Source organism: Pseudomonas chaetocerotis, assembly GCF_015712105.2.
GTDB lineage: Bacteria > Pseudomonadota > Gammaproteobacteria > Pseudomonadales > Pseudomonadaceae > Aquipseudomonas > Aquipseudomonas chaetocerotis.
This window is the reverse complement of the sequence record NZ_JACFYX020000017.1, coordinates 57,672-113,461: the sequence shown is the minus strand read 5'-3', so window position 1 is coordinate 113,461 and position 55,790 is coordinate 57,672. Positions and strand designations below refer to the sequence as shown.

At 62.3% G+C, this 55,790-nt stretch carries 54 protein-coding genes and 2 pseudogenes (3 of these 56 running past the window's edge); 31 read left to right on the top strand and 25 right to left on the bottom strand.

Annotation, left to right across the window (positions count from 1 at the left end; translation table 11 throughout):
• Positions 1-2, top strand: partial view of an efflux RND transporter permease subunit gene (locus H3221_RS23890; RefSeq protein ID WP_196476109.1) — a 2-nt sliver only. 3,178 nt of this gene lie to the left of the window's left edge; only 2 of the gene's 3,180 nt are visible here; the start codon falls outside the window, past its left edge; only part of the stop codon is in view: it crosses the left edge, with 2 bases visible at positions 1-2.
• A pseudogene (locus H3221_RS23885) lies at positions 1-1,387 on the top strand (efflux transporter outer membrane subunit) (it extends 2 nt beyond the left edge of the window). Before H3221_RS23890 ends, H3221_RS23885 begins: the two are co-directional and overlap by 4 nt.
• A 68-nt stretch (positions 1,388-1,455) precedes the next feature.
• Here H3221_RS23885 and H3221_RS23880 read toward each other — a convergent pair.
• On the bottom strand, positions 1,456-3,255 hold the full coding sequence (locus H3221_RS23880) for a diguanylate cyclase domain-containing protein (protein WP_224490775.1): 1,800 nt from the start codon (positions 3,253-3,255) through the stop codon (positions 1,456-1,458).
• A 211-nt stretch (positions 3,256-3,466) separates the two neighbouring features.
• Between H3221_RS23880 and H3221_RS23875 the strand changes: the two genes are divergently transcribed.
• Positions 3,467-3,820 carry an MmcQ/YjbR family DNA-binding protein gene (locus tag H3221_RS23875; protein WP_192980795.1) on the top strand — a complete coding sequence of 118 codons (354 nt, stop codon included), beginning with the start codon at positions 3,467-3,469 and terminating at the stop codon, positions 3,818-3,820.
• On the opposite strand, the gene H3221_RS23870 is transcribed toward H3221_RS23875, so the two are convergent.
• Both H3221_RS23870 and H3221_RS23865 read right to left on the bottom strand, forming a co-directional pair.
• On the bottom strand, positions 3,806-4,528 hold the full coding sequence (locus tag H3221_RS23870; protein WP_196476111.1) for a DUF1294 domain-containing protein: 723 nt from the start codon (positions 4,526-4,528) through the stop codon (positions 3,806-3,808). The genes H3221_RS23875 and H3221_RS23870 overlap by 15 nt on opposite strands.
• Entirely contained in the window at positions 4,525-5,355 is an 831-nt protein-coding gene (locus tag H3221_RS23865; protein WP_192980793.1) for an undecaprenyl-diphosphate phosphatase, read from the bottom strand. The genes H3221_RS23870 and H3221_RS23865 overlap by 4 nt, the downstream gene beginning before the upstream one ends.
• Positions 5,356-5,606: 251 nt before the next feature.
• On the opposite strand from H3221_RS23865, the gene H3221_RS23860 reads away from it, so the two are divergent.
• Genes H3221_RS23860 through H3221_RS23845 form a run of 4 tightly spaced genes read left to right on the top strand, consistent with a single transcriptional unit; the run spans position 5,607 to position 9,031 of the window.
• Positions 5,607-7,241 (top strand): methyl-accepting chemotaxis protein, encoded by a 1,635-nt coding sequence (locus H3221_RS23860; protein ID WP_196476112.1) that lies wholly within the window; start codon positions 5,607-5,609, stop codon positions 7,239-7,241.
• Between the two features lie 7 nt (positions 7,242-7,248).
• On the top strand, positions 7,249-7,863 hold the full coding sequence (locus H3221_RS23855; RefSeq protein ID WP_160018046.1) for a hypothetical protein: 615 nt from the start codon (positions 7,249-7,251) through the stop codon (positions 7,861-7,863).
• A 50-nt stretch (positions 7,864-7,913) separates the two neighbouring features.
• Positions 7,914-8,483: a nicotinamide riboside transporter PnuC gene (gene pnuC, locus H3221_RS23850; protein ID WP_196476113.1), complete on the top strand. Its 570-nt coding sequence runs from the start codon at positions 7,914-7,916 to the stop codon at positions 8,481-8,483.
• Positions 8,480-9,031: an AAA family ATPase gene (locus H3221_RS23845; RefSeq protein WP_196476114.1), complete on the top strand. Its 552-nt coding sequence runs from the start codon at positions 8,480-8,482 to the stop codon at positions 9,029-9,031. Before pnuC ends, H3221_RS23845 begins: the two co-directional genes overlap by 4 nt.
• Here the strand turns inward: H3221_RS23845 and H3221_RS23840 are convergent.
• Both H3221_RS23840 and H3221_RS23835 read right to left on the bottom strand, forming a co-directional pair.
• On the bottom strand, positions 8,999-9,466 hold the full coding sequence (locus H3221_RS23840) for a DUF3429 domain-containing protein (RefSeq protein ID WP_160018049.1): 468 nt from the start codon (positions 9,464-9,466) through the stop codon (positions 8,999-9,001). The two genes, H3221_RS23845 and H3221_RS23840, sit on opposite strands and share 33 nt — an antisense overlap.
• A gap of 69 nt (positions 9,467-9,535) precedes the next feature.
• Positions 9,536-10,711 (bottom strand): sigma-54-dependent transcriptional regulator, encoded by a 1,176-nt coding sequence (locus H3221_RS23835; protein WP_224490773.1) that lies wholly within the window; start codon positions 10,709-10,711, stop codon positions 9,536-9,538.
• Between the two features lie 266 nt (positions 10,712-10,977).
• Between H3221_RS23835 and H3221_RS23830 the strand changes: the two genes are divergently transcribed.
• The 4 genes from H3221_RS23830 to H3221_RS23815 all read left to right on the top strand — a co-directional run bounded on the left by H3221_RS23830 (position 10,978) and on the right by H3221_RS23815 (position 14,864).
• Positions 10,978-12,852, top strand: coding sequence for a di-heme-cytochrome C peroxidase (locus H3221_RS23830; protein WP_196476116.1), 1,875 nt, complete (start codon positions 10,978-10,980; stop codon positions 12,850-12,852).
• Between the two features lie 36 nt (positions 12,853-12,888).
• A complete protein-coding gene (locus tag H3221_RS23825; protein WP_196476117.1) occupies positions 12,889-14,082 on the top strand; it encodes a catalase family protein in 1,194 nt (397 codons plus the stop codon).
• A gap of 181 nt (positions 14,083-14,263) precedes the next feature.
• Positions 14,264-14,533, top strand: coding sequence for a hypothetical protein (locus tag H3221_RS23820; protein ID WP_160018052.1), 270 nt, complete (start codon positions 14,264-14,266; stop codon positions 14,531-14,533).
• A 103-nt stretch (positions 14,534-14,636) separates the two neighbouring features.
• Complete coding sequence (locus H3221_RS23815) at positions 14,637-14,864, top strand: DUF1272 domain-containing protein (RefSeq protein WP_196476118.1); 228 nt, start codon at positions 14,637-14,639, stop codon at positions 14,862-14,864.
• Positions 14,865-14,914: 50 nt separating this feature from the next.
• On the opposite strand, the gene nfuA is transcribed toward H3221_RS23815, so the two are convergent.
• Entirely contained in the window at positions 14,915-15,499 is a 585-nt protein-coding gene (nfuA, locus tag H3221_RS23810) for a Fe-S biogenesis protein NfuA (RefSeq protein ID WP_160018054.1), read from the bottom strand.
• A 145-nt stretch (positions 15,500-15,644) separates the two neighbouring features.
• The gene (locus H3221_RS23805; protein WP_196476119.1) at positions 15,645-17,921 is read right to left on the bottom strand and encodes a fatty acid cis/trans isomerase; all 2,277 of its coding nucleotides are present in this window, start codon (positions 17,919-17,921) and stop codon (positions 15,645-15,647) included.
• 152 nt (positions 17,922-18,073) lie between these two features.
• Here H3221_RS23805 and metH point away from each other — a divergent pair, with 152 nt between their 5' ends.
• On the top strand, positions 18,074-21,784 hold the full coding sequence (gene metH, locus H3221_RS23800; RefSeq protein WP_196476120.1) for a methionine synthase: 3,711 nt from the start codon (positions 18,074-18,076) through the stop codon (positions 21,782-21,784).
• Between the two features lie 152 nt (positions 21,785-21,936).
• A complete protein-coding gene (gene osmE / locus H3221_RS23795) occupies positions 21,937-22,272 on the top strand; it encodes an osmotically-inducible lipoprotein OsmE (RefSeq protein ID WP_192980783.1) in 336 nt (111 codons plus the stop codon).
• Between the two features lie 41 nt (positions 22,273-22,313).
• Here osmE and H3221_RS26025 read toward each other — a convergent pair whose 3' ends face one another.
• On the bottom strand, positions 22,314-22,400 hold the full coding sequence (locus tag H3221_RS26025; protein WP_450091415.1) for a hypothetical protein: 87 nt from the start codon (positions 22,398-22,400) through the stop codon (positions 22,314-22,316).
• An 88-nt stretch (positions 22,401-22,488) separates the two neighbouring features.
• Positions 22,489-22,782: a DUF1883 domain-containing protein gene (locus tag H3221_RS23790; protein WP_074678475.1), complete on the bottom strand. Its 294-nt coding sequence runs from the start codon at positions 22,780-22,782 to the stop codon at positions 22,489-22,491.
• A gap of 139 nt (positions 22,783-22,921) precedes the next feature.
• Here H3221_RS23790 and H3221_RS23785 point away from each other — a divergent pair, with 139 nt between their 5' ends.
• The 4 genes and pseudogenes from H3221_RS23785 (at position 22,922) to H3221_RS25970 (ending at position 27,034) form a co-directional block, all read left to right on the top strand.
• On the top strand, positions 22,922-23,947 hold the full coding sequence (locus H3221_RS23785) for a DUF5924 family protein (RefSeq protein ID WP_196476121.1): 1,026 nt from the start codon (positions 22,922-22,924) through the stop codon (positions 23,945-23,947).
• Positions 23,948-23,962: 15 nt separating this feature from the next.
• Entirely contained in the window at positions 23,963-25,003 is a 1,041-nt protein-coding gene (locus H3221_RS23780; protein ID WP_196476122.1) for an RNA methyltransferase, read from the top strand.
• A gap of 147 nt (positions 25,004-25,150) precedes the next feature.
• Positions 25,151-26,176, top strand: a pseudogene (locus tag H3221_RS25975) (HAMP domain-containing protein); the annotation flags it as partial.
• 30 nt (positions 26,177-26,206) lie between these two features.
• Entirely contained in the window at positions 26,207-27,034 is an 828-nt protein-coding gene (locus H3221_RS25970) for a methyl-accepting chemotaxis protein (protein ID WP_397428113.1), read from the top strand.
• Positions 27,035-27,103: 69 nt separating this feature from the next.
• Here H3221_RS25970 and H3221_RS23770 read toward each other — a convergent pair whose 3' ends face one another.
• Genes H3221_RS23770 through H3221_RS23755 form a run of 4 tightly spaced genes read right to left on the bottom strand, consistent with a single transcriptional unit; the run spans position 27,104 to position 30,879 of the window.
• The gene (locus H3221_RS23770; protein ID WP_196476124.1) at positions 27,104-28,180 is read right to left on the bottom strand and encodes a polyamine ABC transporter substrate-binding protein; all 1,077 of its coding nucleotides are present in this window, start codon (positions 28,178-28,180) and stop codon (positions 27,104-27,106) included.
• A 49-nt stretch (positions 28,181-28,229) separates the two neighbouring features.
• Positions 28,230-28,571: a cupin domain-containing protein gene (locus H3221_RS23765; protein WP_196476125.1), complete on the bottom strand. Its 342-nt coding sequence runs from the start codon at positions 28,569-28,571 to the stop codon at positions 28,230-28,232.
• Positions 28,572-28,605: 34 nt separating this feature from the next.
• Positions 28,606-30,012, bottom strand: coding sequence for an NAD(P)/FAD-dependent oxidoreductase (locus H3221_RS23760; protein WP_196476126.1), 1,407 nt, complete (start codon positions 30,010-30,012; stop codon positions 28,606-28,608).
• A gap of 45 nt (positions 30,013-30,057) precedes the next feature.
• Positions 30,058-30,879, bottom strand: coding sequence for a helix-turn-helix domain-containing protein (locus H3221_RS23755; protein ID WP_196476127.1), 822 nt, complete (start codon positions 30,877-30,879; stop codon positions 30,058-30,060).
• A gap of 119 nt (positions 30,880-30,998) precedes the next feature.
• On the opposite strand from H3221_RS23755, the gene H3221_RS23750 reads away from it, so the two are divergent.
• On the top strand, positions 30,999-31,226 hold the full coding sequence (locus tag H3221_RS23750) for a DUF2970 domain-containing protein (protein WP_196476128.1): 228 nt from the start codon (positions 30,999-31,001) through the stop codon (positions 31,224-31,226).
• Here the strand turns inward: H3221_RS23750 and H3221_RS23745 are convergent, their stop codons facing one another.
• Positions 31,227-32,255, bottom strand: coding sequence for an ABC transporter substrate-binding protein (locus H3221_RS23745; protein WP_196476187.1), 1,029 nt, complete (start codon positions 32,253-32,255; stop codon positions 31,227-31,229).
• Positions 32,256-32,720: 465 nt separating this feature from the next.
• Between H3221_RS23745 and H3221_RS23740 the strand changes: the two genes are divergently transcribed.
• The 3 genes from H3221_RS23740 to H3221_RS23730 all read left to right on the top strand — a co-directional run bounded on the left by H3221_RS23740 (position 32,721) and on the right by H3221_RS23730 (position 35,403).
• On the top strand, positions 32,721-34,379 hold the full coding sequence (locus H3221_RS23740) for a nitrite/sulfite reductase (RefSeq protein ID WP_196476129.1): 1,659 nt from the start codon (positions 32,721-32,723) through the stop codon (positions 34,377-34,379).
• The gene (locus H3221_RS23735) at positions 34,363-34,860 is read left to right on the top strand and encodes a DUF934 domain-containing protein (protein WP_196476130.1); all 498 of its coding nucleotides are present in this window, start codon (positions 34,363-34,365) and stop codon (positions 34,858-34,860) included. The genes H3221_RS23740 and H3221_RS23735 overlap by 17 nt, the downstream gene beginning before the upstream one ends.
• A 141-nt stretch (positions 34,861-35,001) precedes the next feature.
• Complete coding sequence (locus tag H3221_RS23730) at positions 35,002-35,403, top strand: transcriptional regulator (protein WP_196476131.1); 402 nt, start codon at positions 35,002-35,004, stop codon at positions 35,401-35,403.
• A gap of 87 nt (positions 35,404-35,490) precedes the next feature.
• On the opposite strand, the gene H3221_RS23725 is transcribed toward H3221_RS23730, so the two are convergent.
• Together H3221_RS23725 and H3221_RS23720 are read right to left on the bottom strand one after the other, a co-directional pair.
• The gene (locus H3221_RS23725) at positions 35,491-37,185 is read right to left on the bottom strand and encodes a DEAD/DEAH box helicase (RefSeq protein WP_196476132.1); all 1,695 of its coding nucleotides are present in this window, start codon (positions 37,183-37,185) and stop codon (positions 35,491-35,493) included.
• Positions 37,186-37,474: 289 nt separating this feature from the next.
• Complete coding sequence (locus H3221_RS23720; RefSeq protein ID WP_196476133.1) at positions 37,475-38,254, bottom strand: spermidine synthase; 780 nt, start codon at positions 38,252-38,254, stop codon at positions 37,475-37,477.
• A gap of 136 nt (positions 38,255-38,390) precedes the next feature.
• Here H3221_RS23720 and H3221_RS23715 point away from each other — a divergent pair, with 136 nt between their 5' ends.
• The 8 genes from H3221_RS23715 to H3221_RS23680 all read left to right on the top strand — a co-directional run bounded on the left by H3221_RS23715 (position 38,391) and on the right by H3221_RS23680 (position 46,758).
• Complete coding sequence (locus H3221_RS23715; RefSeq protein WP_196476134.1) at positions 38,391-39,719, top strand: flavin-containing monooxygenase; 1,329 nt, start codon at positions 38,391-38,393, stop codon at positions 39,717-39,719.
• Entirely contained in the window at positions 39,716-40,654 is a 939-nt protein-coding gene (locus tag H3221_RS23710) for a bile acid:sodium symporter family protein (protein ID WP_196476135.1), read from the top strand. Before H3221_RS23715 ends, H3221_RS23710 begins: the two co-directional genes overlap by 4 nt.
• Entirely contained in the window at positions 40,654-41,436 is a 783-nt protein-coding gene (locus H3221_RS23705) for an SDR family NAD(P)-dependent oxidoreductase (protein WP_196476136.1), read from the top strand. The genes H3221_RS23710 and H3221_RS23705 overlap by 1 nt, the downstream gene beginning before the upstream one ends.
• Positions 41,436-42,176 carry a sulfite exporter TauE/SafE family protein gene (locus H3221_RS23700; RefSeq protein ID WP_196476137.1) on the top strand — a complete coding sequence of 247 codons (741 nt, stop codon included), beginning with the start codon at positions 41,436-41,438 and terminating at the stop codon, positions 42,174-42,176. Before H3221_RS23705 ends, H3221_RS23700 begins: the two co-directional genes overlap by 1 nt.
• Positions 42,173-43,966, top strand: a complete 1,794-nt coding sequence (locus H3221_RS23695; protein WP_196476138.1) for an N-acyl-D-amino-acid deacylase family protein — start codon at positions 42,173-42,175, stop codon at positions 43,964-43,966. The genes H3221_RS23700 and H3221_RS23695 overlap by 4 nt, the downstream gene beginning before the upstream one ends.
• An 85-nt stretch (positions 43,967-44,051) precedes the next feature.
• Complete coding sequence (locus H3221_RS23690) at positions 44,052-45,398, top strand: class II 3-deoxy-7-phosphoheptulonate synthase (protein ID WP_196476139.1); 1,347 nt, start codon at positions 44,052-44,054, stop codon at positions 45,396-45,398.
• 162 nt (positions 45,399-45,560) lie between these two features.
• Positions 45,561-46,316, top strand: coding sequence for a metalloprotease LoiP (gene loiP, locus H3221_RS23685; RefSeq protein ID WP_196476140.1), 756 nt, complete (start codon positions 45,561-45,563; stop codon positions 46,314-46,316).
• 52 nt (positions 46,317-46,368) lie between these two features.
• Positions 46,369-46,758 (top strand): lysozyme inhibitor LprI family protein, encoded by a 390-nt coding sequence (locus tag H3221_RS23680; protein ID WP_196476141.1) that lies wholly within the window; start codon positions 46,369-46,371, stop codon positions 46,756-46,758.
• Here the strand turns inward: H3221_RS23680 and H3221_RS23675 are convergent.
• The 4 genes from H3221_RS23675 to H3221_RS23660 are packed head-to-tail and all read right to left on the bottom strand — an operon-like array spanning position 46,755 to position 49,645.
• Complete coding sequence (locus H3221_RS23675) at positions 46,755-47,948, bottom strand: winged helix-turn-helix domain-containing protein (protein WP_196476142.1); 1,194 nt, start codon at positions 47,946-47,948, stop codon at positions 46,755-46,757. The genes H3221_RS23680 and H3221_RS23675 overlap by 4 nt on opposite strands.
• Before the next feature lie 39 nt (positions 47,949-47,987).
• Positions 47,988-48,434 carry a DUF3291 domain-containing protein gene (locus H3221_RS23670; RefSeq protein ID WP_196476143.1) on the bottom strand — a complete coding sequence of 149 codons (447 nt, stop codon included), beginning with the start codon at positions 48,432-48,434 and terminating at the stop codon, positions 47,988-47,990.
• A 17-nt stretch (positions 48,435-48,451) separates the two neighbouring features.
• On the bottom strand, positions 48,452-49,396 hold the full coding sequence (locus tag H3221_RS23665) for a DMT family transporter (protein ID WP_196476144.1): 945 nt from the start codon (positions 49,394-49,396) through the stop codon (positions 48,452-48,454).
• Positions 49,397-49,420: 24 nt separating this feature from the next.
• On the bottom strand, positions 49,421-49,645 hold the full coding sequence (locus H3221_RS23660; RefSeq protein ID WP_196476145.1) for a DUF1127 domain-containing protein: 225 nt from the start codon (positions 49,643-49,645) through the stop codon (positions 49,421-49,423).
• A 97-nt stretch (positions 49,646-49,742) separates the two neighbouring features.
• Here H3221_RS23660 and H3221_RS23655 point away from each other — a divergent pair, with 97 nt between their 5' ends.
• Entirely contained in the window at positions 49,743-50,597 is an 855-nt protein-coding gene (locus H3221_RS23655) for a LysR family transcriptional regulator (RefSeq protein ID WP_196476146.1), read from the top strand.
• Here H3221_RS23655 and H3221_RS23650 read toward each other — a convergent pair.
• The gene (locus H3221_RS23650; protein ID WP_196476147.1) at positions 50,592-51,359 is read right to left on the bottom strand and encodes a sulfite exporter TauE/SafE family protein; all 768 of its coding nucleotides are present in this window, start codon (positions 51,357-51,359) and stop codon (positions 50,592-50,594) included. The genes H3221_RS23655 and H3221_RS23650 overlap by 6 nt on opposite strands.
• A gap of 100 nt (positions 51,360-51,459) precedes the next feature.
• Between H3221_RS23650 and H3221_RS23645 the strand changes: the two genes are divergently transcribed.
• On the top strand, positions 51,460-52,422 hold the full coding sequence (locus H3221_RS23645) for a LysR family transcriptional regulator (protein ID WP_196476148.1): 963 nt from the start codon (positions 51,460-51,462) through the stop codon (positions 52,420-52,422).
• 102 nt (positions 52,423-52,524) lie between these two features.
• On the opposite strand, the gene efp is transcribed toward H3221_RS23645, so the two are convergent.
• The 4 genes from efp to H3221_RS23625 form a co-directional block, all read right to left on the bottom strand.
• On the bottom strand, positions 52,525-53,097 hold the full coding sequence (gene efp, locus H3221_RS23640) for an elongation factor P (RefSeq protein ID WP_074914953.1): 573 nt from the start codon (positions 53,095-53,097) through the stop codon (positions 52,525-52,527).
• A 34-nt stretch (positions 53,098-53,131) separates the two neighbouring features.
• Complete coding sequence (gene earP / locus H3221_RS23635; RefSeq protein WP_196476188.1) at positions 53,132-54,274, bottom strand: elongation factor P maturation arginine rhamnosyltransferase EarP; 1,143 nt, start codon at positions 54,272-54,274, stop codon at positions 53,132-53,134.
• Positions 54,275-54,382: 108 nt separating this feature from the next.
• A complete protein-coding gene (locus H3221_RS23630; RefSeq protein WP_196476149.1) occupies positions 54,383-54,589 on the bottom strand; it encodes a hypothetical protein in 207 nt (68 codons plus the stop codon).
• 343 nt (positions 54,590-54,932) lie between these two features.
• Positions 54,933-55,790, bottom strand: the 3' portion of a protein-coding gene (locus H3221_RS23625; protein WP_196476150.1) for a type II toxin-antitoxin system HipA family toxin. Its footprint extends 339 nt past the window's final position; 858 of the gene's 1,197 nt are visible here — the last part of the coding sequence; its start codon lies off the right edge, out of view; the stop codon is at positions 54,933-54,935.

The following is a 55,790-nucleotide window of genomic DNA, read 5'->3' as shown; positions in this document are numbered from 1 at the left end:
GAAAGCCCTTGCCCCCACTCTCCTGATCCTTGCGCTGTCGGCCTGCGCCGTCGGCACGGATTATCGAGCGCCCGTGACCGACCCAGCGCGCATTGCCGCGCTGGAAGCGGCCGATTACGACCGCAGCCGCTTCGAAGCCGCCTGGTGGCAGCAGTTCGACGACCCGACGCTGAACCAGCTGGTGCAGCGTTCGCTGCAGGACAACCGCGAGCTGCGCGTGGCATTCAACCGCCTGCGTGCAGCATGAGCGATCCGCGATGACGTGGCCAACGACCGCTTCCCAACCGTCACCAGCCGCGCCAGCGGCGAGTTCGGCAAGGCCCAGCAGCCGCCGGTCAGCGAGGAACGCATCCGTCAGGAACGCTACGACCTGGGCCTGGACATGGCCTGGGAAGTGGACCTGTTCGGCCGTATCCAGCGCCAATTGGAAGCCAGTGAAGCGCGCATCGAAGTGGCTGAAGCTGATTACTACCAGTTGCAGGTCAGCCTGATCGCCGAACTGGTCGACGCCTACGGAACCCTGCGTGGCGCACAACTGCGCGAAAGCATCGCCCGCGAGAACCTGAAGAATCAGCAGGATTCGCGTGCCATCACCGAGCAGTTGCGCGATGCCGGTGTTGGCAACGAGCTGGACGTACTGCGCGCCGATGCACGCCTGGCCGCCACCGAAGCCAGCCTGCCGCAACTGCAGGCGCAACAGGTGCGTGCACAGAATCGCATCGCTACCCTGCTTGGCCAGCGCCCGGAGCAGTTGCAGATCGACCTGTCGCCCAAGCCCCTGCCGGTGATCGCCAAAGCCTTGCCCATCGGCAACCCGGCCGAACTGCTACGCCGTCGTCCGGATATCCAGGCGGCTGAGCGGCAGTTGGCGGCGGCCACCGCCGAGGTCGGCGTGGCGACGGCGGATCTGTTTCCGCGGGTCAGCCTCTCCGGCTTTCTCGGCTTTACCGCCGGACGTGGCTCGCAGCTGGGTTCGTCAGCTGCTCGCGCCTGGGGTGTAGCGCCGAGCATCAGCTGGGCGGCCTTCGATCTCGGTAGTGTGCGGGCGCGCCTGCGCGGCGCCGAAGCCGAGGCCGATGGCGCGCTGTCGCAGTACGAGCAGCAGGTGTTGCTGGCGTTGGAAGAATCGGAAAACGCCTTCAGCGACTACGCCAAACGTCAGCAGCGCCTGGTTTCCCTGGTGCGCCAGGCCGAAGCCAGTCGTGCTGCAGCCGATCAGGCCGCGATTCGCTATCGCGAAGGCACGGTGGATTTCCTCGTGCTGCTGGACGCCGAACGTGAGCGCCTGGCCGCCGAAGATGCCCAGGCCTCGGCGGAGGTCGAGCTGTACAGCGGTATCGTCGCGATCTACAAGGCGCTCGGTGGCGGTTGGCAGCCACAGGCCTGAAGCTACTCTCCCCGGCCGGCGCCATGCCGACCCTCCTCAGCCCCAGGGTTCGATGCTCTGGGGCTTTTTTATGAGTCACTCGCTACCCGGTTACGGCCCTGCGCCTTGGCCCGATACAACGCGGCATCGGCCCGTTGCAGGAGGCTTTGTGGCGGGCTTGCGGCATCGCTTCGCATCGAGGCGACGCCGATACTGATGCTGATATGGTCCAACGGCGAGTGTTCGTGCGGCAGCTCCAATGCCGCCACGGCTTCTACCAGCTTCTCTGCCATGCTTTGCGCGCCATCGAGGCCGGTAGACGGTGCCAGAAAGACGAATTCCTCACCCCCATAGCGCGCCACCAGGTCGGTGGAGCGATTGATGGTCGCAGCCAGGGTATGTGCAATCTGCTGCAGGCAGCTGTCGCCAGCCAGATGGCCGTAGTGGTCGTTATAGGCCTTGAACCAGTCGACATCCACCAGGGGCAACGCCAGAGGGTAGCCAGCACGCTGGGCATGCTGCCATTCCTTGATCAAGACCTCGTCGAAATGTCGACGGTTGGCGATACCGGTCAAGGCATCGGTCAGGCTCAGTGTCTGCAGGCGGCTGTTGAGCACTCGCAGCTCTTCGGTACGCTCTGTGACGCGGTGCTCCAGCTCACGCTCCGAACGTTGCAGGGTTTCGACCAGTTGCTCCTGAGTTTGCAAAAGTCGTGCTTGCGCCCGGAGCTTTTCCTGGCGCATGACGTTGATACGGTCGGCCAGGGCGAAGGCCAGTAGCAGCATCTCCAGCGATGAGCCGATCTGCAGGCCATCCACGGTAAAGGCATTGGTCGGTAAGATGCCCATGGCACGCAGGGTGGTGGTTGCGCCCCCCAGAATCAGCAGGCCAAAGGCGGCCAGGAAGAAGTAGGCGCTGCGCTGACGCTTGAGGGCGCAGGCCAAGGCCACGCCCATCATCACGAAAGCCGTCAGCAGATTGATCACGATGGCTATGCGCGATACCTGCGCCAGGGCGGCGGCGTAGATCAGCGGGGAAATCAGATACAACGCTACCAACGCCAGCAACCAGCGGTCGACCCGCGGCAGAAGACGTGCGGTCTGCAACATGCTGCGCATGAACAGCAGCATGCTGCTCAGCGCCAATGATGCGCCCGAGTAATAGGCCTCGTTGGAGTTTAGCGGCAGGCCGAACAGCGTCCAGTCTGGCGCCATACCGTTCTTTATGGTCAGGGCGCAGACGGCGCACAGCACGAAGGTCACGTAGAGCAGGTAAATACGCTCACGCAGGGCGATGAACAGCATCAGGTTGAACAGGATCATCGCGACGGCGATGCCCATGTAGCCGGCGCGCGCCATGTAGTCCTCACGCGCATAGGCCTGAAAACCTTCGACGGTCCAGAGCTGCAGCGGCACCAACAGACCGATGCTCGACTCGACCCGAAGGTAGATCTCCTGCTGCGAGTTCGCGGCCAGTTGCAGCGCGAAGACGAAGTTGCGGTTGTCGTAGGCCTTGGCAGTCTGCGGTCGGTCAGCACCAGTGCGCCAGACACGATAGCCGCCCTGCCCGTCCGGCACGTAGGCGTCGACCTGGGAAATGCGCGGGTTGTCCACCACCAGCAAACGGGTCAGTGCCTGGTTGCTGCTGTTGCCGATGGCCAGGCGGAACCAGTAGGCCGAACGAGTGAAACCCAAAGCAAACGACGCGCTTGCGATGCGCTCATGATGGAAGCGCTCGGCCATTTCGGCCGAGCGAGCGGTCTCGATCGTCAGTGTACGAGTAGAATCCTCCAGGAGCCCTACCCATGTCGTCAGTGACAAAGGCTCCTCTTTCAGCTGTGCGCTATCGAGTACACGATCTTCTGCCCACGCGCCAAGCGAGCAGATCATCGAACTCAACAACAACCAGCGGATTAACCGAAGACGATGTCGGCGATTCATGAGCACATTTCGAGGGCAGCGCGGACCGAGATCTGGTCAGCGCATGATCAGAGACCTTAAGGCTTCAACACAAGCTTAATAGATGCCAAAAAGCCAGGAACCTTTAATGGCCAGCCCAAGCTGTCACCCTGGACACTCAAAACAGGCAAGGAGACCCACTATGACGCCGGATCAGATCGCCGCCTTCTGCCTCGCCTTGCCCGGCGCCCGCGAAGACCTCAAATGGGGTAGCAACCGGGTGTTTTCGGTGGCGGGCAACAAGATGTTCGCCATTCTCGATTTTCTTGGCGAGGACCTGGCCTTCAAGGTCGATAACGACCTGTTTCTCGGTCATGTAGACCGACCTGGCATCCGCCCTGCCCCATACCTGGCTCGTGCCTACTGGATCAGCATGAACGCTCACCGGCCGCCGCTGGGCGACGATGAGCTGCGCCAACTATTGACTCGCTCGCATCAACTGGTGGTGCGCCGCCTGCCCAAGCGCCTGCAACCTGGCCTGCTACTGGACGAATAAGGGTATGTGGCGGGCGACGTAGATGCCGTCGAGCAACAGCAGATCGATCCAGAACAGCTGATGAACTGCGACGATCAGCCAGAAAACGGCCTGATAGGACGCCTTGCGCGTCTTGTGCCGGAACATCTGCTGAGCGATCAGCGCACCTGGCCAGCCACCCGCCAGCTCGACCAGATGCAGCGTATTTTCCGCTGTGCGTCGGTCACCCGTCTGGGCACTGCGTTTATCCAGCCAGTACTGCAGGAAACTCAGCAGGCTGGCCAGCAGATAGAGCGGTAATACCCACCACCCCCCCTTGCCGAACAGAGTTACGGCGCCGAGCAATGGCAGGACGCAGAGCAACGCGAGCACCACAGCCTTGCTGGAGAAGTTGTGGATGGAGCCTTGAGTGGATGACCGCAGTGCGGGTTTGGCAGCAGCCTTGCGTGCTGCAGGAACAGCCTTGCCGGGGGTTTTCGGTTTGCGCCGGATCGCCTGGTGATCGAGGCTGAGCTCGCCAGCCAGGCGCAAATGCTCGGCGCGTGGCCGCCCTCGCTCGTCACGTCCTTCGATGAACAGCACCTCGTCGCCCGGCAGCGGGCGGCGATCACCGCGCATCACTGAGATGTGCGCAAAGACATCAGCGCCACCATTGAGCGGCTGGATGAAACCAAAACCCTTGGCATCATCCCAGCTTTTCAGGCGCCCCTTGCGCTCGTTACCCATCACGGCTGCGCCGTGCTCCAGTCGATCAGGTGCAACTGCCAGGTAGCGAGAATCACCAGACCGAAGGCGATGCGGTACCAGGCGAACACCGCGTAGCTGTGGCTGGTGATGAACTTGAGCAGCGCGCGCACGGTGATCATTGCAACGATGAAGGTGCTGATGAAACCGATGGCGAAGATCGGCAAGTCACTCATCTGCAGGATGTCGCGGTACTTGACCAGCGAATAGACCGTAGCGGCGACCATGGTCGGCATGGCCAGGAAGAAGGAGAACTCGGTCGCCGCCTTGCGCGACAAACCGAATACCAGGCCGCCGATGATGGTGGCACCCGAACGGGACGTACCCGGAATCAGCGCCAGACATTGCGCAAAGCCAACCTTCAGCGCCAGCTTCCAGGTCATGTCGTCGACCGTTTCGGCCTTGATCGCGTGTTCGCGCTTCTCTGCCCAGAGCATGATGATGCCGCCAATGATCAACGCCATGGCGACCGTGATCGGATTGAACAACCAATGCTCGATCAGATCGGCGAAGGCCAGGCCGAAAATCACCGCAGGAATGAATGCCAGCAGCAGGTTGAAGGTGAAACGCTGCGCGTTCGGGTCGCTGGGCAAGCCGATTACGACACCGAGCACCTTGGCTCGAAACTCCCAGATAACGGCCAGGATGGCGCCAAGCTGGATGATGATCTTGAACGCCGTCGCCTTCTCGCCATTGAACCCCAGCAAATCACCAACCACGATCAGGTGCCCGGTGCTGGAAATCGGCAAGAACTCGGTCAGGCCTTCCACTATGCCCAGAATCAGGGCCTGAAAGGCCACCCATAAATCCATCAAATCCCCCAAAGCGCGGCAACTACCTACGCGTAAAACTCAGAACGTGGAGCATGGCCCCGGCCCTGGGACACAAAACCGTCATGGAGGTTCCTTGCAACGGTCTAGCCCGGTACTCATTCAGGTTCTGCGCCGGGCTGCCGAAATGCTATCAGACAACTAGAGTGAATAATGCCTCGATGTGACAGTATTGCTCTGCGCCCTTCGAGGCGGCCCTGAAGCCGACAATTACAACAATCAGGAATTCGTCCATGAACAGCTTACGTAGTCTTCCCATCAGCCGCCGTCTATGGCTGATCCTGGCGCTGGCCATTCTGACGCTGATCTTGCAGGGCGCTTACATGCTGCGCCAGATCCAAACCGATCTTTACGCCGGCAAATCGGAAAAGACCGAGCATGTGGTGCAGAGTGCGGCCGGTATTCTCAAGCATTTCCACAGCCTGGAAAGCGCCGGCAGCCTGAGCCGCGAAGAAGCGCAGAAGCAGGCCATGGAGACGGTGCGCGGTTTGCGCTACGACGGCCAGGAGTACTTCTGGATCAACGACCAGACCCCGGTCATGCTCATGCACCCGATGAATGCCAAGCTAGAGGGCCAGAATCTTTCCGGCTTCAAGGATCCGGACGGCAAGGCGCTGTTCAATGAGATGGTCGCCATCACCCGTAGCCAGGGGGCCGGCCAGGTCGACTACCGCTGGCCGAAACCCGGCGCCACTGACCCGGTACCGAAAATCTCCTACGTCGAACTGTTCCAGCCCTGGGGCTGGATCATCGGCTCCGGCGTCTATGTCGATGACGTGCAGGTGGAGTTCAGGGCCCAGGCGGTTAAAGCCATGAGCATCGGCCTGCTGATCGCCCTGCTCCTGACTGGACTGGTGGTGCTGATCACTCGCAGCATCGTGCAGCCGTTGCAGGCAGCCGTGGGCGCCATGGCCAGCATTTCCAGCGGCGAAGGCGACCTGACCCGCACTCTCGACACCCACGGGCGTGACGAATTGACCGCCCTGGCGACCTATTTCAATGCCTTTACCGCGAAGCTGCGCCATGTGATCCGGCAGATGCTCGATTCGGCGGGGTCGCTCGACCAGGCCGCCCGCTCGCTTGGCGACATCTCCAGCGAAGCGCAGCGCCACAGCCAGCAACAGGCGCAGCAGATGGAGCTGGTGGCGACCGCTGTCAACGAGGTGACCTACGGCGTGCAGGACGTGGCGAAGAACGCCGAGCACGCTTCCAGCGAGATGCATACCGCCGAGGACCAGGCCAGCCAGGGCCAGCAAAACATCGAAGCGAGCCTGCGCCAGATCGATCAGTTGTCGAGCACCATCGACAAGGCTGTCGAGGTGATTCAATCACTGGCCAGCGAGAGCACGCAGATCGGCAGCGTGCTCGAGGTGATCCGCTCCATCGCCGAGCAAACCAACCTGCTCGCTCTCAACGCCGCCATCGAGGCTGCCCGCGCCGGTGAGCAGGGCCGTGGTTTCGCCGTGGTCGCTGACGAAGTGAGGCTTCTGGCGCAGCGGACGCAAACGTCCACCGCCGAAATTCAGGGCATGATCGAGCGCCTGCAAGGCAACTCCGAAGCCGCCGTCAAGGTGATCAACGAAAGCAGCCGCGCTTCCCAACTGACCGTGGAGCAGGCCAGCCAGGCTGGCGAGAGCCTCGCCCAGATCGCCCAATCGCTGCGCAACCTGACCGGGCTCAACGCCTCGATCGCCAGCGCCACCCTGCAACAATCTCACGTGGTGGAAGACATCAATCAGAACGTCACGCAGACGGCAGCGCTGGCCCACAACACCGCCGAGGCTGCCGAGCAGTCGAGCGCGGCCAGTCAGCACCTGAAACAGCTGGCCGACCAGCTCAATCGTCTGCTTGGGCAGTTCCGCGTATGAGATGGACATGAGCAGCATGCAACATCAGGAGGTCGATTTTAGTCGGCCACAGAACCAGGACCTGATCTGGGACCTGGACAGCATGGCCCGCCGCGAGCTGGCCGAGCGTTTCATCAAGCTGTTCGAGAATCGCCTGTGCGTCTATTCCGAATCGGTGGGGCAGTTGTACACCAACTACAGCCTGCACTTCCCCACCGATCTCGGGCGCAAGATGGTGGTGCTGCCCAACCCCTACGCCTTCCACGACACCCTGCACGGCATCGATAGCCAGGCCATCCGCAAGACTGGCCTGTGCGTGTTGCCGGGCAAGGTCATGGGCAAGCCGGGGCTCTTGCTCAGCACCCAGATCAAGGATGGTGGGCCGGCGCCCAAGACCATGCCCTTCAAACCGGCACTGGCGCAGATCATCAGCAACCAGAAGAAAATTGGTGATCTGTTCTTGCCGGTATTGATGAAGGGCGATCTGCGCGAATTCGACCAGCAGATGCCCTATATCCACCTGCATCGCCTGCAACTGGCACGTCTGGAGCGATTGTCGAGCTTCGAGCGCGACGACATCCAGCAAACCATCACCCGCAAGCTGCTGATGCTCTATCGACAAGCCGACAGCCTGGTGTGCTGAGTCGCCTGCATCAGTACAATCGCCACCCTTTCCTTATCTGAGGGCGCCGGATGTCCTGGCTCGAACTCGTTGCCGCCGGGCTCGGCATCGTCGCCGTCTGGCTGACCGTCAGACAGAACCCCTGGTGCTGGCCCATCGGCCTGATCATGGTGTTGCTCTACGCCTGGCTGTTCCATGACTGGCGGCTGTATTCCAACCTGCTCCTGCAACTGTTATTCGCTGCGCTGCAGCTCTACGGCTGGTGGCAGTGGACCCGTGGCGGCGAACGCCACGATGGGCGCAATGTCAGCCGCCTGAGCGCGGTCGCAGTCCTGACTGGGCTACTGATCGGCGCGCTCGGTAGCGGGCTGCTCGGCTATCTCATGGCGACCTACACCGACGCCAGCTCGCCCTGGCTGGATTCGGCGCTGACCGCATTCAGCCTGGTCGCACAATTGTGGATGGCGCAGAAACGCCTGCAATGCTGGGGGCTTTGGGTAATCGTCGACCTCTGCTACGTGGCCTTCTTCCTCTATAGCGAGCTGTATCTGACTGCGGGTCTCTACGCTGCCTTCACCGCTTTGGCCGTCAGCGGTTGGCTGAGCTGGCGCCGCGACCCCGCGTTGCAGTGCGCGCCATGAAGGTGTTGGTACTGACCGGGCCGGAGTCCAGCGGCAAAAGCTGGCTGGCGGCGCAAATACAGGCACGCTTCGGTGGCGTGGTGGTGGGCGAGTACGTGCGCGACTTCATCGACAAGCAGCAGCGCGATACCTGCTACGCAGACATCGACGAGATCGCTCGCGGTCAACTGGCCTGGGAGGATGCTGCGCGGGCAGCCAGGCCGCCGCTGCTGATCCTCGACACGCACCTGCTGAGCAACATGCTCTGGAGCCGTTGCCTGTTCGGCGATTGTCCACAGTGGTTGGAGGCCGAGTTGCTGGCGCGCCACTACGACCAGCATCTGTTGCTCGACCCCGCTGGCGTGCCCTGGATCGGAGATGGCCAGCGTTGCCAGCCACAGCTGGCAGAGCGGCAGGCCTTTCATCAGGCCAGCCGCGACTGGCTGCAGGGTAACGGGCAGCGTTTCTGCGAACTTTCAGGTGGCTGGGACGAACGACGCCAGGCAGCGCTGAAGCAGGTCGCAACGCTGCTCGGCTCAGCGGATCAGGACGCTGGCCCAGGCCACTAACAGGCTCAGGCACACCACCAGCGTCAGTGGCGTACGCAGTGCCGGATACCATTGCGGCGCCAGTTCGACGCGTACCGCGTGCATGTCCGCGAGATACAGACCGATAAAGGCAAAAAGGAAAATCGGTAGCGACAAGCCCATCGGCAGCCCGCCAGCCAGTGCAGCCCAGCCCAGCAAGGGTGGAATCACCGAAAGCCCCAGCTGCAGCTTGGCCTTCTCGTCGGTTTCCTCCGCACGCATCGCCAACCCCCAGTGAATGGCGCCCATGAAGGCCAGGATCACGGCAGCGAAATCCAGCAATGCATCCAGCACGAAAGGCCGCCAGCCGATGGGAATCACCCAGATGCCCAGCGCACCACCAACGAATGGCACCAGCCCGGCATAACCCAGCAACACGGCCAGTTGCGGCGGCTTCTCGGCGTCGAACGGGTGCATGACGATCTCCTTGGCGATAGGTGTGCCGAGCACCTTAGCAGTGTTTCTCGAGCGTTACAGCCATGAGCCTCAGCGCAGGCGATGCTTGTGCAGCAAGCGATAGAAGGTTGGTCGCGACACCCCGAGCGTCCGCGCCGCCTGGCTCATGTTGTTGGTGTAGCGGCCCAGGACGTCGTTCAGCGCCTGCCGTTCGGCGCGCAGTATGTAGTCCTCCAGCGTCACCGGGGCGTCGATGCTGGCCTGTGCCCGGCGCAGGCCAAGGTCGGCTGCAAGAATCTGTCGTCCTTGAGCCCGCACCAGTGCGCGGATCACGCGATTGCGCAGCTCGCGAACATTGCCTGGCCAGGGATGGCTGATCATGGCGTCTATCGCTTCTTCGCTGAAACGCCGATGATGCCGTCCGATCATTGCACCGTGCTGCTTGGCGAAATGCTCGGCCAGCAGCGACAGATCACCAGGATGTTCGCGCAGATTCGGCGTTTGCAGCTGTTGCGCTGCCAATCGATGAAACAGATCCCGTCTGAAACATCCCTGATGCAGGGCCTGCACCAACTCGCCTCGGTCCAGGGTCAACAGATGCGCTTGAGGATTGCGCTGCAGGTAGTCCAGCAACCTTTGCTGGTCCATCTCAGAAAGCCGAGACGCGTTTTCGAGTAGCACGCTGGTGATGCTCGATGCGGCGAGAGCAGCGCCGTCGAGAGGCTCGGAGCAGTCGATGGCCCGCATGGCCTGGGCTGAAAAAGATGAACGCTGGTGGAGCAAGCGTGCCAGAAGATGCTTGCCGCTGCCGCGCTCCCCGCTGACAAACAGCGGTCCATCGGTATGACTCAGGCGATCCAGCTGCCGACGCAGACTGCGAGCTGCAGCGCAATTGCCCAAAAACTGCGGCGCATGTCGTCCGTCATTTTTTAATCTGCGCAAGCGAGTGGCTGCCTGCGCCTGTTGCAGGGTTTCCAGTAACCGGGGCATTTCCACAGGCCATGTAAGCGCGGCGAAGCACCATTCGCCGACCAGCTCATCACTGCCGACCTGCATCAATCGCTCGGCATCCGCCAGCACGATGCAACCAAGCTTTGTCAGTTGCAGTTGCTTGAGCAACACATGACCAGGTTGCTGATCGAGGTAAAGCAGGAGTGCATCGCCTGCATGGCCGTTGAGCGTTTCTGGCGTGCAGCGCTGCACGGTCCAGCCAGCGGCCTGCAACGGCTGAAACAGCGCTTCGCATGCCTCGAAAGGATCGAGCATGAGTAATTGCCGGGATGCGACGGAAACAGCCTCCAACATACTCCATCCTTGGCGCCATTATTTTGTAATTCCAATAAAAACAACAATTTGGCGCTCGCAAACGTAAAGTTAGCAAGAACTTTGACGCTTCATGGATCATTTCTCTATATGCGTTGTTCCTGCTGGTTATTGAAGAGTTTTCATGATCACGGCGATGGCACCTTGCCAATAGCCTGCAGTATTGGCATAACAGGCCGATTAATAAGAACGCTACAAGGAAGTCTCTGATGCGTCTGCTGCGCCGCACCCTGAAACTCGTCATTTTGCTGGCACTGATCGGCCTGGCGGTTGTGCTGTATTACGTGGCCAACCCCAACCTCCCGACCTATCAGCAGCCTAGTGAGCTGCACTATCTGGACCAGTGGAGCGAGGAGCACCGCCAGACCTATTACTACACGCCACAGGGCACCACGGTTAAAGGCCTGCGTTATGACTGGTTCAGCGCGCTGGAAATGCCGTTCGGCACAGAGAAATTCAGCCGCCTCGACTATCTGGCCCGCTTCGGTTTTCTCACCGATCCCGGTCAGCGGCCAAGCGATCTGAATCCCGGCAATCTGCCGGTCGGCTTTACCCGTCACCAGGACAGCGAAAGCGGCGAGCACTTCCTCGATATCAGCTGCGCCGCCTGCCATACCGGCGAACTGCGCTACAAAGGCCAGGCCGTACGTATCGACGGTGGTGCAGCCCTGCACTCGCTGGCCTCCACCGTGCCGACCCTGCGTGGCGGCGGCTTTGGCCAGGCGCTGGGTATGAGCATGGCCTTCACCTATTACAACCCACTGAAATTCCGTCGTTTTGCCCAGCAAGTCCTGGGTGATCAGTACCCACAGGGCCGTGATCAACTGCGCGAAGATTTCAAGCAAGTGCTCGACCGGCTGCTGGCGACCGCCCTCAACGACTGGCACCGCGGCCTGTACCCGACCGAAGAAGGTTTTGGCCGTACCGATGCATTCGGTCGTATCGCCAATACCGTGTTTGGTGATGTTCTGGATGACGCCAACTACCGCGTCGCGAATGCCCCGGTCAGCTACCCGCAACTCTGGGATATCTGGAAATTCGACTGGGTGCAATGGAATGGCTCGGCCATGCAGCCGATGGCGCGCAACGTTGGCGAAGCCCTTGGCGTCGGCGCCAGCCTGCATCTGCTCGACGAACATAGCAAAGGTGTCGCCGAGGCTGATCGCTACGCCTCCAGCGTGCGCCTGCATGACCTCTACACCCTAGAGGAAACCTTGAAACGGCTGCAGCCACCCAAGTGGCCAGAGGCTGTATTCGGCAAGGTGGATCTGCCGCTGGCCAGTCGTGGCAAAGCGCTCTACACCGAGAATTGCGCCTATTGCCATGCCCCCGATCCCAAGCCGCGCGACCAGCGCCTGGCACCGTCGCGCGACCCTGAGTGGAAGATGCGCGTCGTACCGATCAGCATCGTCGGCACCGACCCGACCACCGCCGACAACATCGCTGACCATCGTTTCGACATCAGTCGTCTGGGCTGGACCAAGGCTGAACTATCGCGCCTGGATGTGAAGCTGTTCGGCTCCAGCCTCGATGATGTCGATTTCAAGAGCATTTCCAGCGCCAAGGGCCTGGCCTATATCACCGCCTACGTGGAAAACCGCGCCTATCAGGACGCCGGCATAGGGCCGCGCCAGCGCAAGGAAATGGACGGCTATGGCCTGCCAATCGGCGTACAGGAAAAGCGCGGCTACAAGGCCCGCCCACTTGACGGCATCTGGGCTACCCCGCCCTTCCTGCACAACGGTTCGGTGCCCAACCTGTTCGAACTGCTCTCTCCCGTATACGAGCGGCAGGCCCAGTTTTGGGTCGGCAACTTCGAATTCGACCCGGTGCGCGTGGGCTATCGCAGCGACAAGTTTCCAGGTGGTTTCCTGCTCGATACCCGCGTTACCGGCAACGGCAATGGTGGCCATGAGTTCCGCGATGGTTGCCGCCAGGAGGGCATCATCGGGCGCGCCTTGTCGCCGGACGAGCGCCTGGCGCTGATCGAATACCTCAAGGTGCTCGGTAACGCTGACCTGGAAACCCGGCTCAGTGACGTGCCGGTACAAGCCTGGACGCCCGGTCCGAGCTGCGAAGGCTGATTTCAACCAACAGGTTCGAGAACAAGGATTGCAACGATGTTGAAACGCTTCTGGCTCTGGCTCGGCCGCCTGCTCGGCAAACTGCTGCTCACCGTCGCCCTGGTCGGCCTGGTTGGCTGGGGATTGGGCGAAGCCTATTACGCCTGGAAATTCTCCGGCCCGGTCTCCACGCAAGAGCAGATCGCGCCGGATGAAGCGGCATTGAGCAGACTGATCATCGAAGATGCTGTACGCATCGTTGAGCAGCACCGCGACAACACCCGCGTGCTGCGCGATGCCCATGCCAAGGCCCACGGCTGTGTCAAAGCCGAGGTGCAAGTGCTCGATACACTGGATGAGTCACTGCGCCAGGGTGTGTTCAGTGAACCGGGGCACACCTGGCAGGCCTGGATGCGCCTCTCCAACGGCAATGCCTACCCGCAGTTCGACCGTGCCCGCGATGCGCGCGGCATGGCCATCAAGTTGCTCGATGTGCCTGGCGAGAAGCTCATGAAAAGCCCGGCGCATGCTGGCGAGCAGGATTTCGTGATGTTCAACCATCCGGCCTTCTTCGTTCGCGACGTGGCTGAATACCGCACCAACTTCGCCGCCCAGGCCGATGGCAAGAAGGCCCTGGCGTTCTTCCCCAGCTGGGACCCACGCACCTGGGAAGCACGCCACCTGATCATCGCCCTGAAGACCCTCGCTCCCGCACCAGAGAGCCCGGTGGCTACTACCTACAACTCCATCGCGCCGTTCAAGCTCGGTGAGTTGAACATCAAGTATCGTGTGGTGCCGGCTCCGCAGAATTGTCCCCCCTACGCGCTGCCGGAACAAAACACTGACTTGCCCAACTTCCTGCGCAATGCGCTCTACCAGCAGTTGTCACTGGACCGCGCACCGGCCTGTTTTGAACTTCAGGTGCAAAAACAGAACGCGCAGTACTACATGCCCATCGAAGATCCGACAGTCGAATGGAGTGAAAAGATATCGCCCTTCGAGAGCGTTGCGCGTATTACCGTACACCCTCAGGATTTCGATAGCCGCGAACAAAACCTGTTCTGCGACAATTTGTCCTTCAACCCCTGGCATGCACTTCCCGAACACCGTCCTATCGGTGGCATAAACCGTTTGCGCAAAACGGTATATGAGGCGGTAAGCGCCTATCGTCATCAGCGCAACGCCCCAGCCCCTGCCAGCGCTGCGCCGCAGCCACTTACGCAAGAAACAGAGGCGGAACTTTTGCAGTAGAAAGTTGTAGCCGGCGAGACGCCAGAAGTTTTTATCAAGACACACTACGGCGGTAATAAAACTTTTTTCAGGCATGTGTGACTTATGGGTCGACTGAGTTCATCAACAACATTGAAAGGCCAACATCAATAACCTGTTGGCCGCCATTGATTGTTGGGATCAACTCGGAGAAACCGACCCCATGAACACACCGCTGCGTTTCAACGAAGCCCTGCTGATTGCCGATCGCGCCTTCCGCCCGTTCCAGTGCGTGGCCTGGGCTCCGCAGGACGGCACCGGCGTCGTCAGCATCAGCGTCATCGACCGCACCAACACTCGTCTGCTTGGCCGCACCCAGCTGTCCAGCGCTACCTACAGTGACCCGCAACAGCTGGAAGACGCACTGCAGCGCTCGCGCGATGAGTTGAGCCGCCAGGGCTTCGATCTCGCGCCGTGGAGCATGCCAGAGTAAGTCCTTTTCGGGGCGCCTTGTGCGCCCTCAGATTTGCCACGTTGCGCTTAATCTCCGGCGGTTGCAGACTGCTGCAACGACCCACTGTGCCGAGCTTAGCGCCATGCTTGAACTGCGACCCAATTGCGAGAACTGCGACTGCGATCTGCCTGCAGCCAGTCTTGACGCCTTGATCTGCTCCTTCGAGTGTACCTTCTGCCGCTCCTGTGCAGAATCCGTGCTGGCGCTACGCTGCCCAAACTGCGGCGGCGAACTGGTAAAGCGCCCGATTCGCCCTGCCGAAAAGCTTGAGCGTTTCCCCGCCTCCAGCAAACGTGTGCTCAAAGCCTGAAATGAAAAAGGGGCGACCTGGGGCGCCCCTTTTTCATGTGCATGCACTTATCAGTAGTAAGCGTTCTCGCGATTGCTGTGGTCGGTCACGTCACGCACACCCTTGAGCTCCGGAATGCGTTCGAGCAGGGTTTTCTCGATGCCTTCCTTGAGGGTGTAGTCGGCCTGACCACAACCTTGGCAACCACCTCCGAACTGCAGGACGGCGATGCCCTCCTCGACCACATCGATCAGCGTCACCTGGCCGCCGTGGCTGGCCAGGCCGGGGTTGATCTCGGTCTGCAGGTAGTAGTTGATTCGCTCGTTGAGCGGGCTGTCTTCGTTGACCATCGGCACCTTGGCGTTCGGCGCCTTGATGGTCAGTTGGCCGCCCATACGATCGGTGGCGTAGTCGACGACTGCGTCTTCCAGGAAAGGCTCGCTGACACCATCGATCCAGGCGGTGAAACTGGCCAGGCCAACGGCGTTGTCTTCAGGCTTCTGCTCACCCGGCTTGCAGTAGGCAATGCAGGTTTCCGCGTAAGGCGTACCTGGCTGGGTGATGAAAACTCGGATACCGATGCCCGGCGTGTCCTGCTTGCTCAGCAGCTCGGCCAGGTAATCTTCGGCAGCTTGGGTAATGATGATGGCGCTCATGGCAACTCCTCGCGAACATGGGCGCAGTGTACGCCAGAGCGCCGCCCGGTTAAAGCCCAACTAAATTAGTAGGAATTGATCGCAGCCATAGCCGCCATGTGACAAGCAATCCGGAGCGCACTTCACATGCGCTCCGGTGATGCGCTCAGAGGTTCTGGTAGCGGTTCATGTCCAGCACGCCCGCCTCCAACGGTTGGGTTTCACGAATATGCTCGGCGATATCATGGAAATAGCGCCAAAACTCGGGATGACTACGCCGTACGCCCCAGCGCTCGACGACACGCTCGAAGGATTTTGCGTCGCTGACGCCCTCCATCTGCTTGACGAAGGCATCCACCTCGCCCGCTTTGACCGTGAACATGAAATTTGGATAGCTACTTAGCACTTCCGGGTAGATGGTCAGGGTGTCCAGGCGCGGTTGATAGCGCAGTTGCTCGCCCAACATGAACGCCACGTTGCTGTGCGCGCGATTGCGCAGCAGGCTGTAGATCTCACGCGAACCATCGCTCAGCTCCACCCGCAGCATCGTCGCTTCTGGCAGTTGATCGATCACCCGCAGGCCGCCCGCCGGACGACTGGCCAGGCGTGCCAGCGCCTGTTCGGCATGTTGCAGCTCTTTGGGCAAACCGTCGCGATAACACTGTGCGCCCGTGCAGCGGTTGATCGGGTCAGGACGCGCGTTGAGTTTGCCGTAGCGTTGCAGCAGTTGCTCGGCGAACTGCTTCTTCGGATCGTCACCGGTCAGGCCAATGGCGCTTGGCGAGCGATGATCGACCGAGGTGTAGTCCAGCAGCATCTTCAACTTGCCGCTGTTCTGATACCAGTCATCCAGATAGGCTTCACGGGCGCGCGCCGGCAGCAGGCGCAGGAAGTTCACCTCGGCGCCATTGCGTATCAGATCGAAATACAACCGTGTCTGCGCCTGATGCGAGACGTTGCCGAACACGTCGAAGTTGACCACCAGTTGGTAGTAGGTACGCTCCAGCAGCGGGTAATCCATCCACCACAGGGTCTGCGGGATCTCGCCGAGCAGGCCTTTGCGCACCGAGGCACTGTCGTGCTGGCGGAAGATCGACAGCAGCGCGTTGTCGTTGCCGCTCCAGATATGCGCCCAGTCCGCAGGAGGGGCGTCGGCGTAAGCGTCCTTGCGCAGGTTCTCGTATTCGTTGCGCTTGTTGCGATAGTCACGCCACAGGCCCAGCAGATCGCCGATATCGTCGAACTGGCCGGGCATGGCCAATAGTGGCGTGGCCTCGCGCTGGTAATTGGCATCGGTGATGTAGAGATCGTGCTCCGGTGCCTGGAAGACGGCCCAGAAGTTGTCACGAATCACGTCAGTGGCGATCTGCCCGCGACATACCGGGCCACGGATGAAGGTACGCACGAAGTACTCGGCGTTATCCAACATGAACTGATAACGCGCCCGCGCCGGAATCGCGGCGAAGGTTTCGAAGGGGTTGGCGCGGCGTTGTGCGCCGTAACCGGGCACTGCATCCAGCGCCCAGTCCTCACCGAAGAACAGCTCCTTCACCCGCGCCAGCTTGGCGTCGCTCAACGGATAGGTGATGTGCGTCTTGTGCACGATCACGCCCTGGATTGGCCATAGCCGGTAGTAGAACTCGGTGCCTGGATCGTCGTTGGGGCGGCGAGTGGCGATCGGATCGATGGGTTCGCCGCTGGGGGTGCGCGAACGGACCATCTGGAAGAAGTGCTCAGACTCACCGCCCTCGAAGTGCAGATGCGCGAGGAACAAATGCTCGTACAACCAGCGCGACACCAGATCCTGCCGCGCACCGGGCGCATTCATGAAGCTTTCCCACTGTTCCACCTGGCGCAACTCGACCGCGCTTGGTGTGAGCGCCAGCTCGGCGACCGGCGCGCCCTGCGCCAGCCACTGTTCCAGGGTGGCGTACTCGTCATCGTTCAGACCCGTCACGGCGAACGGCATACCGCCATGGGGATTCTTCTGTGCGTAGGCGGCGAACTCACCCGGCAATGAACAGCTGTTGCTGCGGGTGATGGCAATATCGAGAGTGTCCGGAAGCCTGGCATTGGGCTCCAGTGGCTGACTGCGACCCAGCTCCAACATGCGCCTCATCAGCGCAGCCTGGCCGTTCTCGGCATCGAGCACCGAATGAAAGTCGCGCTGGCGCCAGGCGGCCTCGCCCTGTGCATCCAGATAAAGCCGAGTGGTCGCTTGCGCCTGGCTGCGTGTGCCATCGTACACCGGCTGCTTGCTGGCGCCGCGCGCGATGCCTTCGCCACTGCCCAGATTGAGCTGACACGGCGCGTCATAGCAGGTATGGCAGGCCACGCATTTGTGGGTAAGGATCGGTTGGACGTCGTCGATATAGGAAATCGCTTCCGCTCGTGCCAGACCGGCTGCGAAAGAAAGAAGAAACAGAGCAGCAGCCTTGAGCATGGGCACATCCTTGATTGCGAGGCTGGCAATTCTAACGAGACGTCGCCCCAAGCAACATGAATGAATTTCATGGAAATCCCTGACACGCTCCAGAACCCTGCAGCTTTGCTATCATCGCGCCCCTCTGTTTTCGCTTTGCTCAGGTAGTTCTCATGTCCGATCGCAGCGCCCGCCTCCAAGCCCTCCAGCAAGCTCTGAAGGAGCGCATCCTGATCCTCGATGGCGGCATGGGCACCATGATCCAGAGCTACAAGCTGGAAGAGGCCGACTACCGTGGCGAGCGCTTCGCCGACTGGCCGAGCGACGTGAAGGGCAACAACGACCTGCTGCTGCTCAGCCAGCCGCAGATCATCGCAGCCATCGAGAAAGCTTATCTGGATGCCGGCGCCGATATTCTGGAAACCAATACCTTCAACGCTACCCAGGTGTCCCAGGCCGACTACGGCATGGAAAGCCTGGCCTATGAGCTGAACCTGGCCGGCGCCCGCGTAGCCCGTGAAGTGGCCGATGCCAAGACGTTGGAAACCCCGGATCGCCCGCGCTTCGTCGCCGGCGTGCTGGGCCCAACCAGCCGCACCTGCTCGATCTCCCCGGACGTCAACGATCCCGGCTACCGCAACGTTACCTTCGATGAACTGGTAGACAACTACACCGAGGCCACTCGCGGCCTTATCGAAGGTGGCGCCGACCTGATCCTGATCGAGACCATCTTCGACACCCTCAACGCCAAGGCAGCGATCTTCGCCGTGCAGCAGGTCTTCGACGAAGACGGCGTCGAGCTGCCGATCATGATTTCCGGCACCATCACCGATGCCTCCGGCCGTACGCTGTCCGGCCAGACCACCGAGGCATTCTGGAACTCGGTGCGCCATGCCAACCCAATCTCCGTCGGCCTGAACTGCGCCCTTGGCGCCAAGGACCTGCGCCCCTATCTGGAAGAACTGGCCAACAAGGCCGACACCCATGTGTCCGCCCACCCCAACGCCGGCCTGCCCAACGCCTTCGGTGAATACGACGAATCGCCCGCCGAGATGGCTGCGGTGGTCGAAGAGTTCGCCGCCAGCGGTTTTCTGAACATCATCGGCGGTTGCTGCGGCACTACGCCGGGACATATCCAGGCCATCGCCGAGGCCGTGGCCAAGCACCCGCCGCGCGTGATTCCGGACATTCCCAAGGCCTGCCGCCTGTCCGGCCTCGAGCCCTTCACCATCGACCGCAAGTCGCTGTTCGTGAACGTCGGCGAGCGCACCAACATCACTGGATCGGCCAAATTCGCCCGTCTGATCCGCGAGGAGAATTACACCGAGGCGCTGGAAGTCGCCCTGCAGCAGGTGGAAGCCGGCGCCCAGGTGATCGACATCAACATGGACGAGGGCATGCTCGACTCGAAAGCCGCCATGGTCAGGTTCCTTAACCTGATTGCTGGCGAGCCGGACATCTCTCGTGTGCCGATCATGATCGACTCCTCCAAGTGGGAGGTGATCGAAGCCGGCCTGAAATGCATCCAGGGCAAGGGCATCGTCAACTCCATCTCCATGAAGGAAGGCGTCGAGCAGTTCAAGCACCACGCCAAGCTGTGCAAGCGCTATGGCGCCGCTGTGGTGGTAATGGCCTTCGACGAGGTCGGCCAGGCCGATACCGCCGCGCGCAAGAAGGAAATCTGCCAGCGCAGCTACGATATTCTGGTCAATGAAGTGGGTTTCCCGCCGGAAGACATCATCTTCGACCCGAACATCTTCGCCGTCGCCACCGGCATCGAGGAGCACAACAACTACGCGGTCGATTTCATCGAGGCCTGCGCCTTCATTCGCGACAACCTGCCCTATGCACTCAGCTCGGGCGGCGTGTCCAACGTGTCGTTCTCGTTCCGCGGTAACAACCCGGTGCGCGAGGCGATCCACTCGGTGTTCCTCTACTACGCGATCCAGAACGGCCTGACCATGGGCATCGTCAACGCCGGCCAGCTGGAAATCTACGACGAGATTCCCAAGGAGCTGCGCGACAGGGTCGAGGACGTGGTGCTCAACCGCACACCCGGCGGCACCGACGCCTTGCTGGCAATCGCCGATCAATACAAGGGTGACGGCGCCGCCAAGGAAGTCGAAAACGAAGAGTGGCGTTCGCTTTCGGTCGTCAAGCGCCTGGAACACGCGCTGGTAAAGGGCATCACTGCCTTCATCGTCGAAGACACCGAGGAGTGCCGCCAGCAGTGCGCGCGCCCCATCGAAGTCATCGAAGGCCCGTTGATGAGCGGAATGAACATCGTTGGCGACCTGTTCGGCTCGGGCAAGATGTTCCTGCCCCAAGTGGTGAAATCCGCCCGGGTGATGAAGCAGGCCGTAGCGCACCTGATTCCCTTCATCGAAGCCGAGAAAGGCGACAAGCCGGAGGCCAAGGGCAAGATCCTCATGGCCACGGTCAAGGGTGACGTGCACGACATCGGCAAGAACATCGTAGGCGTGGTGCTGGGCTGCAACGGCTACGACATCGTCGATCTGGGCGTGATGGTGCCGGCGGAGAAGATCCTGCAGACCGCCATCGCCGAAAAATGCGACATCATCGGCTTGTCCGGTCTGATCACCCCGTCGTTGGATGAAATGGTCCACGTCGCCAAGGAAATGCAGCGGCAGGGCTTCACCCTGCCGCTGATGATCGGCGGCGCCACAACTTCCAAGGCGCACACGGCGGTGAAGATCGACCCGCAGTACAGCAACGACGCGGTGGTCTACGTGACCGACGCCTCGCGCGCCGTGGGTGTTGCTACCCAACTGCTGTCCAAGGAACTCAAACCTGACTTCGTGCAGCGTACCCGAGACGAGTACGTGGTCGTGCGTGAGCGTACCTCCGCCCGCGCTTCGCGAACCGAACGTCTGAGTTACGACAGTGCCATCGCCAACAAGCCAAAGTTCGACTGGCCGAGCTACAGCGCACCGAAGCCGAGCTTCACTGGCGTCAAGGTGCTGGATGACATCGACCTCAACGTACTGGCCGAGTACATCGACTGGACGCCTTTCTTCATCTCCTGGGACCTGGCCGGCAAATACCCGCGCATCCTCACCGATGAAGTCGTCGGCGAAGCGGCCACTGCCTTGTTTGCCGATGCCCGGCAACTGCTGAAAAAGCTCATCGACGAGAAGCTGATCAAGGCGCGCGCGGTGCTGGGTTTCTGGCCGGCCAATCAGGTGCGTGACGACGATATCGAAGTATACGGAAAGGATGGCGAGCAGTTGGCCACCCTGCACCACCTGCGCCAGCAGACCATCAAGCCCGACGGCAAGCCGAACCTGTCGCTGGCCGACTTCGTCGCGCCCAAGGACAGCGGCGTGACCGACTACGTCGGCGGTTTCATCACCACTGCCGGCATCGGCGCCGAAGAAGTGGCCAAGGCTTACGAGGCCAAGGGCGACGATTACAACGCGATCATGGTCAAGGCCCTTGCCGACCGCCTTGCCGAAGCTTGTGCCGAATGGCTGCACGAGCGCGTGCGCAAGGAGTACTGGGGTTACGCCAAGGACGAGCAACTGGACAACGACGCGCTGATCCGCGAGCAGTACAAGGGCATTCGCCCTGCTCCTGGCTACCCGGCCTGCCCGGATCACACCGAGAAGGCTACGCTGTTCAAGCTGCTCGACCCCGAGGCCGACTACCACAAGGCCGGCAAGAGTGGCGTGTTCCTCACCGAGCACTACGCCATGTTCCCGGCGGCGGCTGTGTCCGGTTGGTACTTCGCCCACCCCGAGGCGCAGTACTTCGCCGTGGGCAAGGTCGACAAGGATCAGATCGAAAGCTACAGCGCGCGCAAGGCGCAGGACATCAGCGTCAGCGAACGCTGGCTGATGCCCAACCTGGGCTACGACGACTGATGCAAAAGAGCCCGCAATCGCGGGCTCTTTTCATTCATGCAGCGACGAACAAGGTGCGGCTTGCGCCGATCATCGAAAAGCTCGAACTACTATGCACGGGCGCGGCTCCAAAGCATGTCGAGCCATTTCGGCTCAATCGACGGAGCGATGACATGTACAAGCACAGCCTTGCAGTACTGGCCGTAGCGGCGGCGGTGAGCGGTTGCTCGACCTTCGAGAACCCGGCCGATTACCTGACCTTCCGCAATGAGCCATTGGTCAAACAGGTCGACCACGGCATGACTCAGGAGCAGGTACGCACCATCGGTGGGCCACCCTCTTCGGACGTGCGCAACAGCGTCACAGGCGGCACCTGCAACAACTATGTGCTGAATGTCGACGGCCTGGAACAGCCCTATTACGTGGACTTCGACGTCAATGGCCGGGTTGACAGCAAGGGCTTCATGACCTGCGAGCAGCACCAGGGTAACCAGCGCAAGCGGCTCTGAATACGATCAGCCCCGCTGCACGCAGCGGGGCCATTCATTGGCTAGAAGATCAGCGAGAGCAATCCCACCGCCACGATCAGGCCGATGATGAAAATGATACTGACGGTACCGCCCAGAAACTTCAGCATGCTGACTCTCCTTTTTCGAGGTCCACTGGTTGTGACCTCGGCCTGGCAGTCAGCATTTAGCTTTTTTCTTCACCTGCAGCGGCAAGCATCAGGCGCCCGGGCGACGGACGATCTTGATGCTGTATTCCATCTGTGGCTTGCGCGTCACGCTCACCGCTTTACGACTCACGGTATCCAGCGTGATGTTCCAGAAACCACTGGAGGGCACGCGGATCTTCGCCGGGAACTTGATGAAGGCGCCACCGTGATAACTGTGACGGCCACGGTTCCTGAACGCGCGAAAGTTGGCATCGTTCATCAGGCGGATGTTGCAGGGCTGCGAACACTGGATGACCACCAGATCGCCCTCTTCCAGATGCTCGCGTTGATGGATGAATTTCATCGTTTTCGGACTCGGTGGTGAAACGGGGGCGCAATAGTGCCGCAAGCGGCCCGGCACCGCCAGCGCAGCTGACGACTCGCTTGCAGCCAAGGCTCGCGCTACCTAGGATGCGCGCCCAACACTGTCATTTGCTGCTGCCATGAAAGTCGTGCTCGACCGCATCCCCACGCTGATTGCCCTGCTGCGCCGTTACCCAGGCCTTGTCGCCCTGTTCGGTTTCTGCTCAGGCGTGGCCAGTTTCCTCCTGGTCGACCGCCAGGCGCATCTGGCCAAGGTGCTCGGCGTGGTACTGCTGGTCAGCTGGGTCTGGTTGATTCTGGAGAACCTGCTGCGCGAACGCATTGCCCGGCGCTTCGGCTTCGAATTGCCGCTGCCGCTGCTGCGCTACGGCACACAGATGATCCACCAGGAAAGTCTATTCTTCGTCTTGCCGTTCTTCTTCATCACCACCACCTGGAACAGTGGGCAGATACTGTTCAGCGGCCTGCTGGCGATCGCCGCCTTGGCCTCGATCACCGACCCGATCTACTACCGCTGGCTGGCGCCGCGCCGCTGGCTGCTGCTGATCTTGCACAGCCTGGCGCTGTTCGCGGTGATGCTGACCGCGCTACCGATCATCTTTCATCTCAGTACACCACAGAGCTACCGCATCGCCCTGCTGGTCGCCACGGTGCTGGCGCTACCGAGCCTGCCCGGCCTGATCGGTTTCGCTGGCTGGCGACGCATCGTGCTGCTGGCCGCCCTGCCTCTGGCGATGGCCAGTGCCGGCTGGATGGCGCGGAGCTGGGTGCCACCGGCAACGCTGTGGCTGACCGAGGTAGCGATAAGCGATCATTTCGACGGCGCGCAACGCACGCCTGGCGAGAGCCTGCAACAGATCAGGCCGGAACAACTGCGCGATGATGGGCTTTACGCCTACACCTCCATCAACGCCCCACGCGGCCTCAACGAGCGCATCTACCACGTCTGGCAGCACAACGGCCAGGAAGTCGACCGCATTGCGCTGGACATCAATGGCGGGCGCAAGGAGGGCTATCGCGCCTGGACGCACAAACTCAACTTCCCGGCCTCGCCCGAAGGCCGCTGGCAGGTGCGGGTCGTCACTGAAGCCGGGCAGATGATCGGCGTGCTGCGCTTCGACGTGGTCGCTCCCCCTGCCAAGTGATAGCATGCGCGCCCCATGCAGCTCACCGAACTCAACCAACGCCTCGCCGACCTTGGCGCCAAACCCCAGCATATCGGGCGCATTACCCGTGCCTGGCTGCAAGGCAAGGCGCTGGATACCGGTACCAAGCACCAGAAGACCGAGAACTTTCTGCCACTGACGGTACGTGAAGGACTGCCAGCCATCGCCAGCGAACTCGACGCACTGGCCCGGCTGCGCTCCGAGCACCCTGGCGCCGATGGCTCGGCACGCCTGCTGGTGGAGTTGGCTGATAAACAGATGGTGGAAAGCGTACTGCTGCCGCGCGATGGCCTGTGCATCTCCAGCCAGGTGGGCTGTGCCGTGGCCTGCGTGTTCTGCATGACCGGCAAGAGCGGACTGCTGCGCCAGCTCAGCAGCGCCGAGATGGTCGCCCAGGTCGCCCTGGGCAGGCGCTTTCGTCCGGTGAAGAAAGTGGTGTTCATGGGCATGGGCGAGCCAGCGCACAACCTCGACAACGTGCTGGAAGCCATCGACCTGCTCGGCACCGAGGGCGGCATTGGTCAGCGCAATCTGGTGTTCTCCACCGTTGGTGACCCACGGGTGTTCGAGCGCCTGCCCAAGCAACGCGTGCGCCCTGCCCTGGCGCTGTCATTGCATACCACCGACGCCGAACTACGCCAGCGCCTGCTGCCCAAGGCACCGCGGATCGATCCCGAAGAGCTGGTGGAGTTGGGCGAGGCCTACGCTCGCACCATCGACTACCCGATCCAGTACCAGTGGACCCTGCTCAAGGGCATCAACGACAGCCAGGAAGAAATGGACAACATCCTGCGTCTGTTCAAGGGCAAGTTCGCCGTGCTCAATCTGATCCCCTATAACAGCCTGGAAGCCGACGACTACCAGCGTCCCGACGGCGAGCGCATCGTCGAGATGGTGCGTTATCTGCACAGCCGTGGCGTCCTGACCAAGGTGCGCAACTCGGCCGGCCAGGATGTCGACGGCGGTTGCGGCCAACTGCGCGCCCGCGCAGTGGATGTGGTCAATACCAGTCGCTTGCACAGAAAGCGCAGCTGAGCCTCAAGAACGGCACCTGAGAGCCGATACAAGCGCATACAGAGAGACCATACGTCCAGCAGGCAAAACGCCAGCACTGTACCAGGTTTGCAAAGAACCGCATTGCATGGATGCAGCCCCGTCGTCTTGGCGCCCAGGAGCCCATTCATGAAAATCGCCCACAAGGTCGGTATCGCCGCCGCTACCGTGCTGTTCCTCACCACCAGCCTGCTGTCGCTCTCCCAGGTCAGCCAGGTCCGCGACACCCTGCGCAGCCAGGTCGAATCGAGCATTGCCGAATCGAGTAATGCCCTGGCCAGGCAGATCGAGAACTGGCTCAACGCCAAACTGCGTCTGATTGACCTGATATCGCAAACCATCGACAGCAGCTACAGCCCTCAGGAAAACCAGCGCGTATTCGATGCGCCACTGCTCAAAAGCGAGTTCATTCTGGTCTTCGGCGCGCTGGAAGCGGACGGCAAGCCAATCAAGAACAGCGACGACTGGAAACCCAGTGCCGACTGGGACGGCCGCAAGCGTCCCTGGTATGCGACCGGCAAGGCCAGCAGCCAGGCAGTGTTGACCGAGCCCTACGTCGACTCGACCACCAATGAGATCCTCATTTCCGCTGTGGCTCGAATCAGCGACGCCGGCCGGTTCCTTGGCGTATTCGGTGGCGATATCCGTCTGCAATCGGTCGCCGATGCGGTCAACACCCTGGACTTCAACGGTGCCGGCTATGCCTTCCTGCTCAGCCGCTCGGGCAACATCATTTCCCACCCCAATGCCGAGTACAACGGCAAGTCCTACAGCGAACTGTTCGACGGCCATAGCCCGGCGCTGGGCAAGGAGCTGCACGAAGTCGAAGCGGACGGCAAGAGCCTGCTGGTCTCCTTCACCCCGCTACCCAACCTGCGCGGCATGGACTGGTATATCGGTGTAGTGCTGGACGAAAGTGTGGTGATGGCCGAAGCCAACCGCCTGACCTGGCTGGCCGTGGTTGGCACCGTGGTCGGCGTCGCCATCAGCCTGGTGGTGCTGGGCCTGTTGATGAACAGCCTGCTCAAGCCGCTGAGCCTGCTCAGTACCTCGTTGCGTGAGATCAACAGCGGCGAAGGTGACCTGACGCGCCGCCTGGCGATCACCAGCAACGACGAGATCGGCGAGTTGTCGCAAGAGTTCAATCGCTTCCTGCAAACCCTGCAGACATTGATTGGCGACGTCATGGGCAGCTCGCACCAGGTCCGTGAAAGCACGGCCCTGACCTCAAATGAGTCGGAACAGGCCGCCCGCCGCCTGCAGGAACAGCTGCAGGAACTGGATCAGCTGGCCACCGCCATGCAGGAAATGGCCTCCACCGCCGAAGAGGTGGCGCGCAACGCTCAGGCTGCGGCTCAGGCGGCCGTGGCCGCCAACGAAGAAACCGAGAATGGCGTGCGCGTGGTCTCGCAATCGAGTTCGGCGATTCGCCATCTGGCCAACGAGATGGACGAAACCAGCCACGCGATCAACGAACTGGCCAAGCTCAGCCACAACATCGAGTCGATCCTGCAGGTAATCACCAGCATCGCCGAACAGACCAATCTGCTGGCACTGAACGCCGCCATCGAAGCAGCGCGCGCTGGCGAGTCAGGCCGTGGCTTTGCCGTGGTGGCCGACGAAGTGCGCTCGCTGGCCTCGCGCACCCAGCAAGCCACCCAGGAAATCCGCCAGATGATCGATCAGCTGCAAGGCGGTGTACGCCAGGCCGAAAGCCGCATGCAGCAGAGCCGCGACACGGCCAGCAAGACCGCTGAGGACGCTGGCGCGGCCAACGATATGCTCGGCCGTATCCGTGAGGCGATCACCCGCATCAACGACATGAACCTGCAGATTGCCACAGCGGCCGAAGAACAGAGCGCCACCACCGAGGAGATCAACCGCAACACCACCAACATTCGTGATATCAGCCACGAACTGGCCGGCGGCGCCGAGCAGCAGGTGCGCCAATGCGCCTCGATGGTGGAACAGGTTGGCCAGCAGGATCGCCTGCTGGGGCGTTTCAAGGTCTGAACCATGAACGATTGAATGACGCACAGGAAAAGCCCCGGCATGCCGGGGCTTTTTTCACCGAGTAGACGCTCAGACGCCGCTCTTCACCTTGCTCCAGATACGCGTGCGCACCCGGTCAATCTTCAGCGGCATGGCTTCCAGGGTGTACAGCTTGTCCATCACCGACTCCGGCGGATACACGGTTGGATCAGCCTTCAGCGCCGGGTCGACCAGAGCGTCGGCCTTGGCATTACCGTTGGCGTACTTCACATGATTGCTGATGGCAGCCATCACCTCGGGCTGCAGCAGGTCGTTCATGAAGGCGTAAGCGCCCTCCTCGTTGTTGGCATCGACCGGCATGGCCACCATGTCGAACCAGATCGGCGCGCCTTCCCTGGGAATCTCGTACTGGATCTTCACGCCGTTGCCCGCTTCCGTAGCACGCGCACCGGCCTGCATGATGTCGCCGGAAAAGCCCACCGCCATGCAGATCTCGCCGTTGGCCAGATCGCCGACGTACTTGGAGGAATGGAAATAACGCACATTCTTGCGCATCTCCATCAGCAACGCCTCGGCGCGCTTGTAGTCCTCGGGGTTCTTGCTGTGGTGTGGCAGGCCCAGATGATGCAGGGCGATGGGCAGCATTTCCGGGCCGTTGTCGAGGATCGCGACGCCACACTCGTTGAGTTTGGCCAGTTTGACGGGGTCGAACAGTACGTCCCAACTGTCCATCTTCACGTCATCGCCCAGCGCTGCGCGCACCTTGTCGACGTTGTAGCCGATACCGGTGCTGCCCCACAGATAGGGGAAACCGTGCTCGTTGCCCGGATCGTTCACCTCCAGCGTCTTCATCAGCACCGGGTTGAGGTTGTTCCAGTTCGGCAGCTTGCTGCGATCGAGCTTCTTCAACGCTCCGCCCTGAATCTGCCGGGCCATGAAGTGGTTGGAGGGAAAGACCACGTCGTAGCCTGAGCGGCCGGCCATCAGCTTGGCGTCCAGAGTCTCGTTGCTGTCGTAGACATCGTAATGGGTGCCCAGGCCGCTGCTCTTTTCGAACTGCTTGAGGGTGTCCGGGGCGATGTAGTCCGTCCAGTTGTAGATGCGCACACTGTCGGCGGCATGAGCGGTGCCGGCCAGGATCAGGCACGGCAGGAGTTTCTTCAGCATGGGATACCTCATGAGTTGTTGTTCTAGGCAGTCACTGAAAAGTGCTGATTCAGAAGATCAGCACATAGGTCTTGCGCACCGTTTCTTGTATGTCCCAGATGCCGAGGGTATTGGCCGGCATCATCAGCGCGTCGCCGGCGCGAATCTCGATGGGCTCGCCGCCGTCAGGGGTGAAGGTGCAACGCCCCGCCACGAAGTGGCAGAACTCTTGCTGGACGATCTGCCGGCGCCAGCGCCCCGGCGTGCATTCCCAGATGCCGGTCTCTACGCCGTCACAGCGCTCGACGCTGGTGGTCGAGGTAACCGCCACCGGCTCGCTCAGAGGTACGGCGACCGGGTTGGAGGCGTCCAGGCCGACGTTGGGGGTGTCACGAAAATGGGTGATGTTCATGTGGACTCCAGATAAAGGGATGGCTGGTAACCGCTCAGCGCATCAGGCTTTCCATGCGCGCCGCGACCGCTTGCGCCAGGCGTCGACGCCAGGCCGGACTGCGCGGGTTGGCGAGCACCTCGTCCTCATGGACGAAACTGCGGATGATGGCGTTGTAACCAAGCCAGCGGCAGGGTTCGGGCTCCCAGCGTCTCAGGCTGGAAATCGGGCTGTCAGTCGATACCCAGGGCTGGTGCAGCAATTCGCTGTCACGGCCAAGAATCAGATCGGCCAGGGTGCGACCGCCCAGGTTGGTGGCACCGACACCCTCACCGCCATAACCGCCAGACAGCGCGATGCGGTTGCGGGTGTCGCGCAGCATGTGCGGCTGGAAACGCCGCGCCATGCCCAGATTGCCGCCCCAGGAATGGCTGAAACGCACGTTGCGCAACTGCGGAAAGATCTCTCCCATCAGGTAGCGGCGCAGGCTCAACTCGTCCTCGGTGAGATTGAAGTCACTGCGCAGGCGTCCGCCAAAGCGATAACCACCGCGCGCACCGAAGATCAGGCGATCATCGAGGCTGCGCTGGCCATAGGTGACCTGACGACTGAATTCGCTGAACGCCTGCCCTCGTTCCAGGCCGATACCGGCCCAGACATCCGCCGGCAGCGGTTCGGTGGCGACGATCAGGCTTTGCACAGGCAACTGGTGATTGCCCAGCGGCGGCAAGCTGGCAGCGTAACCTTCGATGGCCGGCACCACCCAATCAGCCGTGACGCGTCCCTGAGTGGTGCGCACCAGGCCGGGCTGCCAGTCGATCACCGGACTGCGCTCGTAGAGTTCTACACCCAGGCCCTCGACGCAGCGCGCCAGACCTCGCACCAGCTTGGCAGGCTGGATCGTCGCGCAATGCGGGCTGTACAGCGCGCCGTAGGCATTGGCCAGGCGCAGCTGTGCGGTCAGTTCGCTTGGTGCCAACCAGCGGTAATCGTCTTCGCTCAGGCCCAGCGCACGCAGTTCTTCGAGATATTCACGCAGGCGCACCTCCTGCTCGGGATAGCGCGCGGCGCAATACAGCACGCCCCCCTTGCGCAGGTCGCAGTCGATACCTTCACGGGCGACCACCGAGGCCACTTCATCAGGAATACCGTGCAGCAGATCGAAGGACGCCTTGCGCTCGGTCGCTGGCAGGCCGGCCAGCAGGCGATCTTCGCCGAGCAGATTGCCCATCAGCCAGCCGCCATTGCGCCCGGAGGCGCCGAAGCCGGCGGTCTCGGCCTCCAGAATCACCACACGCAGCTGCGGCGCCTGGCGCTTGAGGTAATAGGCGGTCCACAGACCGGTGTAACCGGCGCCGATGATCGCCACGTCGGCGTGCAGTTCGCGTTGCAGGCTGGGCCGCGCCTGCAGCGGATCATCGAGCTGATCCATCCACAGACTGATATTGCGCCAGGGATTCATCCACGCCTCCGTCATCAATCGATGACACAAGGCTAGTAGTGACGATCAGTCGCTGTCTTGCGTGCGTGCCCGCGAGGAAATCTGCTTGAGATAGGCCTTCGGCGACAGCCCGGTGTGGCGCTTGAAACAGCTGTAGAAGGCCGACAGGGAATTGAAGCCGGCGGCAAAGGCCAGCTCGTCGATACGCTTGAGGTCGCTCCCGGCCTGCAAGCCATCGAGCAGGTACTGCAGGCGCGCGCGATTGACGTAGCGATAGAAGCTCTCGCCCAGCACCTGATTGAGCAGGTGGGAAATCTGGTTGCGGCTGTAACCCGTCGTCGCCGCTACCTGCTGCAGATCCAGTTCGGGGTCGAGAAAGGGCTGGCTGCGCTGGAAATAGTCCTGCAGATCCTGCGCCAGTTGACCGAGCTGGCGGGCCGACAGCCCCAGGCGGCTGATGGCCGGGCGCGAACTGGCCGCTTCGCCAGTGCCACGGGCCTCACGCACCAGGGTGGCATATTCGTTGATCTGCCAGATCAGCCCGTCGCGCACGGTGATGGCTTCGCCGGTGCGAAACGACACCAGCCCTTCCCCACCCTGCAGGCTGGTGCAGTACTGGATGAAGGCGGTATGGCCGTCGATGCGGATGCGGTCGACGTGCTCCAGCAGCTCGCCCGGGCGGCGCGGCAAGTTGTTCTCGACGTACTCGCGCAGATCACCCAGGCGCATGCAGCGCTGCTGATAGAAGTCGTTGTACTCGATCTGGGGGTGATACAGCGCCATCACCGCGTCGAGGTCGCGGTGCTTCCAGCTAAGGTGGTAGCGCAGGATGGTTTCGCGAGTACGCTCGGTCTGCGCAGCGTCGTCGGGGAAGGGATCGTCAGACATGGTCAGGGGCGGTGGTCAGCGACCGGGCAGATTGCCTGATTCGCCGGAACCGGCCTAGCCCTTTCGTGGCGACTTCGCGGCTGCAGACTATGCTTGCAGGACTGACGTAGAGGCCAACCATGAGCAATCAGGACAAAGACTCCGAACAGAGCCCGCTGACACTGCGCGAGATGCTGCAGAGCGTACTGGCGGCAGCGCTCGGCGTGCAGAGCGGGAAGAACCGCAGTCGTGACTTCAGCCGCGGCAAACCCAGCCACTTCATTCTGCTCGGTGTGCTGTTCACCGCGCTGTTCGTGATCGTGCTGCTGGTCACGGTGAAGTTGATTCTGCATCTGGCTACCCGTTGATCAGTCCAGCAGGAATGCTATCGAGCAGTCGTAGCGTTGCTGTTGGGGCTGCGTCAGCGCGCTGAACTGGCGAAAGTCCATATCGATGTCCGACTGGCCGAGGCGTGCCAGCAGTTTGCGCGATTGCGCCCTGTCGAGCAGGCGCAGCAGCGATGCTACCTGGTCTTGGCCGCCGCGCTCGATGAAATCCAGATCACGCGCATGGTCACTGAGCATCACCAGCGCGCAGGCACCCAGAAGAAAGTGGCCGCTCGCCAGAACATCGATGCGTCCCTCGATATGCGCCTGCAGCACCCGAGCCGAGTTGTTCAGAGCGGCATAGCGCAGCGCTCTCCCCTGCTCGTCAGCCGCTCGCATCACACCAAATGCCATTTCATCGTTTGCAGACCAGACCAGGCTCACATTCGGATAGCGCGGCAACAGGCTCAGCGCCTGTTCATAGGCGCGCTGCTCCTGCCACTCACCGTGCACTGCCTGTACCAGGCGCACATGCGGCGCCTCGTTCAGGGCACGTTGCAAACCAGCCAGGCGCAGGATCGATGACGGTGTTTGCTTGACCCCGGAAAACGCCAGCAACTCGGCCGGTTGTCCCTTGGCGAGCGCGATCAGCTCGCGTCCCATCCGGTAACCCGCCTCTTCATCATTGGGAACCAGGCTACCGAGCCAGTTGCGGTGACGTTCGCGACTGCCACCGATCAGCGCCTGCTGTTCGTCGGTGAGCGTGCTGTGCAAGGCGAAAAGACCAACCTGGCTGCCCTCGAACAGGCGCAGAAGCAAAGGCCCCAGGAACTGCTCGTTGGTGAAGACCAAATAGTCCGGATGCTCACCGTCCAGAACCTGCCGGGCGTTGCTTAGCATGCGCGTTGGATCACGCTCGCCGTAGAGGACTTTCAGCTCGAGGCCGAGATCGCCTGCGGCGTCCTGCATGTAGCGGGTGTAATCGGTCCAGAATGGCTCGTCGGAATGACCAGGGTTGAGGAAGATCACTGACGGCGCACGGGGTTGTGCTGACGCCAATGCGCAGCACAGTAATAACCACAGGCCCAACACCCACCGGATCACGGCTCCCCTCCCCAATTAACCGGGGCGCAGTATAGGGCGCAAATGATAAAAGGCCGACCGCTAATGCGTATCGGCCTTCGCCCTCACTGTCCGCTGACCCAGAAGACTGCCGTGCCTACCGCAATCAGGATCAGGCAAAAGATCGCCCAGGCATCGATAACACTGTCGGCATTTTCCACTTCGGTGTGTTCGGTCATGGTTCCCCCTCTTCTTGTGCTTTTGGGTGATGCACACTGCATTTAAGACCAGCCTTGGCCATCGCTCAAACCATATGGTTATGCTCTAGGGCAGTCTTATTCCCTAAACCTAGGTTTATATATTCAAACATCACTTTTACGCATAAACCTGAGCTGGTATCGTGCCCCGGCTCCTCGGGGAGTGCGCGGCCGTGCGCGCTGATTGGCAGTAAGTAGCCTGAAAACAGGACCCTTCATGTACGTATATGACCAGTACGATCAAAAGATCGTCGAGGATCGCGTCAAGCAGTTCCGCGATCAAACCCGCCGCTACCTCGCCGGAGAGCTGAGCGGCGAGGAATTCCGTCCGCTGCGCCTGCAGAACGGTCTGTATATCCAGCGTTACGCGCCCATGCTGCGCGTCGCCGTGCCTTACGGCCTGCTGTCGTCCGCCCAGGTTCGCGTACTCGCGCGCATCGCCCGCGACTACGACAAGGGTTATGCCCATATCAGCACCCGGCAGAACGTCCAGTACAACTGGCCGGAGCTCGAAGACGTGCCGGAGATTCTTGCCGAGCTGGCCACCGTGCAGATGCACGCCATCCAGACCAGCGGCAACTGCATCCGCAACACCACCACCGACCAGTTTGCCGGCGTGGCCAAGGACGAGATCGTCGATCCGCGCCCCTGGTGCGAAATCATCCGTCAGTGGTCGACCTTCCACCCCGAATTCTCGCACCTGCCGCGCAAGTTCAAGATCGCCGTCAACGGTGCCGTGGGCGACCGTGCCGCCATCGAAGTGCATGACATCGGCCTGGAAGCGGTGAAGAACGAAGCCGGCGAGCTGGGCTTCCGCGTTTCCGTCGGTGGCGGTCTGGGCCGTACCCCGATCGTCGGCAGCTTCATCAACGAATTCCTGCCGTGGCAGCACCTGATCACTTATCTCGACGCCATCCTGCGCGTGTACAACCGCTATGGCCGTCGCGACAACAAGTACAAGGCGCGCATCAAGATTCTGGTCAAGGCACTGACTCCCGAGGTGTTCGCCCAGCGGGTGGACGCCGAGTGGGCGCACCTCAAGGATGGCCCGAGCACCCTGACCGAAGCCGAAGTCGCCCGCGTTGCCGCGCACTTCGTCGATCCGGCCTATCTGCCCCTGCAGGACGAAGACGCCCTGCTCGCCCAGCAGAACGCCGAACATCCCGGCTTCGCCCGCTGGCGCGAGCGCAACACCTTCGCTCACAAGAAGCCTGGCTACGTGGCCGTGACCCTGTCGCTCAAGCCCACCGGCGTGGCGCCGGGCGACGTCACCGACAAGCAACTCGACGCCATCGCCGACCTGGCCGATCGTTATTCCTTCGGTGAAGTGCGCAACAGCCATAACCAGAACATCATCCTCGCCGACGTCGAGCAGCGTCAGCTACTGGCCCTGTGGGGCGAGCTGCGTGAGCAAGGCTTCGCCACGCCGAACATCGGCCTGCTGACCGACATCATCTGCTGCCCGGGCGGCGACTTCTGCTCGCTGGCCAACGCCAAGTCGATCCCCATTGCCGAAGCCATTCAGCGTCGCTTCGACGATCTCGACTACCTGTTCGACATCGGCAATATCGACCTGAACATCTCCGGCTGCATGAACGCCTGTGGTCACCACCACGTCGGCCATATCGGCATTCTTGGTGTCGACAAGAAAGGCCAGGAGTTCTATCAGGTATCGCTCGGCGGCAGCGCCGGCCGTGACGCCAGCCTGGCGCAGATCCTCGGCCCATCCTTCGCCGAAGCGGACATGGCCGATGTGATCGACAAGATCATCAAGGTCTACGTCGAGCAACGCACCGAAGAAGAGAGCTTCCTCGATACCTACCGTCGCGTCGGTATCGACCCGTTCAAGGAGCGCGTCTATGCAGCGAATCATTAAGAACGGTCAGGTGGTCGACGAGACCTGGCACCTGCTGGCCAAGGACGTAACCCTGGACGTCATCCCCAACTGCGACGACATCATCGTCCCGCTGGCCCTGTGGCGCGAGCATGCGCACGCCCTCAAGGCCCGTGACGGCGGCCTCGGCGTATGGCTGGAAGCCGGTGACGAGATCGAGGAGGTCGCCGATGACCTGGCGCATTTCCAGGTCATCGCCCTGGAGTTCCCGGCCTTCACCGATGGCCGCCACTCCTCCACCGCCTACCTGTTGCGCACCCGCTATGGCTACGAGGGCGAAGTACGTGCCATTGGCGACGTGCTGCGCGACCAGCTGTTCGCTCTCAAGCGCGTCGGTTTCGATGCCTTCGCCGTGCGCGCGGACAAGGATCCGTACGATGCGCTGAAAGCCTTCGAGGACTACAGCGAGGTTTACCAGGCCTCGGCCGATCAGCCGCAACCGCTGTTCCGTCGTCGCGCCTGATCAAGGCCGCTGAACCGCCCAAAACGCCCCGACTGATTCGGGGCGTTTTGCTTTGTGTACTCCGCTCGCGCAATTCAGGTCGAACCGTAGCGCGTAGCTGAAGTCGGACCTCATAAGCCCATCGCACAGGGAGAGACCACCATGAAGCACGACTGGGACCTGATCGAGCGCCTGCTGCACGAGGCACAGAACTCCGCTGGCAAACCCTTCGCCCCGCGTCGCTACGCCGAAGACCTGGCCGATGAACATGAGAGTGCCGGCGACCCCGTGGACAATCTCGATCATCTGCGCGCCGAGGCCACACGCTACGAAGCGCGCCTGCTGAAGAATGGCTTCATCGAGCCGCGCCCGGAAGACGAAGGTGGCAACGGTGAAAACTTCGTGCTCACCGCTCGCGGCGCGCAGCTGCTGAGCATGCTCGACAGCAGCATCCCCGGCAGTGAGCGACCACGTGCAGTGCTCGACGAGACCGGTGAAGCAGCATTGACGCCCGAAGTGTTCGACCGACTGGCGCTCAAGGCCAATCTCGGCGAAACCCGCTGAGTAGGCAGCGCATGAACAAAAACGCCGCGCCCTTGAAAGGGGCGCGGCGTTTTGCTGATCCTGAAGCGAGGCACAAGGCCTGGCGGATCAATCCTCGCGGTAGCGACGCAGCTTCAGTGCCTTGCCGGCCACGCGGGTGTCCTTCAGTTTGCCCAGCAGACGATCCAGACCGTCTTCCGGCAACTCGACCAGGCTGAAGGTTTCGCGGATCTGGATACGACCGATGGCTTCGCGAGCCAGGCCACCCTCATTGAGGATGGCGCCGAGCAGGTTCTTCGCAGCGACACCATCGCGAGTACCCAGCGCAGTGCGGCAACGCACGCGACCTTCGGTCAGCGGCAGCGGCGCACGGCGCTCGCGATATTCGCCGCGCTCACCGCCGCGATCAGCACCACGATCGCCGTCACGCTCGCGACGCTCACGCGGAGCACCGCCAGCGCCCGGCACCAGTGGCTGCTCGCGCTCGACAGTGGCCAGGTCCAGGGCCTGGCCGTTGGTGGCCTTTTTCAACAGCGCAGCGGCCAGGGCGCGCGGGCTGCAGCCGATATCGGCGGTCAGACGGTCGAGCAGATCGCCATGGCTGGCTTCGGCATCGGCCACCAGCGGAGCCAGGCTGTTGGTCAGTTTCTTGATGCGGGCATCGAGCACCTGCTGGGCGTTCGGCAGTTTGACCTCACCGACCTTCTGCCCGGTGACGCGCTCGATCACCTGCAGCATGCGACGCTCACGCGGCGTCACCAGCAGCAGCGCACGGCCATCACGACCGGCGCGACCGGTACGACCGATACGGTGTACGTAGGACTCTGGATCGTACGGCATATCGACGTTGAATACGTGGGTGATGCGCGGTACGTCGATACCACGAGCAGCCACGTCGGTCGCCACAACGATGTCCAGACGGCCATCCTTGAGCGATTCGATGACGCGCTCGCGCTGGTTCTGGGCGATGTCACCGTTCAGCGCAGCGGCCTTGTAGCCTTTGGCTTCCAGGGCACTGGCAAGATCCAGGGTGGCTTGTTTGGTACGCACGAAGGCGATCAGCGCGTCGAAATCCTCGACTTCCAGCAGACGCAACACGGCGTTGGTCTTCTGGTCGGCGTGGATCATCAGATGCGCCTGCTCGATGCGCGAGACGGTTTGAGTCTTGGCAGCGATCTTGATGTGTTGCGGCTCACGCAGGTGCTTCTCGGCAATGGCGCGAATCGAGTGCGGCAGCGTGGCGGAGAACAGCACGCTCTGGCGGCTTTCCGGCATGGCTTCGAAGATCACTTCGAGGTCATCCATGAAGCCCAGCTTGAGCATTTCGTCGGCTTCGTCGAGTACCAGGTACTGGATGGTCGACAGTACTTTCTCGTCGCGACGCAGGTGGTCGACCAGGCGACCAGGCGTGGCGACGATGACCTGAGCGCCCTGGCGAATGGCCTTGAGCTGTGGGCCCATGGGCGCACCGCCGTAGACGGCGACCACATTGAGGCCAGGCATCTGCTTGGAATAGGTTTCGAAGGCGGTAGCGACCTGCAGGGCCAGCTCGCGGGTCGGCGCCAGAATCAGTGCCTGTGGCTCGCGCTTGGTCGGGTCGATTTTCGACAGGATCGGCAACGCGAAGGCTGCGGTCTTGCCGGTACCGGTCTGGGCCTGGCCGATCATGTCCTGGCCGGCGAGGATCACCGGAATGGCTTGCGACTGGATCGGAGACGGCTCTTCGTAACCAACAGCGGTCAGAGCGGCGAGAATATTGGAGTGAAGTCCGAGCGCGGCGAAGCCGCCGATTTCCTGGGTCATGGGTCTGCCTCAAGTGCATCCGCAAAGACCCATGTTCCAAAGCTGCGCATGCCGTGTAAGACCTTGTGGGTCACCCTGGCAGCCTGGTCGGCGGGGATTTGCGAAAACGTGATGAAAGTGAATCGTCAAGGATAGTCCGCGGGGGACTGGCTGCCGGGTGTTAATTTCCCGGGCGAGTTGCACTACCTGAACGTGGCCAGAAAATTGGCCGGCGCGAACTATACCGGAAAATCCTGACTCGGGTGCTGGTTTTTATCGATTGGCACGCATCCAACCGCTCAACGGCGCATCAAGTGGCCGGGCGCAGCGCTTCGATCAGCGGTTGTAGCGAGTACCCCAGGCGCGGCGCCAGCTCGCCCGCACGCATCTGCAGGCGCCCCATGTTCAAGCGCTGTTCGAGTTCGGCGGGGATCAGCAGCACCACGTTGCCCTCCTTCACCGGGCACTCCCAATAGTGCCGGTGATAGAGGCCGCGCAGCAGTGCCGCGCCCAGCGGCTTGCCGTCATTGCCTGCCCATTGGTTGATGATCAGCCAGCCGCCCGGGTTGAGTTTTTCGCGGCAGCGCTCGAGAAACCGCCAGGCCAGATGCCCGACGCCCGGCCCCTGGTCGGTGTACAGATCGAGAAAGATCAGGTCGGCGGTTTCCGCAGTGTCGAGCAACTCGGTGGCATCGCCGATGCGAATGGTCAGCCGTGGATCATCGTCCAGGCCGAGAAACTCCATGGCCAGACGCGGTACGTCCGGGCGCAACTCGATGGCCTCGACGTCCTCCAGCGGCAGGAACTTCAGGCAAGCCTGGGTCAGGTTGCCGGCGCCAAGACCCAGGAACAGCGCCGTTTCCGGCGCATCGTGGCACAGCGCGCCCAGCAGCATGGCGCGGGTGTAGTCGTATTCCAGCCAACTGGGATCGCCCTGGAACACGCAGCTCTGTTCGATCGCATCACCAAACTCGAGAAAGCGGTAGGCGCCGATCTGCACCACACGGATCACCCCGAAGGCGTCGCGCACCTCGGCCAGCAGAACCTCTTCCTGCTGCTGCAACTCGTCGTTCGGCGGCAACCCTGGCATCGATACCTCTCCCACAGTGACATCCCGTACCACAAGAACCGGGCTAAAGGCGCCGATTGTCATTGAAGCAGCCGCCCTCGGTCACGCAATAATTCCAACACTTGCGCTGCTACTCATAACAATAACGAGGTTCGCCATGTACGCCATCATAGGTGCCGGCCCCATGGGCCTGTGCACGGCCCGGCAATTGAAGAAGCACGGTATCGATTTCGTCGGCTTCGAGCTGCACAGCGACGTCGGTGGCCTGTGGGATATCGATAACCCGCACAGCAGCATGTACCACTCGGCGCACCTGATTTCCTCCAAGGGCACCACCGAGTTTCGCGAATTCCCCATGCGTGCCGAGGTGGCGCCCTACCCGCACCACAGCGAGATGCGCCGCTACTTTCGCGACTACGCCAGGCAATTTCGTCTCTACGAGCATTACCAGTTCGACACCCGCGTGCTGCGGGTGCAGCGCGAGCCACAGGGCTGGAAGCTGATCAGCGAGCGCAACGGCGAGCAGCGCGAGTGGCATTTCAAGGGCGTACTGATTGCCAATGGCACCCTGCATACGCCCAACCTGCCGCGTCTGCCCGGTGATTTCTCCGGTGAGTTGCTGCATTCAAATGCCTACAAGAGCGCGGATATCTTCGCCGGCAAACGGGTGCTGGTGGTCGGCTGCGGCAACTCGGCCTGCGATATCGCCGTCGATGCCGTGCATCGCGCTGCCTCGGTCGACCTTTCGGTGCGCCGTGGCTATCACTTCCTGCCCAAGTTCATCCTCGGCAAACCCACCGACACCTTCGGCGGCGTGATCAAGCTACCGCGCCGTCTCAAACAGCTGGTTGACGGTCTGCTGGTACGCGCCCTGGTCGGCAAACCTTCGCAGTACGGCCTGCCCGACCCGGATTACCGCCTGTACGAGTCGCATCCGGTGATGAACTCGCTGGTGCTGCACCATATCGGCCACGGCGACATACGCCCTCGCGGCGACATCACCGCGGTGAGCGGGCACAGCGTGACCTTTGCCAATGGCGAACACGCCGAGTACGACCTGATCCTGATGGCCACCGGCTACAAGCTCGACTACCCCTTCATCGCCCGCGACGAGTTGAACTGGCCGCAAGATGCCGGTGCACCACAGCTGTATCTCAACGTCTTCCACCCCGAGCACGACGACCTGTTCATGCTCGGCATGGTCGAGGCCTCCGGCCTGGGCTGGCAGGGTCGTGACGAGCAGGCGGAGCTGGTCGCGCTGTATATCCGCCAGTCGCAGGCTGGCAGCCCTGCAGCTCAGGCCCTGCGCCAGACCATTCGCGCTCTGGCCAGCCAGCGCCTGGACGGTGGCTTTCGCTACCTGCAACTGGCGCGCATGGCCTATTACGTGCACAAGGACAGCTATCGCAGACGTATCGCCGAACACAGCGCCGCACTGCGCCGTGAGCTGGCCAGCGACGGCGCACTCGCTGCACAGGGGGCATGAGCATGGAACAGGTCAATATCGCCTTCGACCCCAGCAGCCTGGTGCTGATCAACCTGATCGTCGCGTTGATGATGTTCGGCGTTTCACTGGAGCTGCGCGCCGAGGACTTCCGGCGTATCGCCCGCACGCCCAAGGCGCCGCTGATTGGCATGCTGGCGCAATTCGTGCTGCTGCCGGCGCTGACCTGCCTGGCCTGCTGGGCCCTGGCCATCGAGCCGCAACTGGCGCTGGGCATGACCCTGATCGCTGCCTGCCCAGGCGGCAGCTTCTCCAACATCATGACCTGGATGGCGCGCGGCAACGTCGCGCTGTCGGTGAGCATGACCGCCGTTTCCAGCGTCGTCGCCAGCGTGCTGACACCGCTCAACTTTGCGCTGTACGCCTGGCTCAATCCCCACACGCGGCCCTTGCTGACGCAGATCGAACTGGACCCGCTGAGTTTGTTGCTGCTCGTGCTGCTGGTACTCGGCCTGCCTCTGCTGGCTGGCATGTGGATCGGCCGGCGCTTCCCGCAACTGACGCTGAACGTGGAAAAGCCCCTGCGTCTGTTCGCCTTGCTGGTAATGCTCGGTTTCGTGGCGCTGGCGTTCAGTCGCAACCTCGAGCAGTTCACCCGACATTTCCATCTGTTCTTCTGGCTGGTGGTGGCGCACAACGCCCTGGCACTGAGCATTGGTTACCTCAGCGCCCGCCTGAGCGGGCTGACGGTGGCCGACCGCCGTGCCCTGACGCTGGAAGTGGGCATCCAGAACTCGGCGCTGGGCCTGGTGATCATCTTCACCTTCTTCCCACAGGCCAGCGGCATGTTGCTGATCGCTGCGTTCTGGGGCTGCTGGCACCTGATATCCGGTCTGAGCCTGGCCTGGATGTGGTCACGCAGACCGCCTGCAGATGACGCGTTGCTGGCACCCTTGCCCAGCACAGGAGAGCGATGATGCGCGTAGTCCTGATCAGCGGCGCCGCCAGTGGCCTCGGCTGGCAACTGGCGCGTGCCTGTCACGCACGTGGCGATGCACTGCTGCTCACCGATATCGACGCCAATGGTCTCGCGGCTCGCGCCAATGAACTGGGCAGCGAACGCGTCATGGCCCTGGCCGGCGACATCACCGAACCCGAGCTGCATGAGCGTCTGCTCGATGGCTGCCGACAGCGCTTCGGCCGACTGGACGTGCTGATCAACAACGCTGGCATCACCCATCGTTCGCCGACGCTGCGCACGGATCCAGCGGTGTTTCGCAAGGTCATGGCGGTGGATTATCACGCACCACTTGAGCTGACCCTGGCCGCGCTGCCGCTGCTGCGTGAAAGCCGTGGCCAGGTGGTCGCCATCGGTTCCATGGCCGGCTGGATGCCGGTCCTCGGACGCGCCGGATACTGCGCTGCGAAGAGTGCCCTGGGCCAGGCCTTCGAGGTGCTCCGCGCCGAGATCGTGCGTGACGGCATCGGCCTGCTGATGGTCTATCCGAGCTTTCTCGATACGCCCATCGACCGCAATGCCCTGGGTGGCGACGGCAAACCGGCCGGCCACGCCCGCTCGACCATTGGCAGGATTCGCAGCGCCGACTGGATGGCGCGTCTGATTCTCGATGCGCTGCAGCAGCGCCGCGAACGCCTGTTTCCCGACCGTGGCAGCTGGCTGGCGAGCCTGCTCTGGCGTCTGGCGCCGGCGCTGTACCACCGCAAGATGAGCCAGCGCTTCGCCGGGGAGATCAGCTGATGACACTGGCGCCCTACGCCCTCGGCGTCTTCATTCTGCTGGCCTATACCCTGGAAGCCGTCACCGGTTTCGGCAGCGTGGTCATCGCCCTGTCGCTCGGCGCATTGCTGCTGCCCATCGATCAGGTGCTGCCGATCCTGGTGCCGCTGAACATCTGCATGACCGGCTACCTGGTGTATCGCCACTGGCGGCAGATAGACCGCCGTCTGCTGTTCGGCACCCTGCTGCCCGGCATGCTCATCGGTACGCTGCTCGGCTATTGGCTGCTGCCCTATCTGGACACCCAGGCGCTGAAGCTCGGCTTCGGTGCGCTGATCGTCTGGTTCGCCGGGCGCGAACTGTGGCGCCTGCGCCGGGCGAGCGCGCTGCCGCAACGCCCGGTCTGGATGACTCGCGTCATTACCCTGGCCGCCGGCCTCAGCCACGGCCTGTTCGCCTCGGGCGGCCCGCTGCTGGTCTACGGCCTGGCCGGCACCCAGCTGGACAAGGCGCGACTGCGCGCCACCCTGGTCAGCGTGTGGTTCACCCTGAACAGCCTGCTTACCCTCGCTTTCCTGCTCGACGGCCGCCTGCTGCCAGCGCTGCCCCAGGTGCTCACCTACGCCCCGCTCCTGCTGCTCGGTGTGTGGCTGGGCGAACGCCTGCACCGGCGCTTCGAGGAGCGTCATTTCCGCCTCGCCATCTACATCCTGCTGTTGGTCACCGGCATCCTGCTGCTGGCGCCCTGGAGACTGCCATGAGCTACGACATCATCATCAACAACGGCCTGTACTTCGACGGCACTGGCGCGCCGGGGGCAATCCGCCATGTCGGTATCCGTGGCGGCAAGATCGAGGTGCTCAGCCTCTGCCCGCTGGACGGCACCGGCTGCCCCGAGGTGATCGACGCGCAAGGTCAGTGGCTCACCCCCGGTTTTCTGGAGATCCACTCGCACTACGATGCCGAGGTGATCGCCGCACCAGCGCTTAAGGAGTCGGTGCGCCATGGTGTCACCAGCGTAACCATCGGCTCCTGCTCCATCAGCATGGTGCTGGCCGACGCCGAAGACTGCTCCGACCTGTTCACCCGCGTCGAAGCGGTACCGCGAGACTACGTGCTGCCAATCCTCAAGGAAAAGAAAACCTGGCGCGACGCCGCCGGCTATCGCGCCTTCTACGACCAGTTGCCGCTGGGCCCGAACGTCAATTCCTTCCTCGGCCATTCGGAATTGCGCGTGGCGGTGATGGGGCTGGAGCGCGCCACCAGCCGGGTAAGGCCCAGCGAAGCCGAACTCGCGCGCATGGAGCAGTTGCTCGAAGAGGCGCTGGACGCCGGGTGTATTGGCCTGTCAGTGATGACCACGCGACTGGACAAGATGGACGGCGACCGCGCCTGGTCCAGCCCGTTGCCGTCGACCTTCGCCAGCTGGAAGGAGTTTTCCCGGCTGTTCGCCGTACTTCGGCGGCGCGGCGCCGTGCTGCAGGGCGCACCGAATGCGGTGACCAAGGTCAACGTATTCGCTTTCCTCTGGCAGGCCCACGGCTGGTTCAGGAAACCGCTGAAATGCACCATGCTGACGGCGCTGGATCTCAAGTCGCAGCCGCTGCTGCACCGCTTCACCCGCCTTTCCGGCTGGCTGGCGAACCGGGTGCTACGCGGCCACTTCCGCTGGCAGACCCTGCCGGCGCCCTTCACCCTGCGCCTGGAAGGGCTCAACGTGAATGCCTTCGAGGAATTCGGTGCCGGCGAGATCCTGCGCAACATCAAGGACCCGGATGAGCTCTATGCCAAGGTCAGAGAGCCGGCGTTCCGCGCCCTGTTCAAGAAGCAGGTCAAGGCCGTACTGACCAAGGGGCTCTGGCACCGCGACTTTTCCGACTGCTGGGTGACCGAATGCCCGGACGCCAGCCTGATCGGCAGGAACTTCAAGCAACTGGGTCAGGCACGCGGCCTGGATGCGGTAGACGCCTACTTCGAGTTGGCCTGCCAATACCGCGAGGCGCTGAAGTGGACGACCTGCTACGGCAACCAGCGCGAGGCGATCATGCGCAAGCTGCTGGCCAGTCCCTGGACCCACCCTGGCTTCGCCGACTCTGGCGCGCACCTGCGCTCCATCGCCCAGTACAACTTCCCGCTGCGTTTTCTCAAGTACGTGCGCGATGCCGACCTGGCTGGCGAATCTTTCATGGAACTGGGCAAGGCGGTGCGCCGATGCAGTGGCGAGCTGGCCGACTTCATCGGCGTCGATGCCGGCTACCTGCGCGTCGGCGATCGTGCCGACCTGGTGCTGATCGATCCCGCAGGCCTAGACGAAACGCTGGACGAGCTGCACGAAGCACCGATGGAGGTGCTCGGCCTGGTGCGGGTGGTCAAACGCAACGATGCAGCGGTCGCACTGACGGTGATCAACGGCCGCATCGCCTATCGCCGTGGCCTCGAATACCCGGACGATCTCGGCAAGGCACAGCGCTACGGACACTTCCTGCCGGCGCGTGATCTATCGCCGCGACAACTGCCGGCGTGCGCCCACGAGCCAGCCGCTGCGTCATGAGCCGCAGCAGCGCCGATACACGTACGAGCTCTGGGGCTTATCGGTTACCATGCGTCTCCGCCTGATCAACCGCTAGAGACGCCGCATGTCGAACGCCTGGAGCCCCGAAAGCTGGAGGGCCAAGCCCATCCAGCAGCAGCCTGAATACCCCGATGCCGCGCACCTGACCCGCGTCGAGCAAACCCTGGCCGGCTACCCGCCACTGGTATTCGCCGGCGAGGCGCGTGAGCTGCGTCGCCAGTTCGCCGAGGTCACCCAGGGCCGCGCCTTCCTGTTGCAGGGCGGCGATTGCGCCGAGAGCTTCGCCGAGTTTTCCGCCGCGAAGATCCGCGACACCTTCAAGGTGCTGCTGCAGATGGCCATCGTCATGACCTTCGCCGCCGGCTGCCCGGTGGTCAAGGTCGGGCGCATGGCCGGCCAGTTCGCCAAGCCGCGCTCGTCGGGCAGCGAAACCATCGATGGCGTCACCCTGCCCGCTTACCGCGGCGACATCGTCAACGGCATCGGTTTCGACGTCGCCAGTCGCGTACCGGACCCGGAGCGCCTGCTGCAGGCCTACCACCAGGCCACCGCCAGCCTCAACCTGCTGCGAGCCTTCGCTCAGGGCGGTTTTGCCGACGTGCATCAGGTGCACCAGTGGAACCTCGATTTCATCGCCAACTCGGCGCTGGCCGAGAAGTACCACCAGTTGGCCAATCGCATCGACGAAACCCTGGCCTTCATGCGCGCCGTCGGCATGGACAGCGCGCCGCAGCTGCGCGAAGTCAGCTTTTTCACCGCCCACGAAGCGCTGCTGCTGAATTACGAAGAAGCCTTTGTGCGTCGCGACAGCCTCACCGGCCGCTGGTACGACTGCTCCGCACACATGCTGTGGATCGGCGATCGCACCCGCCAGCTGGACGGCGCGCACATCGAGTTCATGCGCGGCATCGAGAACCCCATCGGCGTGAAGGTCGGCCCGAGCATGGACCCGGACGAGCTGATTCGCCTGATCGACACCCTCAACCCGGACAACGATCCCGGTCGCCTCAACCTGATCGTGCGCATGGGCGCGGACAAGGTCGAAGCGCACTTCCCGCGTCTGCTGCGCAAGGTCAAGGCAGAAGGTCGCCAGGTGCTGTGGAGTTCCGACCCCATGCACGGCAACACCATCAAGGCCAGCAGCGGCTACAAGACCCGCGATTTCGCGCAGATTCTCAGCGAAGTCCGGCAGTTCTTCGCCGTGCATCAGGCCGAGGGCACCTATGCCGGCGGCATCCATATCGAAATGACCGGGCAGAACGTCACCGAGTGCATTGGCGGTTCCCGCCCGATCACCGAGGACGGCCTGTCCGACCGTTACCACACCCACTGTGACCCGCGCATGAACGCTGACCAGTCCCTGGAGCTGGCCTTCATGATCGCCGAAACGCTGAAGCAGGTACGCCGCTGATCCTCCGCGCCCTGGCCATTGGCCAGGGCGCGAACCGGCTCGCACTCTTTTTGTGCGCTATCCGGCATAATGTCGCTCCATCGCGAGCACCGTGCAGGTGCCAAAGACGCTACCCAGCCGGAAAGGACTCGCGGCCAACACCCCCAACAAGGACGATGAACCATGCAACTGCGCACCACCCTCTCCGCTTTCGCCCTGTCCAGCGCTGTATTGCTGACTGGCTGCCAGAACATGTCCCCCGACGCCATGCTGCAATCGGGCCTGATGGCCGTGCAGGCCGCAACCCTCAGCGACGCCGAAGTACGCAGCATGTCCGACCAGGCCTGTGCCGAAATGGATGCCGAAGCCAATATCGCCGGTCCGAACAGTCCGTACAGCAAGCGTCTGGACAAGATCGCCAACAATCTCGGTCATCAGATCAACGGCACGCCGATCACCTACAAGGTGTATCAGGCCGATGAGGTCAACGCCTGGGCCATGGCCAACGGTTGCGTGCGCGTCTACAGCGGCCTGATGGACCTGATGACCGACAACGAAGTGGAAGGCGTGCTCGGCCACGAGATCGGCCACGTAGCCCTTGGCCACAGCAAGAAGGCCATGCAGACCGCCTACGCCACCACCGCCGCGCGCAATGCAGCAGCCGCTTCAGGCAACGGCACCCTCGCTGCCCTGTCCACCTCGCAGCTCGGTGCTCTGGGTGAGCAACTGGTCAATGCCCAATTCTCGCAGAGCCAGGAGAATGCCGCCGACAACTTCTCCTTCGACCTGCTGACCCAGCGCAACATCCCGCGCGATGGCCTGGTCACCGCGTTCGAGAAGCTGGCCAAGCTGGGCGGCGGCGAAAGCAGCATGTTCGACTCGCACCCGGGCTCCAGCGACCGCGCCGCCAATATGCGCACTCGCCTGGCAGCCAAGTAAAGGTCAAGTTCAGGGGCTGCCAGTGCAGCCCTTGTCTCACCGGGAGATTGCCATGCCGATACTGCGCAGCGGCCTGCTGCCGCTCATTGTGCTGTTACCAATCGGTGCCTGGGCCGATTACGACCAGCAGTACCAGGCCTGTCTGGATGCCAGCGGAGTGCTCAACAACGCCAGCGTCGCCGGCTGCGCCGAAGGCGTATCGGAAACGGTGAAGAAGGAGATGAACCGCGTTTACCAGCAGTTGTTCCTGAAGCTGCAGGAAGACGCGCCACAGGACGCCGAACAGCTGGAAACCGCGCAAAGGGACTGGCTGAGCTACCGCAACGGCCAGTGCGACCTGCAGGGCAAGCACATCGGTTCGCCGATGTACTACACCTGCCCAATGCAGCTGAATATCCAGCGCGTCGAGGAACTGAAGTTGCTGCTGGAGAACGGCGGTTAACCGAGTAGCCCACGCTGGCTGACACTCGGCGCCAGCCAGACCTCATCCAGGCCCAGCCAGTGCGCCAGCGCGCGCAGCGAGTCTTCCAGCGCCAGGCGCGCTTCCTCGCTCAACACGGCCTCTTCCAGATGCACGGCATGCACCGCCAGGCGCCCGTTCACGCGCTCGCTGCGCAGGTCCACCCGCGCCAGCAGGCGTTCGTGATGCAGAAACGGCAGCACGTAGTAGCCATACACGCGCTTGGCCTGCGGGGTGTAGATCTCCAGGCGATAGCGAAAGCCGAACAGCCGCTCGGTGCGCTCACGCTCCCAGATCAGTGAATCGAACGGCGACAGCAAGGCGCTATGGCGAACACGCCGGGGAATGCGCGGCTCGCCCCGGCAGTAGGCCACCTGCCGCCAGCCCTGCACCGCGACGGGCAACAGCTCGCCCGCCTCCACCAGTTCGGCGATACGGTGCTTGCTGTCACTGACGTCGAGTCGGTAGTAGTCGCGCAAATCGCGCTCGGTCGCCACGCCAAGGGCATCGGCAGAACGCAGCAACAGCCGGCGCTGCGCTTCGGCCTCATGCAGATCCGGGTGATTCAGCACATCCGCGGGAATGACCCGCTCCGGCAGGTCGTACAGCCGTTCGAAGCCGCGGCGCCCAGCAACAGTGACCAGACCTGCGGCGAACAGCCATTCCAGCGCCATCTTCTCCGCGCTCCAGTCCCACCAGGGGCCGGCTTTCTCGGTACGCGAGGAAAGGCTGCCGGCTCCCAGCGCACCGCGCTCGTGCACGGCCTGCAGCACGCTGTCTATCGCATCGCGCCGCTCCACACCGAACTTCGCCAGCTGACTGTAGATGCCCTGCCCATCCGCGGCTCGGCGCATTCGCCAGCGCAGCAGCGGATAGAGCTCGAGTGGCATCAGCGAAGCTTCGTGCCCCCAGTATTCGAACAGCCGCCTGCGCCGCGCCCGGTCCCAGGCCAGTTCATCGAGGTGCTCGGCCTGGTAATGACCAAGACGGGAAAAAGCTGGCAGGTAGTGCGAGCGCACCAGGGCATTGACCGAGTCAATCTGCAACACACCAAGGCGCTTGATCTGCGCCTGCAGGTGCTTGCGGCCTATGGCGCCGCGTGGCGTACGACCGAACCCCTGGGCAGCCAGGGCCAGGCGGCGGGCTTCAGCGAGAGAGAGTGAGCGCGTCATGGCGACTCAGCCTATCAGGCAGTTTGGCTGCCGACGAGTTCAGGCCGGCGCGGCGAAGGCTTGGCGAAAGGTGAAGGCCTGTGCTGTCGCGCCATGCTCGCGCAGATGCGCCAGGCGCTCGGCGGCTTCGACCACGCTCGGCCGATGCCCGGCTGGCACCCACCACAGCACCTGGTGCGTCTGTTCGACACGTTCGAACCATTCGCGGCGGCGCTTGAGCATCTCGGTATGCGCCGATTTATAGACGTAATCGCTGAGCGACTTCACGTTCTGCCAAAGCGACATGTTGACCAACACCTCATCACCGAACGGACGGATCGCCGTCGCGTCCCCCGCCTCGTCCTGCAAACGCCAGACATAGCCAGGCGAGCCTTCGGCCAGCGCGTTGATACGCTCCAGATTGGCGACGAAGTCAGCCATCTCTGGCGACTCCAGCGGCGCCTTCATCCAGGCGATGTTCAGTTGAGCCAGGTGATAAGCAGACAATTTCCAGCCTCCTTGCGTCAGGGTTGCTGTGGCAAACCACGCCAGCCGGCCAGACGGCGACGCAACCAGGCCTCACTGCTGACCAGGGTGATGCCCGACAGCACCAGCGCTGCGCCAGTGATGAAGTTCAGGGTCAACGGCTCGTCCAGCACCAGCACGCCGAAGGTGACGCCAAAAAGCGGGGTCATGAAGGAGAACACCGCCATGTTCGAGGCCAGGTAGCGGCGCAGCAGCCAGAACCAGGCCAGGTAGGTGAAGAACGACACCACCACGCCCTGCAGCAGGATGCTGGCGATGGCAATCGGGGTCCAGCGCAGTTGGGAGAGGTCGACTACCACCAACGCATAGGTCAGCAGCAGCACGAACGCCACCGTCAGTTGATAGAACAACGTCAACCCGGCCGGTGCTTCGGACAATCGTGAACCGCGCACGACGACCGTGGTCGCGCCCCAGGCCATGCCGGCACACAGCCCCAGCGCATCGCCGAGCAGCATGCTGCGATCGATCTGGGCCCAGTTGCCGCCCACACCGAAAGCCATCACCACGCCGCCGAAACACAGCGCAATGCCCAGCCACTGCAGGCGACGCAAGCGCTCGCTGGGTAACAGCAGATGCAGGCCAAGCGCCGAGAAAATCGGCGCCGTGTAAAGAAACACTGCCATGTGCGAGGCCGTGGTGTAGCGCAGGCCCAGCGCAATAAAAAAGAACTCCAGCGCGAACAATACGCCGGCCAGGATCCCGGCCAACCAGGTCGCACTGACCCACTCGCGCCAGCCGCGCTGCCACAGCAACAGCAGGCCGACCAGCAGCGCGGCAACACCCGAGCGCAACGCCACCTGCAGCATGGGCGCGATATCGTCCGCCGCCAGCTTGATCGCCACCTGCTGGCTGCCCCAGATGGCGCACAACAGCAGCATCAGTTGGAACAGGAAAAAATCGGCGCCCTTGCGTACCGCGGTCATTCAGCAACTCCTGTCATTCGCCACTCACTTTCTCAACGGGTCATCCCAGAACGGCCGTTCGGCCTCCTGCAACGCATCGGCCCGGGACAGCCCCAGATCCTTCAGTGCAGCATCATCCAGCCGCGCCAGTTGCCCCCGTTCGCGTGCCAGTTGACGCCAGCGCCGCAGCATACGCCACATACCGACCAGTGATGGCAGACGTTCGAAGTGGATGGCCTGAGCCAACGCATAACCTTTCTGACCTTTCATCTTTTCGCCCTCCTTGTGGGGTTGGCGTCAGTGTCAGGTCGCGCTTAAGATCAATCCAACGAATGTTTCTTATGGAATCCATCTCGAGGATTGATGAATGGCCTTCCACCCCAGTATTGATACCGAATTGCTGCGCAGCTTCGTTGCCATCGCCGACACCGGTGGTTTCACCCGCGCCGCAGAAACGGTCAATCGCACCCAGTCAGCCGTTAGCATGCAAATGAAGCGGTTAGAGGAAGACGTGGTACAGCGCCCGTTGTTCGAGCGCGACGGCCGCCAGGTGCGGCTGACGCCCGAAGGCCAGGTGCTGCTGGGTTACGCGCGGCGCATCCTCAAGCTGCATGGCGAGGTGCTCAATACCTTGCGCGAACCGCACATGGTCGGCGCCGTGCGCATCGGCACACCGGACGACTACGTGATGCGCTTTCTGCCGGAGATTCTCTCGCGCTTCGCCCAGGCCTATCCGCTGGTGCAAGTGGAAGTGCATTGCGAACCCTCCGGGCAATTGCTGCTGCGCCAGGATCTGGACCTGACCATCGTCACCCGCCAACCCGGCAAGGAGATCGGCCAACTTCTGCGCCAGGAGCGCTTCGCCTGGGCCGTGGCGCAGGGTTTCGACCCGCATGAACAGAACCCCATGCCGCTGGCCATGTTCAACGCCGACTGTTTCTGTCGCGAATGGGCCTGCAACGCGCTGGATGCGATGAGTCGTCCCTACCGCATCGCCTACACCAGCCCCAGCCTGTCGGCGATTTTCGCCGTGGTGCGCGCGGGCCTCGCGGTCACTGCGCAGCTGCAAAGCCTGATCACGCCGGATCTGCGCACTCTCGGTGAAGCCGAAGGCCTGCCTCTGCTGCCACTGACCAGCATCGTGCTGCTGCGCAACGAAAGCAGCCAGTCACCCGTCACCGAGTGCCTGGCCGAGCATATCGTCGAAGGTTTTCGCCTATAGGCGGCCGCCCGACTCCAGCGCGAGCAGCAGCGCACAGAGCAGCAGGAAGCCGCAGAACAGGCTGCGCAGCAGACGCTCCGGCAGCGAATGCGCCAGGCGCACGCCCCAGCTGATGCTGAGCAGGCCGCCCACGGCCAACGGCACACCCATCCACCAGTTGACGTGATCATGCAGCGCGTAAGTGAACAGCGTCACCCCGGTGCTGGGCAGCGCCAGCGACAGCGACAACCCCTGCGCAACCACCTGGGTGGTGCCGAACACACTGGTCAGCACCGGCGTTGCCACCACCGCGCCGCCCACGCCAAACAGCCCGCCCATCGCACCAGACACCCCGCCCAGCACGCCAAACCAGCCCCAGTGATGACGCAGCGCGCCACTGGCCGGCGCCTGCGCCATCAGCATGCGCAGCAGGTTGTAGGCCGCCAGGGCCAGCAGAAAACCGACGAAGGCCCAGCGCATGGTGCGCGAATCCACCTCCACCGCATACAGCGAGGCCAGCCAGGCGCAGAAGAAGCTGGTAACGCCGAGTAGCAGGGCATAGCGCAGATCGATGCGATTGCGTTGATGGTAACGCCAGATCGCTAGCATCACGTTCGGCACTACCATGACCAGTGCAGTCCCCTGAGCGAGCTGCTGATCCAGCCCGAAGACAATGCCCAGCACCGGAATGGCGATCAGCCCACCACCGATGCCGAACAAGCCGCCCAATGTTCCCAGACCCAAGCCCAGCAACAGATTCAGCAACAGGTCGAACAGATTCATGACACCTCCAGACAGTGGGCGCATGTTAATCAGCCGCGGCTAGCGCGGAAACGCACAGCAACGCACAATGGCTTTGCTTATCTCGCACAAGCAGGTTGCCATGAATCCCGATGCACTGACCGACCAACTGGAACTCTTTCTCGATGTACTGGAAACCGGCAGCTTCTCCGCTGCGGCCAGGCGCCATCCGCTCACGCCTTCGGCAGTAGCACGGCGCATCGACGCCCTGGAGCGCGCGATGGGCAGCAGCCTGTTCAACCGCACGACCCACGCGGTGCGCGTTACTCCGGCGGGCCTGGCGTTCGCCGAGCGCGCCAGGCGCATCCTCGCCGAGCTGCACCTGGCGCGCGCCGAAGCGGTCTCACTGAGCAGCGCACCCGAAGGCCTGATCCGTATCGACGCCCCCTCGCCTTTCGGCAGGCGCCACCTGGCTCCGGCGATTGCCGAGTTCCTGCGCGCCAACCCCGGCCTGGACGTGCAACTGCGCCTGATCGACAGCTTCATCGACCTGCAGGGCGAGCACTTGGGCGAGGTGGATATCGTCGTGCGTATCGGCCCGCTGCCGGATAGTCGCCTGGTGGCCACGCCCCTGGCGTCCATGACTCGCATCGTCTGCGCCAGCCCGGACTACCTGCGCCGACGCGGTATACCACGCAGCCCGCTGGAGCTGGAACAACACGACGGCCTCGACTGGGACAGCCTGGCGCCACCCTATGCCTGGCGCTTCGAAGTTGATGGCAAGCTGCAGCTGTGCAAGCCCAAGCGCCTACGACAGACCAGCAACAACGCCGAAACCCTGCTGTTCAGCGCCCTCGCCGGCCTTGGCATCGCCCACCTGCCCACCTGGATGAGCAGTGAGCACCTGCAACGCGGCGAGCTGATCCCACTGTTCTGCGAACAGGGCCTTCCGCCCATCGAGCCGGTGAGCATCTACGCCCTGCGTCTGGAGCGCGAAGCCAGTCCGCGCACACGCTTGCTGCTGAGTTTCCTGAAGCAGCGTTTCGGCTTTCCGCCGCCCTGGGACCTGGCACTGCAATCCAGCCTGGCCATCCCGCAGCAGTAAGATCATGACCCTAGGGTGCTGCGCCGCGTGCACCACGAAAACAGACGCGTGACGGCCATAAAAAACCCGGCGCCTAGGCCGGGTTTCTCGTACAGCTCAAGCTCAGGCTGGCGCCTGGGTGCGGCCCTTGTAGGAACCGTCACGGGTGTCGATCTCGATCCAGTCGTCGATGTCGACGAACTCGGCGACCTTGATCTCGGTACCGTTACGCAGCTTGGCAGGCTTCATGACCTTGCCGGAAGTATCGCCACGAGCAGCGTTCTCGGTGTAGACAACCTGACGCACGATGGTGGTCGGCAGGTCAACGGAGATCACCTTGCCTTCGAAGAACACGGCTTCGCAGACGTCGGTCATGCCTTCTTCGATGAACGGCAGAACGCTTTCCAGATCTTCGGAACGCAGCTCATAGGAGTTGTACTCCGGGTCCATGAACACATAGTCCTCACCGCTGATGTAGGACAGGTTCACTTCCTTGCGCTCGAGAATCACCGGCTCCATCTTGTCGTCGGCTTTGTAGACGGTCTCGGTCTTGGAACCGTTGAGCAGGTTCTTCAGCTTCATCTTGACGATGGCGCTGTTACGACCGGACTTGGTGAACTCGGCCTTCTGGATCAGCCACGGCTGGCCATCGATCAGGGCCACGCTGTTGACTCTCATTTCTTGTGCAGTTTTCATGCGGATATCCGAAATATGCGGGAGGTACAGAAATCTAGGCCGCGTATGATAGCCAATTTAGGTAAAACTGTTCCAGCGCCGTGGCAAGATCTGCCCATGCAGCCTGCTGATCGCACCATTGCTCGGCATGTCGCTGCAGTAGTGGCCAAGCCTTGAGAAGCGCAGCCCAGGCCGTTTCCATCCCTTCACCGCTATTCCATGCCCGCCAGAGTTCCGCCTGAACAGCAGCGGCTTCAGGCATCAGATCGGCGTTATAAATCGCCAGAAACGCCTCGAGCTTGTCCCAGTGCGCCCGCTCCTCCTGCGGGTAGATGTGCCAGAGCAACGGCCGCCCCGCCCATTGCGCGCGGACGAAGGAATCCTCACCGCGTACCGCATTGAAGTCGCAGCACCACAGCAGGCGATCGTAGTCATCCTGGGCAACGAAGGGCAGCACATGGATCAGCAGATTACCGCGCAGGCCGTGATCACCCGGCGCCAGTAGCTCCCCGCCAAGCCAGATCTGCAGGTCAGCGAGAATCTTGCCCTGCGGCACCAGCAGTTGCGTCGGCTGCGGATCGGCTGCCAGAGCATCCAGCCATCCCGCCAGACCTGCGTTCTCGTAGGCGAACAGCGATATCAGCCGCGCCCCCGCTTCACGTGCCACGCCGATTGACTGCAGGAAAGCCTGCTGCGCCTGCCCGTCAGCTTGAAAGGTGCGCCGCCGCTCCAGCAGGTCGGCCTCGCGCAGCAAACCGCCCGTGCCCTCCACGAACCCAGGAAAGAAAAAGAATTTCTGCAGGCCTCCAGGCTGCGGCGATGGCAGGCCATGACAACCAGCGACCCAATCCTCGGCACTGAGATATTCCAGGTTCAGCCACAAACGGCGCGTACCGCTGGCCGCCATCGCCGCAACATAGGAAGGCGGCAACTGACAGGCGAAGGCCTCGATCACCACCTCAGCTGGCTCCACCAGGGGGAACGGCTCCGCCCACCGGCGCACCTCGACACCGCTCCAGCGTTGACATTCGGCATCAACACTGGCTTCCGGGCACAAGCGTACGAAGGCATCCAGCTCGTCGACCCACAGACGCACCGCATGCCCCTGCTCGGCCGCCAATTGCCGGGCCAGCCGCCAGGTCACGCCGATATCACCGTAGTTGTCCACCACGCTGCAGAAGATGTCCCACCTGGCCACACTGCGCCCCTTCAGAAAATGATCGCCATTGTAACCAGCGAGCAAGAAAAAGCCCGCCAGAGGCGGGCCAAGGGGAGCGCTGGAGCGAGCGCGGGGTAAAACAGTGAATCAGGCCAGCAGCGAGTCGCCCTCACGACGAATGGCGCTGCTGAGCATCCAGACCGCCTGGCAAGCCAGCGCAGCCTCGCGAGAAGCGAAGGGACCGGCTTTAGGCTGGCCGTCTACCAGCACCAGCCAGCACGCCATATGGCCGTCGGACCTGAGCTCAGCCGGTACGGCACTACCCACCAGGGAAACCACATCGATACGGGACATCATGACCTCCAATCCAACTCAAGCTCTGTTGGGCTCAACATTAGGCCGATGCCTCGCCGGACAGAAATCAGTGCTCTCGATAGTGACCATGGATATTGCCAATGGCAGAAGCACAGGCGCCGGCACAGACTGCCCCCTGCGCCTGGCAGGCAATTGTGGCTACGAAAGGAAAGAAGCCCTCAAGGCCGTAAAGCCTTGAGGGCTCAGAAGTACATCCAGATACTCGTCACTGTGACGAGGGCAGGAAATTGGAAAACAGCACGTCTCGAAAACGTCGGTCTCGCAGCTGTTCGATCAAGTCCGAGAGTCGCCTCCGATTCACTGCAACCGAATTGTCAGCATGCTAGCCAAAGGTCTGCATGAACGGCTCAGCGCAATGTCTGATTGCCGCGACCACATGCGGCGCTTGCTCGGCCAGTTCACCTGAGCGCGCCATTACCTGCTCCAGCGCGCTCAAATGTCCACGGATTATTTCTTCTGGCCGCACCACATCACAGATTTGCGCGAAGTCCAACAGCCCTTGGCGCGACGCGAAGAGCGACTTGTTGCCCACAAGATCCAGCGCCAGTACATCCCCTGGAATATAGGCGGTGGTGTTGACAATGTCGTACGCCGGGGCGAGCCGCGCATCGCGGCGAGTGGGGTCGGAATACAGCAGCCCGAAGTTTTTCAGATGGGCGTCGCCGTTACCGACGATGCAGCTCAAGGCCACTATCGCGAATAGCTGTGCCAGTGAGTTCTGCATATGCTCAGGCGGGCAGAACAGACGGATAGCCTTGGCGATGGCGGAATAGCTCTTACTGTATTTTTGCTCTGCTGCCAGCCCCATCAATGCCGCCATGTCCTCAAACCCGATAGGGTCGAGCTGCTGATCCCGATCGAAGCGGCGCATGACAAACAGCTTGCTGTTGTCGGAGAGGTAGAATTCCGGCACAGCGATGCCCACCTCCCTCGCCACTGACATGCAAAGGAACTCGTTGATCGCCAGCCCCGGAAACTCATCTCGACCGCTCTTGATGATCAGGTCAGAGGTTTTCGAGGTGAAGCGCTGTGGTGTGGAGTCCTGATGCTCTGGAACCAGCACCTTAGGCTGCACACCTGATATGCCGGCACGCAGGATGTAGCGATCCACCAGGCCGGCAAAAATATCTTCTGCGCCGTCCCAGGCAAGGATTTCTTCCAGCTTTTCTCCCGGGAACTG

Bases quoted from the DNA above. Each gene is read 5' to 3' on its own strand.
- H3221_RS23880 (WP_224490775.1), bottom strand. From the start codon at position 3,255: ATGATCTGCTCGCTTGGCGCGTGGGCAGAAGATCGTGTACTCGATAGC.
- H3221_RS23875 (WP_192980795.1), top strand. From the start codon at position 3,467: ATGACGCCGGATCAGATCGCCGCCTTCTGCCTCGCCTTGCCCGGCGCC.
- H3221_RS23865 (WP_192980793.1), bottom strand. From the start codon at position 5,355: ATGGATTTATGGGTGGCCTTTCAGGCCCTGATTCTGGGCATAGTGGAA.
- H3221_RS23860 (WP_196476112.1), top strand. From the start codon at position 5,607: ATGAACAGCTTACGTAGTCTTCCCATCAGCCGCCGTCTATGGCTGATC.
- H3221_RS23855 (WP_160018046.1), top strand. From the start codon at position 7,249: ATGAGCAGCATGCAACATCAGGAGGTCGATTTTAGTCGGCCACAGAAC.
- pnuC (WP_196476113.1), top strand. From the start codon at position 7,914: ATGTCCTGGCTCGAACTCGTTGCCGCCGGGCTCGGCATCGTCGCCGTC.
- H3221_RS23845 (WP_196476114.1), top strand. From the start codon at position 8,480: ATGAAGGTGTTGGTACTGACCGGGCCGGAGTCCAGCGGCAAAAGCTGG.
- H3221_RS23840 (WP_160018049.1), bottom strand. From the start codon at position 9,466: ATGCACCCGTTCGACGCCGAGAAGCCGCCGCAACTGGCCGTGTTGCTG.
- H3221_RS23835 (WP_224490773.1), bottom strand. From the start codon at position 10,711: ATGCTCGATCCTTTCGAGGCATGCGAAGCGCTGTTTCAGCCGTTGCAG.
- H3221_RS23830 (WP_196476116.1), top strand. From the start codon at position 10,978: ATGCGTCTGCTGCGCCGCACCCTGAAACTCGTCATTTTGCTGGCACTG.
- H3221_RS23825 (WP_196476117.1), top strand. From the start codon at position 12,889: ATGTTGAAACGCTTCTGGCTCTGGCTCGGCCGCCTGCTCGGCAAACTG.
- H3221_RS23820 (WP_160018052.1), top strand. From the start codon at position 14,264: ATGAACACACCGCTGCGTTTCAACGAAGCCCTGCTGATTGCCGATCGC.
- H3221_RS23815 (WP_196476118.1), top strand. From the start codon at position 14,637: ATGCTTGAACTGCGACCCAATTGCGAGAACTGCGACTGCGATCTGCCT.
- nfuA (WP_160018054.1), bottom strand. From the start codon at position 15,499: ATGAGCGCCATCATCATTACCCAAGCTGCCGAAGATTACCTGGCCGAG.
- H3221_RS23805 (WP_196476119.1), bottom strand. From the start codon at position 17,921: ATGCTCAAGGCTGCTGCTCTGTTTCTTCTTTCTTTCGCAGCCGGTCTG.
- metH (WP_196476120.1), top strand. From the start codon at position 18,074: ATGTCCGATCGCAGCGCCCGCCTCCAAGCCCTCCAGCAAGCTCTGAAG.
- osmE (WP_192980783.1), top strand. From the start codon at position 21,937: ATGTACAAGCACAGCCTTGCAGTACTGGCCGTAGCGGCGGCGGTGAGC.
- H3221_RS26025 (WP_450091415.1), bottom strand. From the start codon at position 22,400: ATGCTGAAGTTTCTGGGCGGTACCGTCAGTATCATTTTCATCATCGGC.
- H3221_RS23790 (WP_074678475.1), bottom strand. From the start codon at position 22,782: ATGAAATTCATCCATCAACGCGAGCATCTGGAAGAGGGCGATCTGGTG.
- H3221_RS23785 (WP_196476121.1), top strand. From the start codon at position 22,922: ATGAAAGTCGTGCTCGACCGCATCCCCACGCTGATTGCCCTGCTGCGC.
- H3221_RS23780 (WP_196476122.1), top strand. From the start codon at position 23,963: ATGCAGCTCACCGAACTCAACCAACGCCTCGCCGACCTTGGCGCCAAA.
- H3221_RS25970 (WP_397428113.1), top strand. From the start codon at position 26,207: ATGGGCAGCTCGCACCAGGTCCGTGAAAGCACGGCCCTGACCTCAAAT.
- H3221_RS23770 (WP_196476124.1), bottom strand. From the start codon at position 28,180: ATGCTGAAGAAACTCCTGCCGTGCCTGATCCTGGCCGGCACCGCTCAT.
- H3221_RS23765 (WP_196476125.1), bottom strand. From the start codon at position 28,571: ATGAACATCACCCATTTTCGTGACACCCCCAACGTCGGCCTGGACGCC.
- H3221_RS23760 (WP_196476126.1), bottom strand. From the start codon at position 30,012: ATGAATCCCTGGCGCAATATCAGTCTGTGGATGGATCAGCTCGATGAT.
- H3221_RS23755 (WP_196476127.1), bottom strand. From the start codon at position 30,879: ATGTCTGACGATCCCTTCCCCGACGACGCTGCGCAGACCGAGCGTACT.
- H3221_RS23750 (WP_196476128.1), top strand. From the start codon at position 30,999: ATGAGCAATCAGGACAAAGACTCCGAACAGAGCCCGCTGACACTGCGC.
- H3221_RS23740 (WP_196476129.1), top strand. From the start codon at position 32,721: ATGTACGTATATGACCAGTACGATCAAAAGATCGTCGAGGATCGCGTC.
- H3221_RS23735 (WP_196476130.1), top strand. From the start codon at position 34,363: ATGCAGCGAATCATTAAGAACGGTCAGGTGGTCGACGAGACCTGGCAC.
- H3221_RS23730 (WP_196476131.1), top strand. From the start codon at position 35,002: ATGAAGCACGACTGGGACCTGATCGAGCGCCTGCTGCACGAGGCACAG.
- H3221_RS23725 (WP_196476132.1), bottom strand. From the start codon at position 37,185: ATGACCCAGGAAATCGGCGGCTTCGCCGCGCTCGGACTTCACTCCAAT.
- H3221_RS23720 (WP_196476133.1), bottom strand. From the start codon at position 38,254: ATGCCAGGGTTGCCGCCGAACGACGAGTTGCAGCAGCAGGAAGAGGTT.
- H3221_RS23715 (WP_196476134.1), top strand. From the start codon at position 38,391: ATGTACGCCATCATAGGTGCCGGCCCCATGGGCCTGTGCACGGCCCGG.
- H3221_RS23710 (WP_196476135.1), top strand. From the start codon at position 39,716: ATGAGCATGGAACAGGTCAATATCGCCTTCGACCCCAGCAGCCTGGTG.
- H3221_RS23705 (WP_196476136.1), top strand. From the start codon at position 40,654: ATGCGCGTAGTCCTGATCAGCGGCGCCGCCAGTGGCCTCGGCTGGCAA.
- H3221_RS23700 (WP_196476137.1), top strand. From the start codon at position 41,436: ATGACACTGGCGCCCTACGCCCTCGGCGTCTTCATTCTGCTGGCCTAT.
- H3221_RS23695 (WP_196476138.1), top strand. From the start codon at position 42,173: ATGAGCTACGACATCATCATCAACAACGGCCTGTACTTCGACGGCACT.
- H3221_RS23690 (WP_196476139.1), top strand. From the start codon at position 44,052: ATGTCGAACGCCTGGAGCCCCGAAAGCTGGAGGGCCAAGCCCATCCAG.
- loiP (WP_196476140.1), top strand. From the start codon at position 45,561: ATGCAACTGCGCACCACCCTCTCCGCTTTCGCCCTGTCCAGCGCTGTA.
- H3221_RS23680 (WP_196476141.1), top strand. From the start codon at position 46,369: ATGCCGATACTGCGCAGCGGCCTGCTGCCGCTCATTGTGCTGTTACCA.
- H3221_RS23675 (WP_196476142.1), bottom strand. From the start codon at position 47,948: ATGACGCGCTCACTCTCTCTCGCTGAAGCCCGCCGCCTGGCCCTGGCT.
- H3221_RS23665 (WP_196476144.1), bottom strand. From the start codon at position 49,396: ATGACCGCGGTACGCAAGGGCGCCGATTTTTTCCTGTTCCAACTGATG.
- H3221_RS23660 (WP_196476145.1), bottom strand. From the start codon at position 49,645: ATGAAAGGTCAGAAAGGTTATGCGTTGGCTCAGGCCATCCACTTCGAA.
- H3221_RS23655 (WP_196476146.1), top strand. From the start codon at position 49,743: ATGGCCTTCCACCCCAGTATTGATACCGAATTGCTGCGCAGCTTCGTT.
- H3221_RS23650 (WP_196476147.1), bottom strand. From the start codon at position 51,359: ATGAATCTGTTCGACCTGTTGCTGAATCTGTTGCTGGGCTTGGGTCTG.
- H3221_RS23645 (WP_196476148.1), top strand. From the start codon at position 51,460: ATGAATCCCGATGCACTGACCGACCAACTGGAACTCTTTCTCGATGTA.
- efp (WP_074914953.1), bottom strand. From the start codon at position 53,097: ATGAAAACTGCACAAGAAATGAGAGTCAACAGCGTGGCCCTGATCGAT.
- H3221_RS23630 (WP_196476149.1), bottom strand. From the start codon at position 54,589: ATGTCCCGTATCGATGTGGTTTCCCTGGTGGGTAGTGCCGTACCGGCT.